Genomic DNA, 57,671 nt, shown 5'->3' with positions numbered 1-57,671 from the left:
TTCACCGTCTTGGTCAGGAGGGTGTCGTCCGCGTAGTTGTAGTACGTGACGCGGGCGCGGCGGGGCGGTGTGGCGTCGTCGGCCTCCTCAGGGGGCAACTCGGCCAGATTGGTGGAGATGTGCTGAGGGCCACGATGGCCCTCGACGTCCTCGCTCCTCATGCGCACGGCGCCGGTGAGAGCCAGCTGCTCGGCGCGCTCGAGCTCTCTGTCGGTCAGCGGGTCGCTGCCGATGCCCTTGTCCCCCTCGGGCGGCGCGGCCTCCACGACCCCTGGCCGCGGCGCCTGTTGCTGCTGCGCGGCCGCGGCCGCATCCGGGCGGGCGCCCTGCTCGCCCGCTCCGGCCGACCCGGGCAGGGCGACGGCCACGGCGACGGCCGTGCCGCTCAGCGCCACGGCCGCACCGGCCACTGCCTTGCCGAGATTTCTGCGTATCAGATCACGCACATGGTCCCCCGTGTCGAGTGTCTTCTCCGGCCGAGCAACAGCGGTGCCTCTGCCGCGTTCGAGGTCGAGTTCAGCGGCCCACGAGTTGTTCAGCACCCCCTTTGGACGCCGCTGAACAATCCCGGAGCGACGCGGCCGGATCCGGGCCTACCGGAAGGTTGGCTGCTACACGGGGTACACGCGGTCCATGGTCACTGATGTGGAGTGGGCGGCTTTCGTTCCGTCGGCGCTGCTGCTGGCCGCCACGCCCGGAGCCAACCAATTATTGACCCTGCGTAATGGTCTGCGACATGGTCTGGCCCCGGCTGTCAGCGCGTCACTGGGGCGTTTCACGGCTTTCGCGTTGATGGTGGTGGCGGTCGCGGCAGGTCTTGGAGCTGTGCTGGCCGCCTCCGAAGTGGCGTTCAACGTCATCAAGTGGTGCGGTGTGGTCTACCTCTTGTGGCTGGGAGCAAGGACGGTCCTGACCGCTCTGCGTGGGCAGGACCGAGCCGAAGCCGCACCCGATGCCGGACGGGACGCCGCAGCGCGGAGCGCGGGCGGCGGCCATCGCTCCTCGTGGCGGCTGGCCTGGCAGGAGTTCTTGGTCGCGGCGACGAACCCGAAGGCGCTCATCCTGTTCACGGTGTTCCTGCCGCAGTTTTTGCCGCGCGGCGCCGAGGGAGTCGCGGTTCCCCTGCTGGCCCTCGGCACCGCCTATATCGCCATCGAGTTCTGTTGTGCCTGCGGTTGCGCCACGCTGGGAAGCCGCCTGAAGAGCATGGGCATCGGTCGGCGTGCCCGGCGCCGGCTGGACGGTCTGACGGGCGGGGCGATGCTGGGGCTGGCCGCCTGGCTGGCGACGGAGAACCATTGAGACGCCGGGGCTGCCCCGCACAGCCTGCTCGATGTTGCGCAGCCGGTTGGAGACGACGTAGTTCTTGTGAACCGCGCACGCTTGCAGGGCACGGCAGCCTGCTCGGTAGAAGTTGATGTGGGCCGCGGCCCGGTTGACACGGGTGCGCGGCCCGCAGCAGGTGCAGGCTCTCTCCGGCACCGCAGCCGATGTCCATCACGCTCAAGCGGGTGCTCCGGGGCACCTCCCTCGAGAGCGCGGCCCGCAGGTTTGCCTCGGCGGAGAGTACGCAGAGGTCCAGACCGCGTCGGATCAGCGGACAACGCGGCTGAGACCTGTTGCCGCCCGGGCTGAACCGCCCCGCCGCCCCACTCGCCCGCCCTCCGTCCGGGCAACCCATTTCGGCGCCCCGAGGTTGCCCGCCCGATCCCCCTTTCTCGTACGCATTCGTCCGCCGTCCGCCTTTCAAGTCGCTGTGCACAAATCGACAACTGCTGCGCACGCTCAGTCAAAGACTTTCCGCCGCACCGTGCGGCACGCTCCTGAGCAGATACCGGAGAAGCTGTCAGAACGGCGGAGAACCGTGGAGACGACGGAGCGGACGGAACAGGAAGACGTGCTTTCGGCCCTCTTTCCCCGGGCCGGGGCCAAGGAAGTCAGGAGCGCGGTGCGGGAGGGGCTTCGGCTCACGGAAAGCGTTGAACCCGCAATGTTTGAAGGAATTCGGGACTCCGCACTCCTCGCCCACGACGCCCGCGCTCTCGTGGGCGGCCATCCGCACGGCGTACGGCTGCATCTGACCCGCTCGCCGGGCCGGTACCGGGCCGACATCGTCGTCGACGGCCGGCAGGGGGGCGCCTTCTTCGACGACGGCGTGTCGGTGAACCTGGAGGAGTTCGACCGGGTCTGCCCGGCGGCCGACTCCCTGCTCGACGCGCTGGCCCACGCCTTGGGCGTACCGCGGCGATTCTGCGGATGCTCCGCCTTCGTCTCGCCTCCGGGCAGCGGCCTGCCCCTGCACTTCGACGACAAGGACGTCGTGATCGTGCAGGTCACCGGAGACAAACGCTGGCGTCTCGCCGCCAACACAGGGGTGCGCTATCCGACGGCCAACTACGCGGCGGGCGGCCGCGTCTCCACCGAGCTGGCGCGCTACTACCGCCCCGAAGCGCCGGGCGCCGGAGCGCCCGAGCGGTGCGACACCGTCGACCTGGGGCCGGGGGACAGCCTGTTGCTGCCGCGCGGCCACTGGCACGGAACCGAGGCGCACCAGGACGCGGCATCCGTCTCGCTCTCGTTCGGCATCGCAGCTCCGTCATGGTCCGCGGTCTTCCTGGAGCGGCTGAAGACGCGGCTCCTCACCGTCGACCACTGGCGGGCCCCGGCCGTCCGGCTGGACGGCGACGGCGGGAGCTTTCTGCCCGCCGATCTCATCCAGCGCATGGACGGGGCGATCTCGGAACTGCTGTCCGGCCCATTCGGCCGGGCGCTTTCCGAGGAAATTCCCCAAGGCCGGACGACCTGTTCGGCTGACGCACCGTCAAAACCGGCTCCGGCAAGGGGCCGGGGAATGGGAGAAGAAAATGTCGGAGAACATCACGACCGCTGAGATCGAGGAAGTCGACATCGAGGTCGGATTCATCATCGGCTCCTCCTGCTGCTCCCTCGAGATGGAAGAGGACGACCTGGACGTCGCCGCCGACGAGTGAGGCGGACGGGGACGCTGCCGTCCGAACGGCACGCCCCGTAAGTCCTGAGCAAGAGCGCAGCACCACACCGCACCCATGACAAGGAGCCCTTCATGACGGGGAGTTCGTCGCCGGAAGCCGTACAGCGCGGCCCTCGCCAGGAGACTCCTCCGGGAGCGGTCGGCGCCTCGGGCGGCACGGCCAGGTCGCCGCTGCCCGAGGCGCACCCTCTGCTCGACCGGATCATCCGCCAGGAGCAGGTGTTCGCCGCGGTCCCCCGGGTCCGTCGGAGGCCGGGTGACCCGGCTGTGTACAGCCACACCTGTCTGCCGGGTCCCGCGGTGGCGGAACTGGGGCGCTTCGGCCGGTACACGAAGTGCGCGGGCGCCGGGTTCCGGCCCGCCGACAGCTGGATCGCGGCGGCCGCCGAGGGACTTGAGCGCTACTACGCCATCAGGTACAGCCGGACCGCGCCCTGCCGCAGCGGCAGTTGGGCCGCTGATCCCGAGGCGCGCGTCCACCCCGGCGCGTGGACGCCGTTCGCAACCGAGCAGTACGCCGAACCGGGCTTCCCCTTCCGGCCGTTGACCGAGGACAGCGAACTGCGGTGGTACCCGGGCGAGGACCTGCACACCGGAGACGGCCTCTGGCTGCCAGGACCGGCAGTCTGTTTCCCCTACCTCAGGTCCAGGGCGGAGCCCGGCATGCTGCCGGCCGTCACCACCGGACTCGCCTTCGGGTTCGGGACGGAGAACGCCACCCGTTCCGCTCTGTGGGAAGTGATCGAACGCGACGCCCTGGTGCTCGCCTGGCACTGGCAGCTGCCCGCACGCAGGATCGACGCGGACACCGGGCTGTGCCGTCAGCTGCGCGACGCCGCCGAACTCGACGACCGCTACACCGTCGACGCCTTCGACATCACCTCCGACCTCGGCATTCCCGTCTGCCTGGTGATCCTGCGGGTGCGGGACGCGGCCGGGCCGCTCCTCGCCGTCGGCTCCGCCTGCCGCGGGAGCCTGGACGCCGCCCTGCGCAAGGCATTCCTCGAGGCCCTCCAAGGCGTGCCGTACGTGCGGCACTTGTGCGCGACCCAGGCGGACTGGGTCTTCGGCGGTGACTTCGCCGAGGTGCGCTCCTTCGAGCACGGCGCCGCCTTCTACTCGCTGTTCCCCGATCAGCTGGACGCCTGTCTCGCGGCCCGCCCGGAGTTCCTGAACGTCCGGGGCGACGCGGTCACCGTGGAGGACGGACCGGACGCGACGCCGACCCTCGACACGACGCCGGACCGCGACACCGCGCCGCCGGGCCTCGACGCGACCCTCGCCGCGCTGCACCGGCGCGGCCACCGGGCGTACGGGGTCGACATGAGCGCCGACGTGCTGCGCGCCGCCGGCTGCGTCGTCCGCCGGGTCGTCGTGCCCGGCCTGTACAGCCTCGAAGGCGCGCACCGCTTCCGCAACCTGGACCCGGCGCGCGCCAGGGCCGTCGGAGCGCTCACCGGCGACGCGCCCGACCCGCACCCGTTCCCCCATCCGTTGCCCTGACCCGCGACCGCGAGGAGGTGCCCCGATGAGCGGAGAGTTCCCGATGAGCTGGAAGGCCGTACCCCTGGTGAGCCCCTCGGGGCCGTCCCCGGCGCGCTGTCCGGCACACGCCGGGCAGGACGACGCGGAACGGGCCGAGGCAGGCGAGGGCCCGGCCCCGGGCGGGCACTTGGAGGAGTTGCGCCGAGAGCCGCTGGGCCTGCTGCGCCGGTCGGCCAAGGAGAGCGCGCACCGGCTGGCCCGCCTCGACACCGGTCCGGGCGCCTGCCTCGTCGTGAGCGACCCGGACGCCGTGGACGTCGTACTCACGGACCACGACGCCGCGTTCTTCAAACCGAAGATGGAGCGGTGGAAGCAGGTCCTCGGCGAGAACGTGCTGACCAGCGAGGGGCCCGCCTGGGCCCGGTCGCGGCGCAGAAGCATGCGGATCACGGGGGCCCGGTATGTACGGCGTGCCGCGCGCGTGGTCGCGGAGGTCACGGACGAGCGGCTGCGGAGCTGGGCGGGCACGGGCGCGGTGGGAGTGGACGGCGCCGCCGACAGCCCCCGCAGCCCCTGTATCCCCGGTAGTCACGACATCCCCGACATCCACGAGGAGATGCGCACCCTGACCCTCGCCGCGGTCCTGCGGCACCTGTGCGGCACCGACGACGACTTCGACCTGCGCGCCTTCGGGCGTCATCTGCGGACGGTGATGGAGTGCATCCACGCCCTGGAGTCCGCGCCGGCCGGCGCGGAGCCGAGCGCGCGCGTCGAGCGCGCCTTCGCCCACGCCGCCGGGGAGCTGCGCGCCGCGGTGCTCCGGCTGGTGGCCTCGCACGCGGGCGGTGACGACCTCGTCGGGCTGCTGACGGCGCCGCCCGACACCGCATCGGACGACGGACGCGCCGCGGAGCCGCTGACCCCCGACCAGGTCTGCGACGAGGTCCTGGCGCACCTCATCGCCGGGCACGAGTCGACGGCCACCGCGCTGGCCTGGTCGCTGCTGCTGCTCAGCCGCGACGCGGACGTCACCCGCCGCGTGCGTACCGAGATCGGGACGACGGTCGGCGGCCGGGCCCCGGGCCCGGCCGATCTGGCCGGGATGCCGCTGCTCCAGGCGGTGTTCACGGAAGCGCTGCGGCTGTGTCCCCCGGCGTGGACGATCATGCGGGCCACGGGGCGGCCCTGTGAGCTCTCCGGTGTGCGACTGCCCGCGGGGGCCGTGCTGCTCGCCTCGCCGTACAGCATCCAACGCTCCGGGCGCTGGTTCCCGCGGCCCGACGAGTTCCTCCCGGACCGGTGGCTCGGTGACGCGGCGGCCGGGGCGCCCAGGTACGCGTACTTCCCCTTCGGAGGCGGCCGCCGGTCCTGCCCCGGCCGGATGCTGGCGCAGGTCACCGCCGGGGTTGTCCTGACCCGGGTGCTCCAGGGCTTCCGGATCGAACCCGTCGGCGAGCCGCCGACGGCCGACGTCGGCATCATTCTGCGCCCCAGCCCCGGAACGAGGCTGCGGGCAGTCCCCCTGCGACGGGAATCCGCCGGGCAACGAGAGGAGTCACCATGAGGCAGGCGACGACCAGGCTGGTCGCGGGGCTGATGCGCAAGGAGGAGTTCGCCGGGCGGTCGCTCGAGGAAGCGATGGCGCGCTACGTCATCAGCCCCACGCTGGCTTCGCGCACGGCGGCCGTGCACTGCAGTCACTCGGGGCGCCTCGCGTCGCCCGGAGTGGTGGAACTGCGGTGCACCACCCGCGTCGAGGGCCTGACCAAGCCCTTCGCGGTCAAGCACACCTACAGCTTCCCGCTCCTCAACGAGGTGCGGGAGTCGGGCCTGGTGCTCCGCCCGGATGCCCCCGGCGGGACGACCGAGACCCTCGTCGCGCTGAAGGACGGCGCCAAGAGCTACGTGAACGTCGCCGTGCACGACGACGAGGGCTACATGCTGTACTCCTCGGTGCTGACCTACAACCGGCGCGGCGAAGTACGGCCCTACGTACCGGTGTTCCCCGACAAGTTCACCTCGCCTCTGTCCCTGGGGCAGGCCGACCTGGGCGAGGCGGTCGACGAGCAGGGGCGCCGTGTGCTGCGGCTGGTTCTCGGGCTCGAGGAGCTGACCGGCCCGACCGTCGTGAAGGTCGGCTACAACACCGTGGGCATCCAGGAGGTACGCCGGTTCGAAGCGGCGCCCGCCGCGCCGGTCGTCGTCTCCGACCTGCCCCTGGAGGACAATCCCGAGCTGCTGCCGGGCGAGTGGGTGATCGGCGCCACCGACGGCGAGGACCGCATGCTGGTCAACGGCATCGTCCGCATGTCCGACCTGGGCGCCTCCCGTGGAGCCTCGTCATGACGCTGCGCGAGCCCGCTGCCGGGCGCCCGCCCGGCGCGCGGGACCTGGCGGCCGCCTCGGCGGCGCTGCGCTCGCTGCGGCACCCTCGCGGCGTCGGCCGGGCCCACGACGGCTCGTTCCCCGTCCTGCCGTTGGCGGACGAGGCGTGGTTCTACGAGATGCTGCTCGTGCGGTTCGCCTCGCTGTGCCCCGAGGACACGCAGGGGTGGCGGGACCGGCTCGACGTGCTCCTGGACGATGCCTGCGCGCTGCCGGCGGACGCCCCACGGGACGCCGGGGACGCGGTCGTCCACGGGGCCGACACCGGGGGCGCCGATCTGCTGGGTGCCGCCATGCTCGCCCATCTGCTCCGCGTCCGGCGTCCGGGCGAGGCGGCCGCCGAGTGGTTCGTCGGCCAGGCGCTGGAGGCATGCGCGCGCTCGCTGCCCGCCGCGGACCGCCTGCCGCCGCTGTACACCCTGTGCCTGGCCCACAACCTCGACGAGATGGGCGAGCACGCCATGGCGCGCGCCCTGCCGGTGCCGGTCACCGCCGACGAGGCCGCGGCGGGCCTCACCGGCCCCGAACGGCTGTTGACCCAGGCGTACTTCCACACCCACGCGGTGCTGTTCGCGTTCGGCACCTTCCGCCGGACCGGGGCGGATCCCCGTCCGCTGCGGCGGAACCTGCGCTTCCTGCGGACGCACGCGCCGACGTTCGAGAGGTACGGGTGGGCGGATCTGTGCGCCGAGTCGGCGCTGTGCCTGTCGCTGTGCGGAGCACGGGACGAGGACTTCCACCGGCTCGTCGCGACGCTGCGCCGTCTGCAGCGGCCCCAGGGAGACTGGAACCATCCCCGGATCGACGCACGCCAGGCCCGGCACAGCACCATGCTGGCGGCTCTCGCCCTGCTGGAATCGGCGTGCGCGGGCGCCGCGGCACCGGATGCCGCGGCGACGGCGGAGCGTGGGTGACGGCGCGATGGACCTCACTCGCGCCGCCGTGGCGGAGCTGCGCGCCCTGGAGCGGACCACCCTGACGCTGCACACCCCGCGCCATCCCGGCTGGCGCCCCGTCTTCCCGCTGGCTCACCTCGCCGAGCACCTGCTGGGGCGCGAACTCGGCCGCCTGCCCGGGCTGAGCGCCCTCACCGGTCACCTGCGCAAAGACGTGATCACCGTACGGTTCCTGCTGTCCCCGGCCGGGCGGGCCGGGCTCGACGTGGACCGGATAGTCGAGCTGGCCGACACCTCACCGGCCGACTTCGCCCAGGAGCAGCGGGTGCTCGCCGTCGAGGACGCGATCCTGCCGGAGGCCCTGCGCAGCGCGGGGCGGCTCCCGGCGTCGCTCGCGCGGTTCCGGGAGGAGTGGCGGCGTACGGAGCCGCGGCCGACGCTGGTCCGGCAGCCCTTCGTGTCGTCGCGTCTCGCGGAACTCCTGGATCCCGCGACTCCCCCGCCCCCGCCACCTGACCACACCGCGGCCGCCGGCGCCGGGACCGCGCGTGACGGAGGGACGGACGAACGACGGGAGCATGCCGAGGCGCTCGCGGCGGTACGCCGCAGGACCGGCGGGCAGGAGCCCGAACTGTTCCTGTGCGGCGGCCCGTTGGACCAGTACTGGGGCGCGACGTCGGTGCTGCTCGCCGGACTGTCCGCGTACCGCTCCGCGCTGTTCCGGCAGCTGCGGGAGGGGCCGCGGCCGGTGTACTGCCTGAAGCTGTTCGACTTTCCCTGGCGGAGCCGTCGCTACGTCGCCTGTGTCACGCGGCCCGCGGTGGGCCCCGCCGCCTTCCGCGCGGACATCGGGCCCCGCGCCGCCGAGATCGTACGGAATCTTGGCCCCGCCGACCTGCGCACCGTGCTGGCCGAGGGGCGCCTCGCCGTCCTCGACGAGTTCGTCTCCGTACTGGATCATCCGCCCCGGCGGGCGTGGGTGCCGCTGCTGGCGCGCCTCAACGGGTTCAGCGCGCGGCCCGCCGACCTCGCCCGGCCGGTGCTCGACTGTGCGGTCGGCGATCTCGCGCGCTGCCGTGACGCGTTCCTGGTCGCGTACACGAGAGAGCTCCGCCGTGACGCCTCGGAGCACAACGGCGAGGTGGCCAACGGCCAGGCGGACAAGGGCAAGGCTGCCAAGGAGAAGGAGGACGCCGCATGACCAGCGCCGCGTTCGCTCTCGTCGGCTTCGACCCCCGGCGCTCGGCCGTGCCGAAGGGTTCACGGCCCGAACACTTCGCAGGCGCCCGCCACCCGGTCGAGACGAGCGTGGGGGCCCTGCGTGACCGGCTCGCGGACCTCGCGGCGGCCGGCCGGACCGCCTGCGTGGTCGCCGTGCTGGACGCGGACGACACGATGGAAGCGGTGCGGCTGCGCGGCGCGCTCAACGAGGCCGTCCTCACCTCGGAATCCCTGCTCGTACCCTGTGTCGTCACCGACCCCTGGACGGCGTACGTCGGTCCCTGGATGAAGCCGCCCTCGACGCCCTGCCTCGGCTGCTTCGCACCGGCCCTGCTCCCCGCCGACGACGGCTTCCGGCTCGACGAGGTGCGTCACCCCCCGGCAGGTCCGGGGCGCGGCGCGCACGGGCGGGCTGCGGCGTCGGACGACGGTCCGGCCAAGCCCGACGAACTCGCGGCGCTGGCCCTGAGCGAGGCCCTCGGGACGCTGCGGCACGGCCTGGCGGGAAGTCCCGATCGGTCGATGTGGGGGCGCGTGCTGAGTCTGCGCCTGCGCGCGAACGGACGGGTCGTCAGGGAATCGTGGCGGGTCCCGAGGGATCCGGACTGCCGCTGGTGCGGCACTCCGGTCTGCGCGGGGGCGCCGCCCCTGCCCCGGCTGTCCCGGATTCTGCACGAGAACAGCAAGTTGCACGATCACTTCAGGGAACGGGACGCGATCAACAGCGCGTACGCGACCGAGCCCGCCCCGCACCTCTCCGGCGGCGCGACCGCCTCCGCCGACCGGGCCGCGGCAGCGCCTGGCACGGCGCACCCGCTGCCCGATGTCGGCGCGACCCGCTCGCTGCCCCTGGAGGAAGCGATCACCCGACGCCGGTCGCGCCGCCGCTTCGGCCTGTCGGAGCTGACCATGGACGAGCTGTCCGCCCTGCTGCACTACTCCGCGGGCGTCACCGGCTGGGCCACCACCACCGACGGCGGCAGTGTCCCGCTGCGGGCCGCTCCGTCGGGCGGCGCGCTGTACCCGCTGGACGTGTACGCGTACGCGCGCCGGGTCTCGGGGCTCCCGCGCGGGCTGTACCGCTACGACCCGCTCGCGCACGCCCTCGTCGGCACGGGCCGTCCGGCCGATGCCGGTGAGGCGCTGTCGGCGCACTCGGCCCACGGCGGTGTGCTCGACGACGCGGCCGTCGTCGTGCTTCTCGCCGCCTCGTTCCGGCGGGTCCAGGCGAAGTACCTGGAGCGCGGGTACCGGATCGCGCTGATGGAGGCCGGGCACATCGCGCAGAATCTCCAACTGGTCGCGGCGGCCCGGCAGTTGCGCGCCTGCGGGGTGACCGGCTTCGTCGACGACATCGTCAACGGCGTTCTCGGTGTGGCGCCCAGAGGGGAGTCCCAGGCCCTGTATCTGCTCGCCGTGGGCCGGGCGCCCGCGACCGCGACCGGCGCTCAGCCCTGAACGAGCCGCCGCCTGCGGTATTCGCGCGGCGACATGCCGTACGCGGCCCGGAAGGCCCGGCTGAAGTGAGCCGCGTCCGAGAAGCCCCACATGGACGCGATCGCGCCGATGGGCCGGGAACGCAACCGCAGGTCCGCCAGATCACGTCGGCAGCGTTCGAGCCGGCAGTATCTGATCCAGGCCGCGACGGCCATGTCATGGGTGTCGAACACCTGGTACAGGTAGCGCACGGAGATGTGGTGAGCCTCGGCGATCGACGTCGGTGACAACGTCGGGTCGGCCAGGTGGCCTTGGATGAAGGCGTCGATGCGCCGCCGCAGGAGGCAACGCCGCGAGTGTGCCGTCACCGTCACGGGCATCAGCGTGAACTGTCCGCCCCGGGCGAGCGCGAAGCCCTCCTCGCCTTCCCGGGGTTGCTCCAGTTTGATCAACAGACGCGAGAACACAACCGGCGCCCCCCGTATCCCCCGCACCTCTCACGTAAGACCGATGACGACATCGTCGTCCTCCTCCCTTCCCCCCTCGCCGCCACCGCGGCGGCGCCCTTCATTGCATTGTGCGTGCCACCGAACCTTTTATGGGAAATCGCTGCAATAGACCTGAACCAAACAGTTCCGGCAGACCGGAAGGATCTCCACCTCACGGAGCAAATGTTCCGTCGACGGGACGGGCCCGTGGCACACAGGGCCACACCCGCAACGGCCCCCTCCCCCGCAACGGAGACCAGCCCGGGTGATCACCGGCCGTTGGACTCGATCTCAAAGGTTGCGCACAAGTTGCACACATCCCCTCTTCATAACGGCCACGATGGTCTAGATTGACCGTGCTTCAGCTGCTCGGGCACGAGGCGTCCAATTCTTGGGGCCCGAGAGGGGGCCTTGGGTGCGGGGAGCACCCGAGATTTCTACGGGTTACCGCGCACCACAAGAGTGCTGGCAGGACCGGCGAGTCGCTGCCGTCAGGGTGGGTTGTTCAAACAGCGCTGAAACAGCCGGGATGTCATGCGCGGGGGGCCAGGGCCGCCCGAGGGGAGAAACGGCGCGGCGCGGGAGGCGGGGCCTCCCGAGGGGAGGAACAGCGCGGCGCGGGGGCGGAGCTCCCGCGGAACAGTGTGAGGCGAAAGCGTCGAACCACTGGCGACCTGGGGGGGTCCTGTGCAGCAGGGGGAATTAGTCAACCCGTTTCCGTCGGCGCGCGAGCGTCCGGCGAACGGGGCAATCAGCCGGCCGGCCATCGACTGGGAACAGCGGTACCGCCGTGCCGTGATCACCAGCGACACCGTGACCACCGCTTTTGTGGTGGCGGCGATCGGCACCTTCTTCGGGGCCCGGGACGCGGCCAACTGGCACGAGAAATGGGGAATTCTCGCCTTCGGCACCGAACTCCTTGTGCTGGGAGCGCTTGCGGTGAGCCGGTCGTGGGCGCCGGCCGTGCTCGGCCAGGGCGCCGAGGAATTCCGCAGGCTCGGACGCTCGCTGTTCACGGCGGCCGTCGTACTGGCGCTCGGCGGGATCGCCCTCACCTCGCGCAACATCAAGCTCTGGATCTTCGTCGCGATCCCCGCGATCGCGCTCATCACCATGACCGCGCGGTATCTGCTGCGCCTTCGGCTGCACAAACAGCGGAAGGAAGGGCGGTGCCTGAGACCGGTGCTCGCTGCCGGGAGCCCGGCCACCGTGCGCGACCTGATCAGCCGAGCCCGCAAGTTCCCGCACCTCGGCTGGCGAGTGGACGCGGTGTGCACGACGGACGGTCTCGGGCTCGACGGTGACCAACTGGACGGCGTGCCGGTCGTCGGCCGGCTGGCGGACGTCGCGGGCCACGTCCGCCGCGACGGCTACCGCGTCGTCGCGGTCACACCGGATCCGCACTGGTCACCGGACCGGCTGCAGCGGCTGGCCTGGAACCTCGAAGGCAGCGATGCCGAAATGGTCGTGGCCCCCGTGCTGATGGAGGTGGCAGGGCCGCGGCTGCACGTCGACGCGGTGCTCGGGATCCCGCTGCTGCGCGTCAGCATGCCGACCTTCACCGGAGGCCGCCGGGCGGTCAAAGAGGTCGTCGACCGGCTGGGCGCGGTGATCCTGCTGATGCTGTTCGCGCCGCTGATGGTGCTCGTCGCGCTGCTTGTCCTGGTGGACAGCCGGGGCGGGGCGCTCTACCGCCAGCGCAGAGTCGGTAAGGGCGGCCGCGAGTTCACGATTTTCAAGTTCCGCACCATGGTCGCCGGGGCCGACGGGGCACGCGCCGAGCTGGCCGACCGCAACGAGGGCGCGGGGCTGCTGTTCAAGCTCCGCCGGGATCCGCGGGTGACCCGGGTGGGAGCAGTGCTGCGCCGGTACTCGATCGACGAGCTCCCGCAGCTTCTCAACGTACTCACCGGATCGATGTCGCTCGTCGGCCCGCGGCCTCCGCTGCCGGAGGAGTCCGCCGCGTACGGCCCGGACATCCGCCGGCGGCTGCTCGTCAAGCCCGGGCTCACCGGCCTGTGGCAGATCAGCGGACGCAGCGACCTGGCCTGGGAGGAGGCGGTCCGGCTCGACCTGCGGTACGTGGAGGACTGGTCGCTCGCCCTGGACGCGGTGATCTTGTGGAAGACGCTGCGTGCGGTGTGCTACGGGCAGGGCGCCTACTGATGCGCGGGGGGCGCCGCCCGACCGGCGCGCGGACCGCAGGCCGAAAGGGCCTGCCTGGGGGGAGGGACGGGACATGAGAGTCAGCGTTTTCGGGCTCGGTTACGTGGGCTGCGTGTCGGCCGCGTGCCTGGCCGGCATGGGCCACGAGGTCATCGGGGTGGACGTGAACCAGGTGAAGGTCGACCTGGTCAACGACGGCAAGGCCCCGGTGGTCGAGGAGCGGATCGGCGAGCTCGTCGCCGAGGTCGTGCGGACCGGGGCGTTACGCGCCACCGGCGACGTCCGCGAGGCGATCACGAACAGTGACGTGTCGCTGATCTGCGTGGGTACGCCGTCGGAACCCAACGGCAGCCTGTGCACCACGTACTTGGAACGGGTCACCGAGCAGATCGGCGCCGCGCTGGCGGATCGTCGGCGCGGCGGGCGGCACACCGTAGTGTTCCGCAGCACCATGCTCCCGGGCACCGGCCTGAACCTACTGGTACCGATCCTGGAGAAGCACTTCGGCGGCACGGCCGGGGTGGACTTCGGGGTCGCGGTCAACCCGGAGTTCCTGCGCGAGGGCACGAGCGTGCGGGACTTCTTCGACCCGCCCAAGACCGTCATCGGCGAGCTCGATCCGGCGAGCGGCGACGTGGTGGCGGCGCTGTACGAGGGCCTGTCCGGCGAGGTGTTCCGGGTGCCGGTGCCGACGGCCGAGGCGATCAAGTACGCGGACAACGCGTTCCACGGCCTCAAGATCGGCTTCGCGAACGAGCTGGGCGCGGTGTGCCAGGCGCTCGGCGTGGACTCGCACCAGGTGATGGACGTGTTCCTGGCCGACCGCAAGCTGAACATCAGCTCCGCCTACCTGCGGCCCGGCTTCGCCTTCGGCGGCTCCTGCCTGCCCAAGGACCTGCGCAGCCTGGTCCACGCGGCGCGGCGGGCCGACGTCTCGGTGCCCATCCTCGCCCATGTGCTGCCCTCCAACTCCGACCATCTGCAGCGCGCGGTGGAGCTGGTCGAGCGCACCGGGAAGCGCCGGGTTGGGCTGTTCGGTCTCTCCTTCAAACCCGGCACCGACGACCTCCGCGAGAGCCCGCTCGTCGAGCTGGCGGAGAGACTCTTCGGCAAGGGCTACGACCTGAAGATCCACGACGCCAACGTGAGCCTGTCCCGTCTGATCGGTGCGAACCGCGAGTACATCGAGACCCGGCTGCCGCACCTCGCGCAGCTGCTCGCGGACTCCGTCGAGGAGGTCCTCGAGCACGCCGAGGTGTGCCTGGTCGGGACCAGGGATCCGGCCGTCCTCTCGGCGCTGCCCCATGGCGAAGGGCCAGTGATCGTCGACCTCATCCACCTACCCGACGCCGAGACGCGCCGGACTGAACCGGGGTACATGGGCCTTGCTTGGTAATGCAAAAGGCAGCGACCGGCAGCGCCGACGCGCGCTGATCCTGGTGGAGAACTTGTCCGTGCCGTTCGACCGGCGGGTGTGGCAGGAGTGCACCACGCTGCGCGACGCGGGCTGGGAAGTGCACGTCGTCTGCCCCCGGGGGAGCAAGCGGGACACGGAGCCGGAGGCGGAGATCGACGGGGTGCGGATCCACCGCTACCCGTTGCGCGCGGCCACCGGCGGTCCTGCCGGCTATCTGCGGGAGTACGGATCGGCGCTGTGGCACACGGCCCGCCTCGCCCGCAAGGTCGGCCCGGTCCACGTGGTCCACGCCTGCAACCCGCCCGACCTGCTGTTCCTGCCCGCCCGGTGGCTCACGCGACGCGGCGCGCGGTTCGTCTTCGACCAGCACGACCTGGTGCCCGAGCTGTACCTCTCCCGGTTCGACCGGGGCAAGGACCTGCTCTACCGCGCCGTGTGCGCCCTTGAACGGATGACCTACCGGGCCGCGGACATCGTGATCGCCACCAACGAGAGCTACCGGGACGTCGCGGTGAACCGTGGCGGCAAGAGACCGGAGGACGTCTTCGTGGTGCGCAGCGCACCCGACATCGACCGGTTCCACCCCGTACCGCCCGAGCCGGAGTTGAAGGGCGGCAAGCCTCATCTGCTGTGCTACCTGGGCGTCATGGGCCCGCAGGACGGCGTCGACTACGCCTTGCGTGCCCTCGCGAAACTGCGCGACGAGCTCGGACGGACCGACTGGCACGCGGTGTTCGTCGGCGCGGGCGACACCTTCGACGCGATGGTGGAGCTGTCCCGGCGGCTCGGGCTCTCGGAGCAGGTGCAGTTCACCGGCCGCGTCCCGGACGCCGACCTGGTGCGCTACCTGTCCACCGCCGACGTGTGCCTCTCCCCCGACCCGCGCAATCCGCTCAACGACGTGTCGACCATGAACAAGGTCCTGGAGTACATGGTGATGGGCCGGCCGATCGTCTCGTTCGACCTCCGGGAGGCACGCGTCTCCGCCGGTGACGCCGCCGTCTACGCGCCCGCCAACGACGAGGCCGAATTCGCCGCGCTCATCGCGCTGTTGCTGGACGATCCGGAGCAGCGGGCCCGGATGGGCAAGATCGGCCAGGAGCGGATCAGCGGCCAGCTCTCCTGGCGGAACTCGCAGGCGTCGCTGCTCGCCGCCTACGCCGCCGCCTGCCGTGACCACGCGCCGGTGTCGGCGGGCGGCCCGGTCCGGGCGAGGAGGCAGCGCCGTTGAGCGACGACACGATACGCCTGGTCACGATCGGGCGGATGCTCCGCCGGCGCTGGCGGCTCCTCGCCGTCCTCACCGTGGTGGGCGCGCTCGTCGGCTACGGCACCTCGCTGGTGTTTCCGCCGCGGTACACGACGTCGGCATCGGTACTGCTGCCGGGGCAGTGGGAGGAGCGCGAGCTGCTGACCCAGGCGGAGATAGCGGCCAGTTCGGCGGTGGTCGACCGCGCCGCCGCCGCCCTCGGCCCCGAGGTCAGCGGCACCGAGCTGCGGGACCGAGTGAGCGCCAAGGCCGCCGACGGGAACATCATCAAGATCTCGGGGACGGCCGACACCCCGGAGGGCGCGCAGCGGCTCTCCGACCAAGTCGCGCAGCAGTTCGTCGCCTTCGCCTCGCGGCTCGCGGGCGACACCACCGACCCCGAAGCGGCGGCCGGGCCCGAGACGCTGCGGAAGTTGGTGGTGCAGACCGGCCGCCGCATCACCGACATGGCCGAGGCGGCCGATCCGGGGCAGACCGTGGAGAGCGTGCAGGGCCGCACAGAGCTCGAGAAGTTGCGTACCGCGCTGCAGGAGGCCATGAAGAAGCTGGACCAGGCCGACCCGGCGGCCAACAAGGCCAACATGGTCGTCATGGGGCCGGCGGCCCGGCCGACCGGCGAGTCAGCGCCGACGCGGACGCAGCTCATCGCCGCCGGGGCCCTGTTGTTCTTCCTGTCCGCGGTCATCGGCCATCTCGCCGCCGCACGGGTGAGCCGCCGGCTGCGCACCGAACCTGAGATCGCCGCGGCGCTGGGCTCCATGCTCCTCGGCACCGTCGACGTCCCTGGTGAACGGCCCGCGCACCGGCCCGAGGGCCGTGGCCCGCGGGCCTGGATCCGCTGGCTCCTCGGCCTCGACACCCGGTGGGACGTACCGGCCCCGCAGCCGTCCGGCGGCGAGGCCGGCAGGCAGATCCGCTACCGACGGGTGTTCGCTCGCCTCCGGGACCAACTGCCGGCCCCCGGGCGGCTGCTGGTCGTCGTCCCGGACGGCGACGAGATCGCCCGCCGGGCGGCCGGGCAGCTCGTCGCCGAGGCCGAGAGCGATCCGACTCCGAGCTCTTCGCGCAGAGGAAACCCCGTGCTGCGGGTGGTGGGGGTTTCGGTGTCCCGGCCGCTGGTGCCGGACCGCGGCACCGAGTCCGGCGCCCTGGTCGTGCTCAGCGCGGGCAGCTGGACCGCCGGGGAACTCGCCGGCATCGCCGGGGCCTGTGCGGACGCGGGGCATGAGGTCGTCGGCATCGTCGTCGCCGGCCCGGTCCGGGCCCGTCCGACGCGGTCCCCCGGGCAGCCTCCGGACGAGGCCGCTCCGGCGCTCGCGGCGCGCGGCCACGCGACGGGAGGTTCGGTGTGACGACGAGCAAGACCGCGGAGTCGTCGGCCGCCGCTCCGCTGCTTGATCTGCAGGCACTGATGGCGGCCGTGCGCAGGCGCCGCCGCCTCTGGTGCGCCCTGGCGCTCCTTGGACTGCTGGCCGGCGCGGCGGTGGCGGTCCTGCGGCCGCCGCCGCCGAGCGCGGTGCCGCCGCCGCCGAGCGCGGTGACCAAGGTCCTTGTCGTGCATCAGGAGGACCAGCCGAACGACACCGGAACGCTGATCCGCACCGACGTCGAGCTGCTGGGCACCACGCGGATCGCCGACAAGGCCCTGCGGTCCCTCAACTCCCGGGAAAACCCTGAGGACTTCATGCGGGACTACCGGGGCACCGGCTTGACCAACAACCTGCTCCAGATCGATGTGACGGGTGCCAGCGAGACGGAAGCGGTGGCCCGGGCCAAGGCCCTCGCCGACGCGTTCGTCGCGGACCATGTGAAGCGGATGCGGGAAGCCGCGAACGCCGAGGCCAAGGCCCTGCGCGGCCAACGCGACCGAATGCGGGACGAGCTCGCCAAGGTCAACAAGGCGATCGGGGACAGATCGCCGGAGAGCGACCCGGAGGCGTCGGCGGGCATCGAGACGCTCTTCGCCCGCCGGGCCGAACTCACCTCGCGGATCACCGATTTCGACCAGCGCGCCGAGGAGGCGCGCATCGGCACGCCCAAGCTCATCGCCGGCACACAGATCGTGGACGCCCCGCGCGCGGTGCGGCACTCCCTGCCCAAGGCCGCTGTCACCGACGCCGCGATCGGGCTCCTCCTCGGACTCGTCCTCGGACTCGCGGTGGCCGCGGTCGGCGCGGTGGTGGCGGACCGCCCCGTGCTGCGCCGGGAGATCGCGGCGCACCTGGGCGCCTCGGTCATAGCGGAGCTGCGCCGCCCGCCCCGCGGGCCGGCCAGGCCCTGGCAGCGCCGACGGACCCGGGCGGCACGGGCAAGGCTCACCACGACCCTGGCCCGCACCGTGCGCGGCTCGACCGAACCGGTGTCGCTCCTTGAACTGGGCTGTGCGCGCAGCACGAGCGTGATCGCCCTGGACCTCGCCCGGGCACTGGCCGCGGAGGGGCCCGTGGTCGTCGTCGACGGCCTGCCCGGTCCGCAGCTCGCCAACAGCCGCCGGAACACCGGAGACCCGGAGGTGGTCAGTGGCGAGCATGCCGAGGGCGCCGCGCAGCAGGCGCGCCGGCTCGGCGTCGGCTCGGTCGCGCCCGGCACCGCGTGGACCGACCTCCAGTACCTCGGTGGCCGGACCGTGCTCGTCGTGCGTGCCGGGCACGGCAGCACCGCATGGCTGCACACCGTGGCACGGCAGCTCGCGGACCAGAGCATTCCGGTGATCGGTGTGGTGCTCATCGACCCCGATCCGCGTGACCGGACCGACGGCACGCTGTGGGACGGGACGCACATCGCGCTGCGGGGCCATAGCGGGCGGCCCGCCCGGCAGAACGGGACGGGCCGGCCGCGGACGGAGCGGCTGCCGATCCGGGCCGCACGAGTCCCGGACAGCGACGAGGAGGGGCGGTAGGACATGTGTGGCATCGCAGGTACGTATCAATGGCCGGACGGGAAGGTCGTGACCGACCGGCTCACCGACACCCTCACCCACCGCGGCCCGGACGGGGCGGGCCGGTACAGCCACCCCGCCGGTGACGGCGAAGTGCACCTCGGGCACCGCCGCCTCGCCATCATCGACCTGTCCGAGACCGGCGCCCAGCCGATGGTCTCGGGCGGCCTCGCCCTGACGTACAACGGCGAGCTGTACAACGCGCCCGAACTGCGGGCCGAGCTGGCGGCCGCCGGGGTGCGCTTCCGCGGTACCTCCGACACCGAGGTGCTGCTGGAGTCCTGGCGGCGCTGGGGCACCGACTGCCTGGCTCGGCTGCGCGGCATGTTCGCGTTCGGGATCTTCGACGAGCGAACCGGTGAACTGGTCCTTGCCCGCGACCAGTTGGGCATCAAGCCGCTGTTCCTGCTCCGGCGCGGCGCGGGTGTGGTGTTCGCCTCCGAGCTCAAGGCGCTCGCCGCCGCCACCGGTGGGTCGTTGCAGGTGGACCACGCGGCGCTGGTGGCCTCGCTGCTGTACTACTGGGTGCCGGACTCGCGCTGCGCGTTCCGCGAGGCGGAGAAGCTGCCGCCGGGGAGCTGGCTGCGGTTCCGGCCCGGCGGGCGGGTGGACCGCGGCCGGTTCTGGCACCTGAAGGACGTCGCCGCCGAGGGCCGGGAGCGGGCCCGGGCAGGCGAGCAGCCGGACCTGGCCGCCGTCGTCGAGGAGTCGACCCGACGGCATCTGCTCTCCGACGTACCCGTGGCGACCTTCCTCTCCGGCGGTCTCGACTCCAGCTATCTGACCGCCCTCGCGGCCCGCGACCGACCCGGGATCTCCGCCTACACGATCGGGTTCCGCGCCGAGGACGCCAAATTCGAGGCGATGCCCGACGACCTGCGCTACGCCCGGCAGGTGGCCGAGCGGTTCGGGGTCGACCTGCACGAGATCGAGATCGCCCCGAACGTGCTCGACCTGCTGCCGCAGATGACGTACCACCTGGACGAGCCGATCGGCGACCCCGCGGCGATCAACACGTTCCTGATCTGCGAGGCCGCCCGGGAGGCCGGGGTGAAGGTGATGCTCTCGGGGATGGGCGCCGACGAGCTGTTCGCCGGGTACCGCAAGCACCTGGCCAACCTGCTCGCGCTGCGCTACCAGCGCGTCCCGCGGCCGCTGCGGCGCGGCCTGTCCGGGGTGGTGGACCGGCTGCCGGTCGCCTCGGCCCGCCGCGGGTACCGGTCGGTGCGCTTCGCGAAGCGGTTCCTGTCCTTCGCCGAGCTGCCGGAGGAGACCGCGTTCCGGCGCAGCTACACCATGTACGACCAGGAGGAGCTGCTCGCCCTGATCGATCCGGACCTGGCCGGGACGGTCGACGACGTGCTGACCGAGCACGCGGACATCTACGAGGACAACGACCTCGATGACCCTGCCGACTTCGTCAACCGCATGTGCCTGGGCGACGCCCGGATGTTCCTGCCGGGCCTGAACCTCGCCTACACGGACCGCTCCAGCATGGCCGCGTCGACCGAGGTGCGGGTGCCGTACGTGGACGTCGAGGTGGTCAAGGCGGCGTTCGCCGTGCCCGGCGATCGCAAGATCGTCGGACGGCAGGGCAAGGCCGTCCTGAAGGAGGCGGCGTCCTCGATCCTGCCCCGGGAGATCGTGTACCGGCCCAAGGGCCTGTTCAGCGCCCCGCTGCGTGCCTGGATGAGCCGGGATCTGGCGCCGCTGGTGCGTGAGGTGGTGCACGACGGCGTGCTCGTCAATTCCGGGTTCCTGCGCCGCGACGCGCTGGCGCGGATGGTCGCCGAGGACGCCGCCGGGCAGCGGGACTTCTCCAAGCATCTGTGGCATGTGCTGACCCTCGAGTACTGGTATCGCGGCGCGACCTCTGGCTCCGGCCAGAGCCAGGCGGCTTGACGACGTGGAAACAGCAGGCGGCTTGACGGCGTGGAAACAAGAGGAGCTCGGGTGAAACAGGTTGTGCAGAACTACAAGAGCGGCGAGCTGGCGGTGCTCGACGTGCCGGTGCCGGGGTGCAAGCCGGGCGGCGTGCTGGTCCGCAGCGCCTACTCGCTGATATCCACCGGGACCGAGCTCATGAAGGTGTCCGAGGCGGGCATGTCGATGGTGGGCAAGGCCCGCTCCCGTCCCGACCAGGTGGCCAAGGTCATGCAGAGCGTGGCCACCAACGGGGTGCCCGCCACCTACCGCAAGGTGATGGGCAAGCTGGACTCGTACACGCCGCTGGGCTACTCGCTGTGCGGGGTGGTCGAGCGGGTCGGCACCGGGATCGACGATGTGAAGGTCGGCGACCTGGTGGCCTGCGCGGGCAATGAGCACGCGCTGCACGCCGAGTTGAACTGGGTGCCGAAGAACCTCTACGCCCCGGTGCCCGACGGCCTCGCGCCACGGCACGCGGCCTTCGGCACCGTGGGGTCGATCGCGATGCAGGGCGTCCGCCGCGGCGAGCCGCAACTCGGCGACGTGGCGCTGGTCATCGGTCTCGGGCTGATCGGGCAGCTGGTGGTGCAGCTCCTTGGCGCTTCGGGAGTCCGCGTCGTCGGGGTCGACCCCGACCCGGTGCGCTGCGAGCTCGCCGCGCGCCTGGGCGCCGCGGCCTGCGGCGATCCCGCGTCCGCGGCCGTGGAAACCGCCGTCGCCGAGCTCACCGACGGTCACGGCGTGGACCAGGTGTACTTGGCCGCCGGTGGCGGCAGCAACCAGCCCGTCGAGCTGGCCGCCCGGCTCTGCCGGGACCGCGGCCGGGTCGTCGACATCGGCAAGTGCCGCCTGGACCTGCCGTGGAACGCGTACTACGAGAAAGAGCTCGACGTCCGCTTCTCCCGCTCGTACGGCCCCGGGCGCTACGACCCGGAGTACGAGCTGGAGGGGCGGGACTACCCGATCGGCTACGTGCGCTGGACGGAGCGCCGCAACCTGGCGTGCTTCCTCGATCTCGTCGCCCGCGGCCGCGTCGACGTGGAGCCCCTGGTCTCCCACGTCGCCGACTTCGACGACGCCGTCGAGACGTACCGGCGCCTGAAGGACGGCGAGCTGAAGGCCGTGGCCGTGCTGTTCCGGTATCCCGAGTACGAGGCCGACGCGGAGGCCCCGGCGGTGGCCGTGCCCGCCGTGCGACGCAGCGGCGGCACACCCGTCGGGCCCGCCAAGTCGCAGGTGCGGCTGGCGTTCATCGGCGCGGGCAATTACGCGACATCGATGCTGCTGCCGCATCTGACAGGGCGCGACGGCGTCGACCTGTCCACCGTGGTCACCACCACCGCGCTCTCCGGGGTCAACGCCCAGCGGAAGTTCGGCTTCGCCGAGGCCACCACCGACCTCGACGCCGTGCTCGGGGACTCGTCCATCGACGCGGTGTTCGTGGTCACCCGGCACAGCTCGCACGCCGAGCTGACGCGGCAGGCGCTGCTGGCCGGCAAGGCCGTCTTCGTGGAGAAGCCGCTCGCCCTCACCGAGGACGAGCTGGCCGGCGTCCTGGCCGCGGTGGAGGAGTCCGGCAACGACCGGATACAGGTGGGCTTCAACCGCCGGTTCGCGCCGCTGCTGCGGGAGGCCAGGAAGCGGTTCGGCGCCAGGAGCGGACCGGCGAGCCTGCGCTATCTGGTCAACGCGGGCCGTCTCGACCACGGCAGCTGGTATCTGCGGCAGGGCACCGAGGGCACCCGGTTCGCCGGCGAGGGCGGGCACTTCATCGACACCGCGAGCTGGCTGCTCGGGGCCGACCCGGTATCGGTGTACGCGACCGCCACCGCCGGCGGCGACGACCTGCAGATCGTGCTGCGCTACCCGGACGGGTCCACCGCCACCCTCAGCTACGTCACCACCGGCTCGCCCGGCTTCCCCAAGGAGACCCTCGACCTCATCGCGGACGGCAAGGTGCTGCGGCTCGACGACTTCGTCCGGGCCTCGGTGTACGCGGGGAAGCGGTGGGTCAGCTCGCGGCTGCCCAAGGCCCGGGACAAGGGCCAGGAGGCCGAACTGGCCGCGTTCGTCAAGGCCGTGCGGACCGGCGGGCCGATGCCGGTGCCGCTGGAGTCGCTGGTCGCCACCACGACGGCCACCCTCGCCGTGCGGGCCGCCCTGGCCGGCGGGGCGCCGGTGACGTTGGCGAGGGCGCGATGACGGTGAGCTCGACGAGTGCGGGCTGGTACCTGCGGCGGCTCTCCCGGATGGGACCGCGGGAGGTCGGCGGCCGGGTGGGCGACGCGGTGCGCAGGCGGCGGTGGCGGTCGGCGCCGCCGGACTGCCCGGGCGTCACCGGCGCCCGGTTCACCGCGGTACTGCCCGCCGGGACGATCGCCGCGGTGCCGTCGGACGCCGCGAAACGTCTCGTCGCCGAGGCCGACCGGCTGATGGCCGGGCACGCCGAGTACTTCGGGGTGGTCCGCGACGACCTGGCCGACCCGGACTGGTGGTACGACCCGAAGACCGGGCGCCGGGCGCCGTGGGGCTACGCCTTCGGCGTGCCGTACCGGAACGAGGACGCGGTCGGGGACATCAAGCAGATCTGGGAGCTGTCCCGGCATCAGTACCTGACCGTGCTCGCCGCCGCCTACGCGATCACCGGGGACGACCGGTACGCGGAGCGGGTGGCCGAGCACCTGCGGTCGTGGTGGGCGGCCAACGCGCCGCTGCGCGGGGCGCACTGGATCAGCGGCATCGAGCTGGGGATCCGTCTCCTTTCCTGGGTGTGGGTCCGCAGGCTGCTCGACGGCTGGCCGGGCGCGGCCGGTCTTTTCGAGGGCAACCCGGTGGCGCTGAACCAGATCTGGCACCACCAGCGCTGGCTGGCCGCCTTCCCCAGCCGGGGGTCCTCGGCGAACAACCACGTCATCGCCGAGGCCGCGGGGCAGTTCGCGGCGGCCTGCGCGTTCGCGTGGTTCCCCGCCTCGGCGCGTTGGCGGGCCGACTCGCTGCGGTCGCTGGAGCGGCACCTGCGCGGCAACACCTTCGACTCCGGCCTCAACCGCGAGCTGGCCACCGAGTACCACGGCCTTGTCCTTGAGCTCGGCCTGGCCGCGGTGGCCGAGGCGGATGCCGCCGCCGTGCCGGTCCCCGCGCCGATCCGGCTGACGCTGCTGCGGATGACCGACGCGCTCGCGGCCGTCGTGGACAACCGGTTGCGGCCGCCGCGCCAGGGGGACGCCGACGACGGGCACGGTCTGGTCCTGGACGGCGCGGGCACCGACCGCTGGGCCTCGCTCCTCGCCACCGGGGACGCCGTGTTCGGCCGGCTCGACTGGTGGCCGACGGTGACCGGCACCGATGTGCGCACCCCGCTGCTCGCCGCACTCATCCGGCCGTACGCGAAAGAGGGCACCGCACCGGCCGTGACCCGCCCGGCGAGCCGGCCGGGCCACTTCGCCGACGCGGGCATGACCATCCTGCGCGGTCCGGCGGAGATCTGGTGCCGCTGCGACGGCGGGCCGCACGGCTTCCTGTCCATCGCCGCGCACGCCCACGCGGACGCGCTGTCCGTGGAGGTCCGGCACGACGGGGTCGACGTGCTCACCGACCCGGGGACGTTCTGCTACCACGGGCAGCCCGAGTGGCGGCAGTACTTCCGGTCGACCCTCGGCCACAACACCCTGCAGCTGGACGGCGCCGACCAGTCCGTCTCCGGCGGCCCGTTCCTGTGGACCCGGCACGCCCGCAGCCGCGTCCTGGTCGCGGACCCGTCCGGCGCCTCCGACGGGGGGACGGCCCACTGGTGTGCCGAGCACGACGGCTACCCACGCTCCGTACACCGCCGCCGGGTGGAACTGACCGCAGAGAGCCAGGAGTTGAGGGTGGTCGACGAGGTGCGCGGCCCGCGCCGGGCCGCACGCCTGGCGTTCCATCTCGGCCCGGCCATCACCGCGCACCTGGTGGGGAACCGGGCCGTGCTCACGTGGTCCCGGGACGGCGATGACCGCTCCGCGGTGCTCCACCTGCCGGGGCAGCTGCGCTGGCAGGCGCATCGCGGCGAGACCGACCCGCCACTGGGCTGGTACTCCCCCGGCTTCGGGCGCAAGGAACCCACCACCACGCTCGTCGGCACCGGATTCGCCGACAGCGCCGAGGGGTTCACCACCGTACTCAGGTTCCGCGGCTAGAGGGGGGGGACGCGTGGGGATCAAGAGGCGGCACTCGGCGTTGCTGGCGCTGGTCCTGCTGGCGGCGACCGGCTGTGACAGCACGCCGGGCGCCCCGGCGGAGTCGACCGGTGCGCCCTCCACGTCCCCCGCCCGGTCCGTCGCCCGGGTGTGCGCCCACCCTGCGGCCGGGCCCGCGAAGGCCCCGGCGGGCGCGGTGACGGTCGACCCCAAGGTGGCCGGCGACCTGGCCGCGAAGACCAAGAGCAGCCCCCCGAACACCACGTTCTGGCTCCGGCCGGGCAAGCACCGGCTCGCGCCGGACCGCTTCGCCCAGATCACCCCCAAGAAGGGGAACCGCTACGTCGGCGCGCCGGGCGCGGTGCTCGACGGCCGGAAGACCAACCAGTACGCGTTCGGCGGCGCCGCCCGCGACGTCACCATCCGCCACCTGACCGTGCAGGGATTCGTCGCGCCGCACAACGAGGGCGTGGTCAACCATGACTCGGCCGACGGGTGGGTGATCGAGCACGCGACGATCCAGAAGAACTCCGGCGCCGGGCTGATGGCCGGTGCCCGCCAGCGGGTCCGCGCCAGCTGCCTGCGCGGCAACGGGCAGTACGGCATGAACGCGTACAAGGGCACCGGTCCCCTCCGCGGCCTGGTGGTCACCGGCAACGAGATCGTGGGCAACAACACCGACGACTGGGAGCGGCGGCGGGAGGGCTGCGGCTGCACCGGAGGCGTCAAGTTCTGGGCCGTCGACGGCGCCGACGTCCGCGGGAACTGGGTGCACGGCAACCGCGGAGCCGGGCTGTGGGCGGACACCAACAACAACGACTTCCGCATCGAGAACAACGTGATCGAGGCCAACGACGGCGCCGCGCTGATCTACGAGACCAGCTACAACGCGGTCATCCGGAAGAACATGATCCGGCGGAACAACTGGGTCGAGGGCCGCAGGTACGCCGACCGCGACGACAGCTTCCCGCTCGCGACCGTGTACGTGTCCGAGTCGGGCGGCGAACCACGGATCCGAGCCCGCACGGACAAGATCGAGATCTACGGGAACGTGCTGGAGAACAACTGGAACGGAATCACCCTGTGGGAAAACGCCGACCGGTTCTGCAACAGCCCGGCCAACACCTCCTCCGGCGACTGCACGTTGCTGGTACGGGACTCCGACCGCTGCGCGCGGCCGGCGATCGCTTCCGCGCCGCTGTACGCCGACTGCCGGTGGAAGACCCAGCGGGTGGACATCCGCGCCAACCGCTTCGTCCTGGACACGTCCGTCGTCGGCTGCACGGTGAAGTGCGACCGCATGGGGGTGCTCGCCAACTACGGCACCTATCCGGACTGGTCGCCGTACCAGGGCGAGCGGGTGGCCGAGGCGATCACCCGCAAGCAGCACAACCGCTGGCGCGACAACGTCTACATCGGGCCGTGGAAGTTCGTCGCCCACGACCCGAGCCGGGTGCTCGACTTCGTGCAGTGGCAGAACACGCCGTACCAGCAGGACACGGGCAGCACCCTCGACCCGCGGGACGGTGGTTGAGATGGGCGGGGACCTGAGGCCCGGTGGGCTGCCGGGCGGACCCGACACGGCGGGCACCCGGCCCGGCGACGGACCGCGTCCCGCCGGCACGCCGAAGGCCGTCGGGGTGGTCTGGGGGTTGCTGGTCCTCAACACGCTCGGCTCCGCCGGGGCGAAGACCATCGTCCCGCTGCCCCGCTCCCTCATCCAGCTGGTCACCATGGGCGCGCTGGTCGCCGCGTTCGCGCTGGCGCTGGCACTCAATCTCCGGCTGCGCATCCGGCCCGGTGCCTTCGTGTTCCTGCTCACCCTGCTGCTCGTGCCGAGCGTGATCTCCAGCGCGACCCTGGAGTCCGGGTTCGGCGCGCTGTTCCGCTGCGCCCGGCTGGCTCTCTTCGTCGGCACGCTGTGGCTGCTCAGCCGCTGGTGGGACGGCGGCCTGACGTTCGTACGGCACCACATCAGGATGTACTTCGCGGTGCTCGGGTCGGTGGCCGCCGGCGCGATCATCTCTCCGGGCGCGGCCCTGCCCGACCTCTACGGCGGACGCCTCGTCGGCGCGTTGTGGCCGCTCACCCCGCCCCAGATCGGACAGTACGCCGCGGTGATCATCGGGCTCACCGTGCTGCTCGTGCTGGGCCGCCGGACCGACAGGGCCAGTGCGGCGGCGGTCATCGTGCCGGCGCTCGTCCTGCTCGCGTTGACCCATACCCGTACGGCCACGCTCGGCCTGCTCATCGGCCTTGCGTTGGCGATCGGTTCGCTCGTCCTGACCAGCGCCGCCGCCCGCCGGTTCTTCGCGTGGGCGGTGCTGGGCGCCGTGGTGGCGGTGGTGGGGTTCGGCGCCGCGGTGCAGGCGTGGTTCCTGCGCGGACAGAGCCAGGAGTACTTCACCAGCCTCACCGGTCGGGAAAAGGTCTGGGACGCCCTCCTTGCAGCCCCCCGGACGACCTCGGAGCAGGTGTTCGGCACGGGTCTGGGCGACAAGTCGTTCGGCGGGCTGCCGATCGACAACAGCTGGCTGGCCGTCTACCACGAACAGGGTCTGCTCGGCGTCGCCCTCGTGGCGACGGTCATCGCCGTCCTTGCCGGCGTCGCGTTGCTGCGGCCACCGTCGCTCTCGAGGGCCTGCGCGATCTTCCTGATCAGCTACTGCGCCATCGCGTCGTACACCGAGGCGGGACTTGGTGACGCCTCGCCGTATCTGCTGCATCTGGCCGTGGCCGCCTCGCTCCTCGCGGCACCTGCCGCGGCCGCGCCCCTCCCCACGCCCGAAGTCCCCCGACGACGTATCCCGCGCTGGGCCCGCAGCAGATCGGAGGTGACCTGAGCATGCACATCCTCGTGGTGCACAACCGCTACGCCTCGGCGCAGCCGAGCGGCGAGAACAAGGTCGTCGACCAGGAGGTGGGGCTGCTGCGCGCGGCCGGCCACCGGGTCGAGGTGTTCGAGCGGCGCAGCGACGACATCGCCGCCCGGTCCCTGCTCGGCAAGGCCGCGGTGCCGCTGCTCGTGCCGTGGAACCCGGCGGTCCGCGCGGAGCTCGCCGCCCGGCTCCGCGCCGAGCGGCCGGACGTGGTGCACGTCCACAACGTCTTCCCGCTCCTGTCGCCCGCGGTGCTCGCCGCGTGCGCCGACGCCGGCGTGCCCGCCGTCGCCACGCTGCACAACTACGCCCAGGTCTGCCCGCCGGGCACGCTGCAGCGGGACGGCCGGCCGTGCACCGAGTGCGTCGGGACCGCGCCGCTGCCCGCCGTCCGGCACGGCTGCTACCGGGGCTCCCGCCTGGCGACGGTGCCGCTCGCGGTCAGCCTGTCGGTCAACCGGCGGCGGTGGTGGTCCGGCGTGGAGCGGTTCTTCTGCATCTCCGCGGCCCAGCGCGACGTCCTGGTGCGGGCCGGCATGCCCGCCGAACGCCTAGCGGTGAAGCACAACTTCGTGCCGGAGCCGGGCACCCGCCGAGCGGGCGGGGGCGAACATCTGCTCTATCTCGGCCGGCTCGCGGAGGCCAAGGGCGTGCGGCTGCTCATGGCCGCGTGGGACGAGATCGCGGCGGACGGCGGTGTGGGCGTGCCGCTCGTGATCGCGGGCGCGGGGCCGCTGGAGTCGGAGGTGACCGCCTGGGCGGCGGGCCGGGACGACGTGCGGTACGTCGGCCTGTACGACACCGCCGAGTGCCGGCAGGCCGTCGCGCGGTCGGTCGCCGTCGTGGCGCCCTCGACGTGGCTGGAGACGTTCGGCCTGGTGGTCGTGGAGGCGATGGCGGCCGGGGTCCCGGCCGTCGCCGCCCGGCACGGCGCCTTCGTCGAACTCGTCGAGGACGGGGTGACGGGGCTGCTGCACCGGCCGGGCGAGATGGCCTCGCTCGCGGAGTGCCTGCGCCGGATCACGGCCGAGCCGGTCCGCAACCGGGAGCTGGGCGAGGCGGCCCGGCGCCGTTACGAGCAGGGGTTCAGCCCGGCCGTCGGCCTTGAGCGCCTGCTGGAGGGATACCGCACCGCGATCGCGGGTCGGACGGAATTAATGGGGGGCAATATGGGGGGCAACACATGACACGATGCCGACTCTGCGGCTCGGCGGCGCTGGCGAGCGTCGTCGATCTGGGGGCGACCCCGCCGTGCGAGAGTTTCCTCGCCGCGGACCAACTGGACGAGCCGGAGCCCGCGTACCCGCTGCATCTGCGGGTCTGCACCGACTGCTGGCTCGCGCAGATACCGCCGCTGATCAAGCCGGAGGAGACGTTCACGGAGTACGCGTACTTCTCCTCCTACTCGACCTCCTGGGTGGAGCACGCGCGCACCTTCGTCGCCGACGCCGTACAGAGGCTCGCTCTCGGCCCCGGGGACAAGGGCGCCTTCGTGGTCGAGGTCGCGAGCAACGACGGGTACCTGCTGAGCCACATGGTGGACCGCGGGATCCGCTGCCTCGGCATCGAGCCGTCGGTGAACGTCGGCGCCGCGGCGCGGGACGCGGGTGTGCCCACGCTGACGGAGTTCCTGAGCCCGGACACCGGCTCGGCCGTCCGTGCCGAGCACGGCCCGGCGGATCTGGTCGTGGCCAACAACGTGTACGCGCACATACCCGACGTGGTCGGGTTCACCCAGGGGCTGCGCGCCCTGGTCGCCGACGACGGCTGGGTCTCCATCGAGGTGCAGCACCTGCTGACCCTGATCGAGGAGAACCAGTACGACACGATCTACCACGAGCACTTCCAGTACTACACGGTCGCGTCCGCGGCCCGGGCCCTCGCGAGCGGTGGACTCGCGCTCGTGGACGTCGAGTTGCTGCCCACGCACGGCGGCTCCATCAGGCTGTGGGCCCGGCCTGCCGAGGCGGCCGGTGAGCCGAGTCGCCGGGTGGCCGACGTGCTGGCCCGGGAGAAGGCCGCCGGGCTGCAGGAGCTGTCCGGGTACACCGAGTTCTCCGCCCGCGTCGCCAAGGTGCGCAGGGACCTCCTCAAGTTCCTCATCGAGGCGGCCGAACGCGGCGAGACGGTCGTCGGCTACGGCGCACCCGGCAAGGGCAACACCCTCCTCAACCACTGCGGCATCCGGCCCGACCTGCTCCCGTACACGGTCGACCGCAACCCCTACAAGCACGGCAGGTTCACCCCGGGCACCCGCGTCCCGATCCTGCCGCCCGAGCAGATAGCCGCCGACAAACCGGACTACGTCCTCGTCCTGCCGTGGAACCTGCGGGCCGAGCTGACGGAGCAACTGTCCTTCGTGCACGCCTGGGGCGGCCGGCTTGTCTTTCCCGTCCCGGAACTGAGCATCGTCGAGGTCGCGTCTGGAAAGGGCACAGCATGAAGGTCGTTCTGTTCTGCGGCGGTTACGGGATGCGGATGCGGAGCGGTACCGCAGACGACGTGCCCAAGCCGATGGCGATGGTCGGCCCGCGACCGCTGATCTGGCACGTCATGCGCTACTACGCGCACTTCGGGCACACGGAGTTCATCCTGTGCCTCGGGTACGGGGCCCACCACATCAAGAACTTCTTCCTCAACTACGAGGAGACGACGTCCAACGACTTCGTACTGAGAGGCGGGCGGACCGAGCTCCTGTCCACCGACATCTCGGACTGGACGATCACGTTCGCGCAGACCGGCGTCGAGTCACCGATCGGTGAGCGGCTGCGCCGGGTGCGCCACCACCTGGACGGCGACGAGATGTTCCTCGCCAACTACGCCGACGTGCTCACCGACGCCCCGCTGTCGGAGATGATCGACCGGTTCGCGGGGCGCGACGCGGGTGCGTCGATGATGGTGGTGCCGCCGCAGTCGTCGTTCCACTGCGTGGAGTTGGGCGAGGACGGCCTGGTGGGCGGCATCACCGCCGTGAGCGAGCTGCCGCTGTGGGAGAACGGCGGCTACTTCGTACTCCGCCAGGAGGTCTTCGACCACATACCGGAGAACGGGGACCTGGTCGCCGACGGATGTGCCCAACTGGCCAAGCGGGGACGCCTTGTGGCGCACCAGCACCGCGGCTTCTGGAAGCCGACCGACACCGTGAAGGAGCGGGCCGCGCTCGACGCCGCCTACGCCCGGGGAGACCGCCCGTGGGCCGTGTGGGAACGCGACGCCGCCGCGGTGGGCACCGCGTGATCCGGCTCGGGGCCGGACCCCTGAACCGGATCGTTGCGGTGGGCGCGCACTGCGACGACATCGCCATCGGCGCCGGCGGCACGCTCCTCACGATGTGCCTCGCGCGGCCGGGCATCCGCGTCGACGCGCTGGTGCTCTCCGGCGGTGGCAGCGAGCGGGAGCAGGAGGAGCAGGCCGCGCTCGCCGCCTTCTGCCCGGGCGCCGACCTGCGGCTGACCGTGCTCAAGCTGCCGGACGGCCGGATGCCCGTGCACTGGGACGAGGCCAAGGCCGCGGTCGAGGAACTGCGCGGGCAGACCGAGCCGGATCTGATCCTGGCCCCGCGTACCGATGACGCGCACCAGGATCACCGCGGCCTGGCGAAGCTCATACCCACCGCGTTCCGCGACCACTTGGTGCTCGGCTACGAGATCGTCAAATGGGACGGCGACCTCGGCCGCCCGGCGGCGTACCAGCCGCTGTCGCCGGAGATCGCCGAACAGAAGGTGCGGCTGCTGCAGGAGCACTACCCCTCGCAGCGGCACCGGCCCTGGTACGACCGGGAGGCGTTCCTCGGCCTCGCGCGGATCCGCGGCATCGAATGCCACGCGCGCTACGCCGAGGCGTTCGCCGCCACCAAACTCACTCTCGATCTGGGGGACTGAACCTTGCGCGTGCTGCTGACCGGACACCAGGGCTACCTGGGCACCGTGATGGCCCCGGTCCTCGCGGCCGCCGGGCACGAGATCGTCGGTCTGGACGCCGGCCTGTTCGCCGACTGCGTCCTCGGCCCGCCGCCCGCGGACCCGCCGGGGCACCGGGTGGACCTGCGCGACGTCACGGCCGACCACGTGGCCGGGGTGGACGCCGTGATCCACCTGGCCGCCCTGTCCAACGACCCGCTGGGCTCACTGGCGCCGGAGCTTACGTACGACATCAACCACCACGCGTCCGTACGCCTCGCCCGGCTGGCCCGGGAGGCCGGGGTGCGGCGCTTCCTGTACGCGTCGACCTGCTCCGTCTACGGCGCCGCAGGCGGTGACGACCTGGTGACCGAGGACGCCCCGCTGCGCCCGGTGACGCCGTACGCGGAGTCCAAGGTGCGGGTGGAGGACGATCTGCACGCGCTGGCCGACGGCGACTTCAGCCCGGTGTTCATGCGCAACGCCACCGCCTTCGGCCACTCGCCCCGGCTGCGCGCCGACATCGTGCTGAACAACCTGGTGGGCCACGCGCTCCTGTCCGGCGAGGTCCTCGTGCTCTCCGACGGCACCCCCTGGCGCCCGCTGGTGCACGCCGCCGACATCGCACGGGCCTTCGCGGCCGCGCTGACCGCGCCGCGCGAGGCGGTGCACGACCGGGCGTTCAACATCGGCAGCGAGGTCAACAACGTCACGGTCGCCGAGATCGCCGAGCAGGTCGCCGAGGCGGTGTCCGGCTCGAAGGTGGTGATCACCGGGGAGACCGGCGCCGATCCACGGTCCTACCGGGTGGACTTCTCCCGGTTCCGCGCCGCGGCGGAAGGCTTCGACTGCGAGTGGACGGTGAAGCAGGGCGCGCTCGAACTCGCCGACGCCTACCGGACGTTCGGGCTGACGCGGGAGGACTTCGAGCGGCGCTTCACCCGCCTTGCCGTGCTGCGGGCGGCGTCCGACGCCGGCGCCGTCGACGACACCCTGCGGTGGCGCCGATGACCGAGGCCGGCGAGGGGATGTACGACCTGGTGGAGCGGATGTACCCGCTCTGCCGGAGCATCACGGGCGACGGGGTCCGCGCCACCCTGGACATCGTCGGCGAGTACATCCCGCTCCAGGTGCAGGAGGTGCCGACCGGTACGCAGGTGCTGGACTGGACGGTGCCCCAGGAGTGGAACATCCGCGACGCGTACATCGCCGACGCCTCGGGCCGCCGCGTCGTCGACTTCGCCGCGTCCAGCCTGCACGTGCTCGGCTACAGCGTGCCGGTGTCGGCGACCATGCCGCTGGCCGAGCTGCGCGAACATCTGCACACTCTGCCGGACCACCCGTCCTGGGTGCCGTACCGCACCAGCTACTACAAGCCGGAGTGGGGCTTCTGCCTCTCCCAAGAGACGCTGGACGCGATGCCGGACGGCGATTATGAGGTCCGCATCGACTCCACCCTCGCGGACGGCCACCTCACCTACGCCGAGCACGTCGTCCCCGGCCAGGTCCCCGACGAAGTGATCGTCTCCTGCCACGTCTGCCACCCGTCGCTGGCCAACGACAACCTGGCAGGCATCGCCGTGGCGACGTTCCTGGCCCGGGCGCTGGCGGAGCGGACGCCGTACTACACCTACCGGTTCATCTTCGCGCCCGGCACCATCGGGGCGATCACCTGGCTGGCCCGCAACGCCGAGCGGATCGAACACGTCAAGCACGGGCTTGTGCTCGCCTGCGCGGGCGACTCGGGGCAACTGACGTACAAACAGAGCAGGCGCGGCGACGCGGAGATCGACCGGGTGCTGCGGCACGTGCTCGCCGCGTCCGAACGCCCGCACCACGTCACCGAGTTCACGCCGTACGGCTACGACGAGCGGCAGTACTGCTCGCCCGGGTTCGATCTCGGCGTGGGCTCGCTCAGCCGGACCCCGTACGCCGGCTATCCCGAGTACCACACCTCGGCGGACAACCTGGACTTCGTCTCCCCGGGGGCGATGGCGGACACGCTCGCCGTCTGCCGCGAGGCGTTCGCCGTGCTCGACCGCAACAGGCGGTACGTCAACCTCAGTCCGTACGGCGAACCACAGCTGGGCAGGCGTGGGTTGTACGACGCGCTCGGCGGACGCAGCGACACCAAGCAGGCCCAGATGGCCATGCTCTGGGTGCTCAACCTGTCCGACGGCGGGCACAGCCTGCTTGACGTCGCCGAGCGGTCCGGGCTGCCGTTCGACACGGTCGCCGCCGCGGCCGACGCCCTGGGCGCCGCCGGGCTGATCAAGGCGTGACGTGATGACCGCCGAGGGGGAGAAGACGACGACCGCGGATCCGGCCGGGCCCGCCGCCCGGCGCACCGCCAAGCGGGCCATGGCGGGGCGGCTGTCCTGGGGCCTTGCCGACCAGGCGGTCTGCAGCATGACCAACTTCGCGGTGGGGATCTACGTGGCCCGCTCCCTTGGCCTTGCCGCGTTCGGCGTGTTCAGCCTGGCGTGGGTGACCTACGGCGTCGTGCTCAGCGTCTCCCGCGGCCTTGCCACCGACCCGCTCGTGGTGCGCTTCAGCGGCGTGCCGGTCGCGTCCTGGCGGGCGGCGGCCGCCCGGTCGTCGGGCACCGCGCTCGGCGTCGGTACCGCCGTCGGCGCGGTGTGTCTGGTGGTCGGACTGAGTCTCGGCAGCCGAGTGGGGTCCGCTTTCGCGGGCCTCGGCGTCGTACTCCCGGCGCTGCTGCTGCAGGACGCCTGGCGGTTCTCGTTCTTCGCCGCCGGCACCGGGCGGAAGGCGTTCGTCAACGACGTCCTGGGGGGCGTCGCGCTCGTCCCCGCCATGGTGCTCGCGGCCCGCGTGGGCAGCGTGGCCGCCTTCGTGCTCGCCTGGGGCGCGGCCGCCGCGGTGGCCGCCGGGTACGGCTGCCTCCAGTCCGGCATCCGGCCCCGGCTGACCGGAGCGCGCGAGTGGGTTCGCGAGCACCGCGACCTCGGCTACCGGTACCTCGTCGAGAACGTCGGCGTCAGCGGCGCCGCCCAACTGCGGGCGTACGGACTCGGATTGATCGTCGGCGTCAGCGCGGTGGGCGTGGTCCGGGGCGCCGAGCTCCTGCTCGGCCCGTTCCTGGCCGTGCTGATGGGGCTCTCGCTGGTCACCGTCGCGGAGGCGGCACGGGTGCTGCGGCGGGCCCCGCACCGGCTGCGCGTGTTCTGCCTCCTGCTCGGCGGCGGGCAGGCCGCCGCCGCGCTGCTCTGGGGCGCGGCGCTGCTCCTCGTGCCGGACCGGGCCGGTGAACTCGTGCTCGGCGACGTCTGGGGCTCCGCCTCGGAGCTCATCGTCCCGGCCACGCTCGGCGTCGCGGGCGCCAGCCTCGGCGTCGGCGCGGCGGTCGGCCTGCGCGCCCTCGCCGCGGCCCGGCGCAGCCTGCGCTGCCAGCTGTTCGCCTCCACCTGCTACGTCGGCGGCGGGGTCGGCGGGCGGGCTCGGCGGGGCGGCCATGGGCGGCACGGTCGGCTCGGCCTGGGGCGTCGCCGCCGCGACCATCCTCAGCTCGGCCGTGTGGTGGCTGCAACTGCGGTCCGCCCTGCGCGAGCACCACGAGAACCCCATCCCTGAAGTGAGGACGTCATGACCGCCCAACCCCGGCTGAGCATCGGCCTGCCCGTGTACAACGGCGAGGAGTACCTCGCCGAGGCGCTCGACGCCCTGCTCGGCCAGACCTACGAGGACTTCGAGCTGGTCATCTCGGACAACGCCTCGACCGACGGGACCCAGGACATCTGCCGCCGGTACGCCGGGAAGGACGCGCGCATCCGGTACATCCGCCTAGCCCGGAACATCGGCGCCGCGCCGAACCACAACTACGTGTTCACCGAGTGCCGCGGCGAGCTGTTCAAGTGGGCCTCGCACGACGACCTGTACGCCCGCGACCTGCTGCGGCGCTGCGTCGACGCGCTGGACGAGTGGCCGGACGTGGTCCTCGCGCACTCCGGCCAGGCGGTCATCGACGGCGAAGGGCAGGTGAAGGTGCCGTACGAGTACGGGCTCGCCACCGACTCGCCGCGCGCGCCGGAGCGCTTCCGCAGCCTGCTGTTCGAGCCCGGTGGCGACGACTTCTACGGGGTGATGCGGGCCGACGTGCTGCGCCGGGTGAAGCCGCACGACAGCTACCACCACGCGGACCGCACGTTCGTCGCCGAGATCGTCCTGCACGGGCCCTTCCACCAGGTGCCGGAGCTGCTGTACTTCCGCCGCGACCACCCCACCCGCGCCGAGCGGGCGAACCCGTCCAAGCGCTCCCGGTGCGTCAACCTGGACCCGCGCCGGGCGGGCCCGCTGCACCCGACGCCCCGGCTGCTCGCCGAGTACGTCTGGGGCTTCGCGTCGGCCATCCGGCGGGCGCCGCTGTCCGCGGCCGACCGGCGCGCGTGCTACGGGCACCTGGCCGCGTGGATGACCAGTCGTGCCCGGCCGGGCACGGGCGAGCGGGTCGAGGACCGCGCGCCGGTCGACCCGGCGGGGCTCGCGGTCTCCGTCGACGCCCTCGTCGCGGGCCGTGAAGGCCGTGCGGGGAGGCAGCCGTGACTCCGGCGCGGGTGGGGGTGTTCGGCCTGCTCGGCTCCGGCAACCTCGGCAACGACGGGTCGCTCGAAGCCGTGCTCGGGTACCTCCGCGCCGAGCACCCGAAGGCGGTCGTGGACGCGCTGTGCGGCGGACCCGAGGTCGTCACCGCCCGGTACGGAATCCCCGCGACGCGGCTGCACTGGTACCGCGGGGAGTACCGGACCGCGTCACGTGCGGGCGCGATCGCGGCGAAGGGACTGGGCAAACTCGTCGACGCGTTCCGCACCGCCGCCTGGGTGCGGCGGCACGACGTGGTGATCGTGCCGGGCATGGGCGTCCTGGAGGCCACGCTGCCGCTGCGGCCCTGGGGCTTCCCGTACTCGCTGTTCCTGCTCTGCGCGAGCGGCCGACTGCTGCGCACGCCCGTCGCGCTGGTCGGGGTCGGCGCCGCCCCGATCACCGACCGGCCGACCCGGGCCCTGGTGCGCTGGTCGGCGCGGCTCGCCGCCCACCGCTCGTACCGGGACACCCTCTCCCGTGACGCGATGCGGGCGATGGGCGTGGACACCGCGCGCGACGAGGTCCACCCGGACCTCGCGTTCGCCCTGCCCGCACCGCCGGCCGCCGAGTCGTCGGGAACGGTCTGCGTCGGCGTCATGGACTTCCACGGCGGCAACGACGACCGTGCCAGGGCCGAGGAGATCCACCGCCGCTACCTCGCGGGGACGACCGCCTTCGTGCGCGCGCTGGTCGAGGACGGCAGGAGGGTCCGGCTGCTCACCGGCGACGCGTGCGACGCGCCGGTGGTCGAGGCGATCCTCGCCGCGGTGGACTCGCCGCTGGTCACCGCCGCCGAAGCGGCCTCCCTCGCCGACCTGATGAAGGAGACGGCGGCCGCCGACGCCGTCGTGGCCACCCGCTACCACAATCTGGTCTGCGCGCTGCAGGCCGGCACCCCGACCCTCGCCCTCAGCTACGCGGCGAAGAGCGACGCGCTCATGGAGCTGATGGGCCTCGGCGCGTACTGCCACCCGGCCCGCGAGGTCGACGCCGACCGCCTGCTCGATCAGTTCCGTTCCCTGGAGAAGCACGCCGCGGAGCTGCGCAGGACCCTCACCGAACGCAACGAGGCCGCCGCACACCAACTCGCCCGCCATTTCGGCGCGTTGACCACGGCCCTGTTCCCCTCGAAAGCCCCGCAGGAGACCGGATGAAAGCGACCGAAGTGCCGGAGATCACCGGCGCCCACCTCTTCGAGCCCACGCCGTACGCCGACGAGCGCGGCTTCTTCTGCCGCACCTTCGACGCCGACGTGGTCCGCTCGGTGGGCCTCGACCCGTACGCCTTCATCCAGGACAGTGTGTCCCGCTCGGTGCGGGGCGTGCTGCGCGGCCTGCACCTGCGCTCCGGCGCGGGCGAGGCCAAGCTGGTGCGGTGCTCGTACGGGAAGATCTTCGATGTTGTCGTGGACTTGAGGCCGGACTCACCGACGTACCGCCACGTGGCCACCTTCGAGCTGTCCGGTGAGACGCAGGTGACCCTGTACATACCGGCAGGGTGCGCGCACGGCTTCCAGGCGCTGACGGAGACCGCCGACACCTCGTACCGGATCGACCGCCCGCACGATCCGGCCGAGGACGTGACGATCGCCTTCGACGACCCGGAGCTCGCCATTCCCTGGCCGCTGCCGGTCACATCGATGTCCCAGCGGGACCGGGAGGCGCCGAGCCTCGCCGAGGTCCTGAAGCGGAAAGAGAGCTGAACCCACCGTGGACAACGAAGAGTTCTCCCTGCCCCGGTCGCGCGCGGCCAACGAGCGGCTGCACGCCCTGGTCCCCGGCGGTGCGCACACCTACGCCAAGGGCGACGACCAGTACCCCGAGAACCTGGCCCCGGTCATCAGCCACGGCCGCGGCGCCCATGTGTGGGACGTCGACGGCAACCGCTACATCGAGTACGGCTCCGGGCTGCGGTCGGTCAGCCTCGGCCACGCCCACCCCCGTGTCCTCGAAGCCGTACGGCACGAACTCGACCGGGGCAGCAACTTCGTGCGGCCGTCGTTCATCGAGGTCGAGGCCGCGGAACGCTTCCTGGCCACGGTGCCGACCGCCGAGATGGTGAAGTTCGCGAAGAACGGCTCCGACGTCACCACCGCCGCGGTGCGCCTCGCCCGCGCCGTCACCGGGCGCCCGCGCGTGGCCATCTGCGGGGATCAGCCGTTCTTCTCCGTCGACGACTGGTTCATCGGCACCACGCCGATGTCCGCGGGCATTCCGGCGGCGACCAACGAGCTCACCGTGGCCTTCCCCTACGGAGACCTGGCCGCCACGGAGGAGCTGCTCACCCGGTACCGGGACGAGGTCGCCTGCCTGATCCTCGAACCCGCCGGCCACACCGAGCCCCCGCTCGGATACCTCGCGGGCCTGCGCGAGCTGGCCGACCGGCACGGCTGCGTGCTGATCTTCGACGAGATGATCACCGGCTTCCGCTGGTCCGAGGCGGGCGCCCAGGGCCTTTACGGCGTCGTCCCCGACCTCTCCACGTTCGGCAAGGCGCTGGGCAACGGGTTCGCCGTGTCCGCGCTCGCCGGGCGCCGCGAGCTGATGGAGCGGGGCGGGCTGCGGCACTCCGGCGAGCGGGTGTTCCTGCTGTCCACCACGCACGGCGGCGAAACGCACTCCCTGGCAGCCGCGATGGCCGTGCAGACCACCTACGTCGAGGAGGGCGTCACCGCGCGACTGCACGCCCTCGGCGAGCGGTTGGCCGCCGGTGTCCGCGAGGCCGCGGCCGGCATGGGCGTCGGCGGCCACGTCGTCGTCCGGGGCCGGGCCAGCAACCTGGTCTTCGCCACCCTCGACGAGAACCGGCAGCCGTCGCAGGAGTACCGCACCCTGTTCCTGCGCCAACTCCTCGCGGGCGGGGTGCTTGCCCCGTCGTTCGTGGTGAGCAGCGCGCTCGACGACGCCGACATCGACCGCACCGTCGACGTGGTGGCCCAGGCATGCGCGGTGTACCGGAAGGCGCTGGACGCCGGGGACCCCACCCCCTGGCTGGCCGGGCGGCCGGTGAAGCCGGTGTTCCGCCGCCTGGCGTGACGTGACGTCAGCGGCGCTCCCGCCGACCGAGGCCGGCCGTCCGGGAGACCCTGCGGCCGGCGGTCCGGTCGGCGATCCGGTCGACCAGCCACGCGGTCGCCGGTATCACCGCCAGCGCGGTGCACCAGCCGCCGAGGACGTCGGTCGGGTAGTGCGCGCCGAGAGCGACCTGCGCCCAGCCCATGGCGGCGCCCGCGACCAGCGCCGCGGCGAGCACGAGTGACGTACCGGCGGCCCTGCCGAGGCCGAACCGGCCGGTCGCGAGCAGCGCGACCATGAGGGCGAGCGCGGTGACGAAGGCGGTGTGCCCGCTCGGGTAGGACAGGTTGCCGTCACCGTGGATGGTGCGTCCCACCAGGTGCTTGAGCAGCCTCGCCGTCCCGACGGTCATGGCGACGCCGACAACGATGAGCACCGCCGCGCGAGGACGCCGGAGCAGCAGGCAGCCCGTCACGGCGGCCACGACCAGCAGCGCCGCGCCCGCGGGCTCCCCCAGGAAATCCGTGGCCAGCGCGACATGCCGCCACGGCGGCCGCACGCTGTCCGCCGTCGGCCGGATGATCCACCTGTCCACCCTGCCGGGCTCGCTGTGGCCGGCGTACAGGACCCCGAGCACGACGACCACCAGCGCGGCGAGGACCGCGACCACCCCGAGCCACGCGCGCGGCGCCGGGGGCAGCACCGCGGGTGCCGGCCGGTCGGCGGGAACCCTCCGGCAGATGCGCTGCACCTTCCCCTCCCGTCGGGGACGTTGACGCCAGGTCACCCGACGCTACCCCGGTGCCGCGCCCCGGAGAACGGCGCGCCCCAGCAGTCCTCCGGTGGCCCGATGTCCCTTGGGCCCGATTGAGCACGCCTTCAATGAACCTGCACATCGAATGTGCACCCTGGTCACGCTATTCGGCCCGCACTCCCCCTCGATTTTCCGTGCATGGGCCACAGGAAGTGCTTTTCGGCGGGCTCGTGTCCGATTTGTTGGAGGGAGTCGCTCCGCGCCCTTGATTTCCCTCTGTGAATGTTGTGAAGAAGCTGCCGCCACGCGGTGAACCCGCCTGCACGCAGCAGCGATTCGATGCCACAGCCGTGACTGGCGTCCACTTCACCGATTGGATGTACGAGCTGCGAACGTGCTTTGATCCTGGCCGACGCGGAATTCGCACCCCGAGTTCCGCGGAGTTGGAAACACCTTTGCAACATTCATGAGAAGGGCAGCTCACACCATGAACAACACCCCCCAGGTCGAGACCCTCGAGATTTCCGACGCCGACCTCGACAACGTCTCCGGCGGCCTCGTCTCCGGTGTCGCGGGCAACGTCACCGGCACCGTCGACTCCATCGCCCCGGTCTCGGGCGTCGTCGGCGGCCTCGTCGGCACCGTCGAGAACGTCACCGGCGTGAACACCAGCGCCGTCACGGGCCTGGCCTCCGGCCTGACCGCCGGTCTCTGAGCCTTTCGCTCACCGAGACGCCATGATTCGTGAGCCCCGGAGCCTCAGGTTCCGGGGCTCACGGACGCCATCGGCGCCGTCGTCACAGGCACAGTAAGGGAAGCGTTCCGTGCAGTTCCGCCAACAGGCCCTGTCCAAGCTGCAGTCGCCCGAGGAACTCGACCTGCCGGTGCGCTACGCCCGCCCCCAGGGCCTGCTCGTCCTCGCCGTCACCCTCGTCGTCATGGCTGCCTCGAGCGTCTGGGCCGTGACCGGCTCGGTCCCCTCGACGCTCCGGGCACCCGGAATCCTCACGCACGGCCAGGGCAGTTACGTCCTGCAGAGCCCTGTCACGGGTCAGGTGACCCGCGTCCTGGCCGAGGAGGGCAAGCGTCTCGCCGCGAACGCTCCCGTGCTCAAGGTCCGTACGGAGCAAGGCGACAAGGTCGTCCGCGCGATCGCCGCCGGTCGCGTGACCGCGCTCGTCGCCAGGATCGGCACCGTCGTCACGACCGGCGCGGACGTCGCGACCCTGGAGCGCGTGGCGGGCACCGACGACCCGCTTCTCGCGACGCTCTACGTACCCGCCGACCGCGCGGCGACCGTACCCGTCGGCGCGGCCGTGGACCTCACCGTCCAGTCCGTGCCCACCCAGGAGTACGGGACGCTGCGCGGCCGCGTGAAGGCGATCGGGCGGGCCGCGCAGAGCCGCCAGAAGATCACCGGTTTCCTCGGCGACAAGGAACTGGCGGGGCAGTTCACCAAGGACGGGCCGCCCGTGGCCGTCCTCGTACAACTCGAGAAGTCGCCCGGCACCAAGTCCGGGTACGCGTGGTCGACCTCCGGCGGTCCGCCCTTCGCGCTCGACTCCATGACCCCGGCCACCGGCGCCTTCCACCTCGCCGAGCAGCGCCCGATCGATTGGCTGCTTCCGTGACCGCACCGCACCCCTCCCCCGCGCACCAGCAGCAGTTGCCGCCCCCCGGCGGCCGGCGCAGGCACCGCCCGGACCCCCCGCGGCGCGGCCGACGCCGTGCCGCGCCGCGCCCCGCCTCCAAGGGCAGGCGGCCGAGGACCGTCCGCACGCCCACCGTCCTGCAGATGGAGGCCGTCGAGTGCGGCGCCGCCGCCCTCGCCATGGTCCTCGCCCACCACGGACGGCACGTGCCCCTGGAGGAGCTGCGCATCGCGTGCGGCGTTTCCCGCGACGGCTCGCGGGCCAGCAACGTCCTGAAGGCGGCGCGCAGTTACGGCCTCACGGCCAAGGGCATGCAGATGGAGCCGGCCGCGCTCGCCGAGGTCGAGGCGCCCGCGATCCTCTTCTGGGAGTTCAACCACTACGTCGTGTACGACGGCACGGGGCGCCGTCTCGGCCGCCGGGGCGTGTACATCAACGACCCGGACAAGGGCCGCCGCTTCGTGCCCGCGGAAGACTTCGACACCAGCTTCACCGGCGTCGTCCTGGTCCTCGAACCAGGTGAGAACTTCCGGCCGGGCGGCCGCAGGCCCGGCGTCATGAAGTCCCTCCCGGCGCGGCTGCGCGGCACCACGGGCACGATGCTCGCCGCGCTCCTGGCCAGCCTGCTGCTCGTCGCGGTCGGCGCCGCGCTGCCCGCGCTCAGCCGGACGTACATCGATCTGTTCCTGATCGAGCATCAGACATCGCTTCTGGGTGCGCTGTTCGCGTCGATGGGTGCGATGGTGGCGCTCACCGTGGTGCTGACCTGGCTGCAACAGGCGAACCTGCTGCGCGGCCGCATCATCTCCTCCACGCTCGGCAGCGCCCGCTTCTTCCGGCATCTGCTGCGCCTGCCCGTGACGTTCTACGCCCAGCGCAGCCCCGCCGACCTCGTGCAGCGCCTCGCGTCCAACGACGCGGTCGCCGAGACCCTGGCCCGTGACCTCACGGCGGCCGGGGTCGACGGCATCGTGGTCCTCCTCTACGCGGCCCTGCTGTGGACGTACGATCCGCAGCTCACCCTCGTCGGTGTCGGCATCGCCCTGCTGAACGTCGTGGCGATGCGCGTCGTCATCCGGCTGCGCGCCACCGGCACCCAGAAGCTGCGCGCCGACAGCGCCAAGCTCACCAACACCTCGTACACCGGCCTGCAGTTGATCGAGACGATGAAGGCCACCGGCGGCGAGAACGGCTACTTCCGGCGCTGGGCGGGCCAGCACGCCACCACACTGGAGGAGCAGCAGCGCCTCGGGGTGCCGAGCGCCTGGCTCGGTGTCGTCGCGCCGACGCTCGCGACCCTCAACAGCGCTGTGATCCTGTGGATCGGCGGCCTGCGCGCGGTCGAGGGACATCTGTCGATCGGCCTGCTCGTCGCCTTCCAGGCCCTTGTCACGCGCTTCACCGCGCCGATCACCCGTCTCAACGGTGTCGCGGGCCGCATCCAGGACTTCGCCGCCGACGTCGCCCGCCTCAAGGACGTCGAGAACTTCCCCGTCGATTCCCTCTACTCCCGCCCCGAACCGGCCGCCGACACCCGCCGTCTCAAGGGCCACGTCACCCTGGACGACATCACCTTCGGCTACAGCCCGCTCGACAAGCCGCTCCTGACCGGCTTCTCGCTGTCGGTGGGCCCGGGCGAGCAGGTCGCGCTCGTCGGCGGCTCGGGCAGCGGCAAGTCGACCGTCTCCCGGCTGATATCGGGGCTCTACAGCCCGTGGGAGGGCACGATCCGCATCGACGGGCAGCGCCTCGAGGACATCCCGCGCGGCGCGCTCTGCGCCTCCGTCTCCTTCGTCGACCAGGACGTCTTCCTCTTCGAGGGCACGATCCGCGACAACGTCGCCCTGTGGGACCCGTCGATTCCTGACGACGCCGTCGTCGACGCCCTCAAGGACGCCTGTCTGTACGAGGTCGTGGCGCGCAGGCCCGGCGGCATCCACGGCCGGGTCGAGCAGGACGGGCGGAACTTCTCCGGCGGGCAGCGCCAGCGCCTGGAGATCGCGCGGGCCCTGGTCCGCCGCCCCAGCATCCTCGTCCTTGACGAGGTGACCAGCGCCCTGGACGCCGAGACCGAGCAGGTCATCATCGACAATCTGCGCCGCCGCGGCTGTGCCTGTGTCGTCATCGCGCACCGCCTGAGCACCGTGCGCGACAGCGACGAGATCGTCGTCCTCGACCACGGCCAGGTCGTGGAGCGCGGGCGCCACGAACACCTGGTCGCCGCGGGCGGCCCCTACGCCGACCTGGTCAAGGAGCACTGAGGTGACCTCGCCACCGGAGCAGCACGCGTACGACACGGTCGGCGCGGCCTTCGGCGCGCTCGGCACACCCGTCGACTGCACGGGGCTGCGCAGCGTGCACCTGGAGGGCCCGCAGGTGCTGTGGCTCGTCGTGGCCGGCGCCCTCGACCTGTTCGCGGTCGACGCCGTGCAGCAGGGCCACTGGCACTACCTCGGCCGCCTCGAGCCGGGCACGCTGCTGCTCGGCCCGGTCGAGGGCCCTCAGCACACCCTGGTCGGCCGCCCTCTTCAGGGCTGCGAGCTGCGCCGCATCCCGCTGCGCGAGCTGTACCGCCCGGACTATGGCGACACCTGGTCCTACGAGCAGCAGTTCCCCACTCAGTACGACACCCAGGACGCGGCCCTGAGCCTTCTGGAGCATGCCTTCGCGCTCGGCATCGGGCGTGGCCACCGGGTCCTGTTCGAGGCTCCGCTCGACGGCCGCACCATGGGCGATGTCTCCGAGGACGTCGTGGCCGACGACGACATCCTCTGGATGCCGGTCGCGCCGGGCAGCGTGCAGTACGGGGCTGCCTACAGCACGGAAGCCGCCGGTGATCTGCTCGTCGACGCGGCGATGTGGCAGCGGATGGTCAACCAGCAGTACCGGCTGCTGTCGACCCTCGACCGCTGGATCGAACGCCTGGAGCGGGCCCACGAGGACCGTACGGCGGCCGGGATCAAGGCGGGTGAGAACGTCCGCGAGCAGGCCGACCGGACGCTGATCGCCTCCATCGGCCGTTCGGGCAGGCGGAGTTCGCGGCGTGCGGATTCCGGTGGCGGTCACGATGCCACGTACGCCGCGTGCCGCCTGGTCGCCGAGGCGGCGGGTATCTCGCTGTCCGGCTCCACCGAGGGCGGCGCGGTGAGCGACCGGATCGACCCGGTGGAGCAGATCGCGGTGGCCGCGCGGATCCGTACCCGCGCCGTGCGGCTCGACGGCCGCTGGTGGCGGGAGAACGCGGGCCCGCTGGTGGGACACCGCGCGGCGAGCGGCGCGCCGGTCGCGCTGCTGTGGCGGCGCGGCGGCTACGAGTCGGTGCACCCCACGTCCGGGCGGCGCACCCGTGTCGACAGCGCCAACGCCGACGAGTTCGAACCGGGGGCCGTGATGTTCTACCGCCCGCTGCCGGAGCGGGCGTTGACGCCGTGGCGGCTTGCCCGTTTCAGTCTGCGGGGCACCGGTGGCGACGTACGCAACCTCGCGCTCGGCACGCTGGTGACGGTCGCCGTGGGCGCTCTGGTGCCGATCGCGACGGGGCAGGTGCTGGGCGTCTTCGTGCCGAACGCCGAGAAGAGCCTCATCGTCCAGGTGTCCCTGGCCGTCATGATCACCAGCATTGTCTCCGCGGCGTTCATGCTGCTCCAGAACCTCACCGTCCTGCGGATGGAGGGCCGTATGGAGAGCGCGCTCCAACCGGCGGTCTGGGACCGGCTGTTGAGGCTGCCCACGCGCTTCTTCGCCTCCCGCTCCACGGGGGAACTGGCGAGCGCCGCGATGGGCGTCAGCGCGATCCGCCGGGTCCTCTCGGGCATCGCCCCGGTCGCCCTCCAGGCCGGTTCGATCGGCGCGATGAACGTGGTGCTGCTCCTGCTCTACAGCGTCCCCCTCGCCCTGGCCGCACTGGCGATGCTCGCCGTCATCGCCGCCGTGTTCCTCCTCCTCGGCCTGTGGGAACTGCGCTGGCAGCGGCGCCTGGTGGAGCTCGCCAACAAGCTGAACAACCAGGCTTTCCAGACCCTGCGCGGCCTGCCCAAGCTCCGGGTGGCGGGGGCGGAGAGCTTCGCGTACGCGGCATGGGCCGGGGAGTTCGCGCGCAGCCGGGAACTGCAGCGGCGGGCCGGCCGCATCAAGAACATCACGACGGTCCTGAACTCGGTCTATCTGCCGCTCTGCACGCTCATCATGTTCGTTCTGCTCGCGGGCCCGGCCCGCGGCAGCCTGACCGCGGCCGAGTTCCTCACCTTCAGCACCGCCGTGACGATGCTCCTGACATCCGTCACGCAGCTCACCGGCGCGCTGCTCTCGGCGGCCGCGGTGCTCCCGATGTTCGAGCAGATCAAGCCGGTGCTCGACGAGGCACCGGAGGTGCGCGCCGGGAGCACGCAGCCGGGGGAGCTCCGGGGCGGGATCGAGGCGCGCGGCCTGTCCTTCCGTTACGGCGACGACGGCCCGCTGGTCCTGGACGATGTGTCCCTGGCGATCCGGCCGGGCGAGTTCGTGGCCGTCGTCGGCCCGAGCGGCTGCGGCAAGTCGACGCTGCTGCGCCTCCTGATCGGCTTCGACGAGCCGGTCTCGGGCAGCGTGCTCTACGACGGCCAGGACCTGTCGGCCCTGGACCAGTCGGCGGTGCGCCGTCAGTGCGGCGTGGTCCTGCAGAACGCGCAGCCGCTCACCGGGTCGATCCTGGACTGCATCTGCGGCGCCGAGTCGTTCACGCAGGAGGAGGCGTGGGAGGCCGCCGCGATGGCGGGCCTCGCCGAGGACATCAAGCGCATGCCGATGGGCCTGCACACGATGATCTCGGGTGGCGGAGCGGTCTCCGGCGGCCAGCGCCAGCGCCTGATGATCGCCCAGGCCCTGATCCGCCGCCCCCGGGTCCTCTTCTTCGACGAGGCGACGAGCGCCCTGGACAACGAGACGCAGCGCACGGTCATGGACAGCACCCGCACCCTGAACGCCACCCGCGTCGTGATAGCCCACCGCCTCTCCACCGTCATGGACGCCGACCGTGTCGTCGTCATGTCGGAGGGCCGCATAGTGCAACAGGGGTCGCCCGCAGAGCTGTTGGCGGATACGGGTGGGCGGCTGCATGAACTGGTGCGGCGCCAGATGCGGTGACGCGGACGGCGCGCGGGACCGCGCGGCGCTTGAGCGAGCGCGCCTTACGAACTGCGCCATGCGCCTTAGAACTGCGCCATGCGCCTCATGAACCGCGCCGTCGTCCGTCCACGGCACGCACCACGCCCTCCCGGCCCTCCCGCAGCCACGCCGTCGGCCCCTTTGGGGGTGGTCCTTGCTGCCGCCGCACGGCCGTGCGGCGGCACGAGTCGCTGGTGGTGGGGGGGGAGGTCGCAGCCGAAGAGCGCTCCTGGACACGGAGCGCCGCTGCGGGAGAGGAGGAGGAATGAAGAAGTGGGGGGCCGGGATGGAGGGGCTGCCCGGAGAAGCGGCCGCAGGCGCACCCATCCCCTGCTGGTCCCGTACGCGGACCTCACGTACGAGGAGCAGGAGACGGACCGCCTGCCGGCCCTGGAGACGGTCAAGCTGATCCTGTTGTACGGCTACACGCTCGGGGAACCGGCGCCGCACCTATCGACCTGACTGCCCGTCACGCGCTTCTCCCTCAGCGGATATTGACGTCGATGCACGCGTAGAACGCGTTGGCCGTGTCGCCGATGTTCCACACCGCGAGGACCTTGTGCCTGCCGGTGGCGCTGCCGAGGTTGACCTGGTGCGAGACGGTCGCCGGCGGCTGCTGGTTGCCGCCGTCGATGGTGGCGACCTTCGTGCCGTCCACGAAGTACTCGTAGTTCGCGGTGCGGTGCCTCGCGGTGAACGTCCAGGTGAAGGTCTGCGTCCTGCTGACGTCGCTGACCTTCCAGCCCTTCCTGTCGTCGTCGAGCTCCGCGAACCTGCCGTTGCCTCCACTGCAACTGCGCAGGCCCTTGGGGCCCTCGACGCTCTGCGGCTCGTACTTGATGTCGCCGCACGGCACCGTGCGCGCGGCGCACTGCGCCTGGCGACTCGCCGGTGCGTTGACGTATCCGTGCGCGGATGCCGAACCGGTCGGCAGCGTGAGGGCGAGGACCGGTGCCAAGCCCGCACCGATCGCGGCGGCTATCTTCCGCTTCTTGTCCATGCGTACTCCTTCACGGCATTGCTTCGTGGGGGACGTGAAGTGCTCTCGTGGGGGGTGGGGGGCGCGGACGGAACACTGGGGGCGGTGGGGCCCGATGTTCACGACGGCCGATTAGTCTGGACCATAGACTTTGGCGGACCACGGTCAAGGGCAGTTTCGGGCCAACTCCGGCGGGAGACCCATCGGACACGCCCTAGAGCGACGCGTGCTCCAGCCAGTGGTCGAGCAGCGCGCTCTCGCCGCGGATCGAGACCCGTGCGGGCGACAGGCGGCGGGTGAGCACGAGCAGCAGGTCCTGCGCCGGACCCGTCACCTCCACGTCGGCCGGGCCGGTGCCCGGATGCCAGGTGACGCCGTTCGGTGTGCGCGTGACCAGCCAGTCCCGGGCGTCGGCGTCCGTGGTGCCGATCCGTAGCGTCTCGCCGTCGCCGCGCAGTTTCGCCACGGCCGGCCGCAGCGCCTCGGCAACCGGCAGCGCGAGGAACTCCAGCAGTTCGGTGATCGCGTCGGCCGCGAGATCGGGCGCGAGCTCGTACGGCACGCCGGCCAGCAGCGCCGCGTCGACGCGGTGCACGGTCGTGTCGTGTGTCGCGCGGCGCAGCCAGAACTTCGCGGACCGTGCTTCCCCGAACGCCGTCACCGGTGTCTCGGCGCCGGTCTCGCGCACGGCCGCCACCAGGTCGGCGGCGCCACCGCGCAGCCAGCGCTCCCAGTCGGCGGGCGGCGTCGCGTCGTACGGATCTGGGATGGCGGCGGCTCGACGGTTGCGGACGATGTCGGTGATCCAGCGGTGCTCCTGCCCGATGTGGGCGACGAGCACCCGCAGGCGCCACTCCGGGCAGGTCGGCAGCCGCGCGTCCCAGTCGGCGCCCGCGGCGGCCCGGGCGAACGCCTCGGTCTGCTCGACGAGGGCGGCGGCGAGTCGTCCGGTGTCCGGCTGATCTGTGATGTGATCCATGCGCCGTACCGTAGGAGTTCCACCCGGGTGGAGGTTCAAGGTGAGCAACACCACGTTGAGTATTGGGGAGTTGGCGCGCCGCGCCGGGGTGCCGGTGCGGACCGTCCGCTTCTACTGCGACGAGGGCGTGCTCACGTCGGTGCGGAGCGCGGGCGGGCATCGGCGGTTCGAGCGGTCGGCGGTGGAGCGGCTCACGCTGGTGCGGCGGTTGCGTACGCTCGGGCTCGGCCTGTCGGCGATCGTCGCGGTGCTCGACGGCGAACGGTCCGTCGCGGAGGCCGCCGCCGCCGAACGGGCCGCGCTGGATGTGTCCTTGGCGGCCCTGGCCTGGCGGCGGGCGTCGCTCCGCGCGATCGAGACCGCGTCGGCCGAGGAACGCGCCGCACGGCTCGAACTGCTCGCCGCCGTCAGCGACGGACGCGCCGCGCGCGGTGCCCTGGAGGCGTTCTGGAGCCGTGCGTTCGCCCCGGCCGTGCCCACGGACGGCCTCGCGATGTTCCTGACGGTCGGCGTCCCGGCGCCGCCGCCCGACCCGACTCCGGAGCAGGTGGTCGCGTACGCGGTCCTGGTCGACGTCGTCTCCGAACCCTTGTTGCGCCACCAGGCGTTCACACGCCCGCGCGCGGACGGTGTGGCCGCGTACCAGAACACCTTGCTGCGCGGGGAGATCGGCGTACTCTGCGACGCCGTCCGCGCGGGCGCACGGCCCGGGGACCTGCTCGACGCGTACGTCGCCGTGCACGCCGACGCGCAGGGCGCGAGCGACACCCCGTCGTTCCGGCGGGCGCTGGCCCGGACGGCGGCGCTCGACCGGAGCGCCGGCATGCACCGCTACTGGCGCCACGTCAGGGACGTCACCGGCGAGCGCCTCACCGTGGGCGAGGCGCACTGCTCCCTGCTCGACGCCCTCGGCAGGTGCGCCACGGGCGGGAGCCCGCCGGCGTCCCCCGTCTGAGTTACGGCGCCATCTCGTAGGTCCCCGCCAGCGCCTCCACGCGCTCCCAGACGCGCGCCGAGCGGGCGTCGTCCACGACCGGGCGCCGGACCGCGCCGAGGGCCCAGCTCTGCTGTGCCTCGGTGGCGGAGTCCTTGCCGTGCAGCTCGACGGCGTGCGCGGAGAAGTCCCGTACGAGGACCGCGAAGAGCTCGTCGAGCACGTCCTCGTCCAGGCCGGTCAGGCGGGCCTGTTCCAGGATGAGCTGCCCGTGCACGACCAGCGCGAACAGCTGGCCGACGGCGAGGAGGAGGTCGAGGTCGCGGCTCTGGGCCTCGTCGGGCGCGGCGGTGGTGACGAACTCGCAGAGGGCGTCGGCCTGTTCGCGGAAGCGGGCGACGTTGGGCACCTCGGCGTACGCGTCGTAGGCGGTGCGCCAGTCGTGGAAGCGGATGGCGCCCAGACCGCGGGCGGGCCCCTGCCGGAAGAGGAAGTCGTCGTCGGCCGCGTCCAGGCGGGTCGGCACGGGCTCGTACTCGGCCGGGTTCAGGAGGTGGTTGCCCATGAACTTGAGGATCAGCGCGAGGTTGACGTGGACCGTGCCCTCCAGCTTCGGCAGGCCCCGGATCTCGGTGGCGGCCTGCGCGAAGTAGGTGTCCTTCTCGAAGCCCTTGGCCGCGATGACGTCCCACATCAGGTCGATGACCTTCTCGCCCTCCGTGGTCACCTTCATCTTCGTCATGGGGTTGAAGAGGAGGTAGCGGCGGTCGTCGGGACCGGCGGAGCGGAAGTAGTCGACGGCGCGGTCGCTGAACAGCTTCATCCCGACGAGGCGTACGTACGCGTCGGTCAGCTCGCGGCGCACGTGCGGGAAGGCGGTGACGGGGCGGCCGTACAGGATGCGGCCCGTGGCGTGGGTGACGGCCTCGTACATCGCGTGCTCGCAGATGCCGATCGAGGCGGTGCAGAGGTTGAACTTGCCCACGTTGACGGTGTTGAGGGCGGCGTCGAAGGCGGCACGCCCGGTGTGCAGGACGTCCTCGGCGGCCACCGGGTAGTTCTCGAGCCGGAACTCACTGACGTACTTCGACGAATCGACGACGTTCTTCACCAGGTGGTACGCGTCGTGGCGGCTGTCGGCGGCGAAGAAGACGTAGCCGTCGGGGCCCTCGACGTCGGTGCGGCGGCCGAAGACGGAGACCAGTCCGGCGGCGTTGCCGTTGCCGATGTAGTACTTGGAGCCGCTGGCCCAAAAGCCGCCGTCGCCGTCCGGCTCGAGCAGCATGTCGGTGGAGTAGATGTCCGCGCCGTGCGACTTCTCGGACAGGCCGAAGGCGAACACCTCACCCTCGGCGAGGAGTTCGGCCGCGCGGGTGCGGGCGACGGCGTTGTCGCTCTGCCAGACCGGGCCGAGGCCCAGGATCGTGACCTGCCAGGCGTACCAGTAGTCGAGCCCGTAGAAGCCGAAGATCTCGTTGAGGGCGGCGATGCGGGCGGTGTCCCAGCGCTTGTCCGGCGCGCCCTCACCGGCGGCACCGGCCGGCGTGAGGAACGTCGCGAACAGCCCTTCCTTCGCGGAGAACGCGAGGAAGTCCGCGAGCCAGGCGCGGGAGCGGTAGTCCTCGATCAGCTTGCGCTTGCCGCGCTCCTCGAACCAGTCGACGGTCGCGCGCAGCAGCCTGCGGGTCTCGGGGTCGAAGTGCGACGGGTCGTAGGTGCGGGGGTTGAACAGCAGCGGGTCGGCCATGGCCATTCGCCTTTCCGGCTCAGTGTCGAGGGGTGCGGGCTCACGTGGTGAGAGGTCTGGGGCGGGAGAGGTTCGGGTACGTCAGCGTGGGGCGCCGAGCCGTTCGAGGGTGGCGATCACGTCGTCGAGCCAGGCGAGCGTCATCCGTTCGTACGCGATGCCGCCGCGCAGCACGACATGCTGGAGCTCCCGCCCGGCGTCGGGCGTCCCGGGAGCCTCCGGCTCGACGAAGTCACGCCGCTCCCCCGCGAGATAGTGCGGGAGCCGGTCGGCGTGCGCCCGGCGGTGTCGCTCCACCTCGCGGATCAGCGCGGCCGGGTCGTCGAAGGCGGCGCCGCGGATCTTCACGGCCAGCTCGTGCCGGACGCTCTCGGGTTCGATCGGCTCGTGCAGCCACTGGGACAGCGCGGCCCGGCCGGACCCGGCGACGGAGTACTCCCTCTTGTCCGGGCGGTCCTGCTGCGCCACCTCGCGGGCGTCGATCCAGCCGTCGCTCTCCATGCGCTTGAGGACGCGGTAGATCTGCTGGTGCGTGGCGGCCCAGAAGTAGCCGATGGACCGGTCGAAGCGCCGGGCCAGCTCATAGCCGGAGCCCGGCTTCTCAAGGAGGGAGACGAGAATCGCGTGCTCGAGCGCCATGCCCCGATCCTTCTATGCAACTCGTTGCATAGACAAGCGCCGCCGGGGAGGTGAGACGCGGCTCACCTGGGCGATCACCCCCGGACGGCCTTGACCCAGTCCTCGATGGTGACGACCTCGCCCCACTGCGGGAAAAGCCTCTCGGTGAGGAACCGGTGCACCTCCGGGTCGAGGTCGAGGCAGCCGTCCGCCAGGACGGTGATCCCGAAGTCCAGATCGTTGGCCTGGCACAGGGTGTGCAGCACGACGCCGCTGGTGGCGATGCCGGCGAGCACGAGGCTGTCGACGCCGCGCCCCCTGAGCACCAGGTCGAGATCGCTGCCCGAGAAGGCACTCCCCCGCCTCTTGGTCACCACGACATCGCCCTCGTGGGGCGCGATGTCCGGGTGGATCTCCGTGCCGGTGGCGCCCTCGGTGAACAGACCGTCCCGCACGACGGCGGTGACCGCCTTGTTGCGCGGGCTGACTTCCGGGAGGCCCGCGCGCAGGCTGATGACCACGTAGATCACGGGGATGCCGGCCGCGCGGGCACCGTCGATCGCCTTGCCAAGGCGGGGCAGATACCCGGAGCCGTCGTCGGCCAGGTCGACGACGTCCCGTTGGACATCCATCACGAGGAGGGCGCTGTGCGTCATGGCATACCGTCCGTTCTTCGCCGGGCAACTGCCGAACCAGACTAATTCCAGGGAGGCTTGAGCCCTCTCTGGGGTGGGTGTGAAGCTCAGCCCGGGGCGGGAACGGATTGCCGCGTCGGCCACAGCATCCCGCTTGACAGTGTTAGATCTACCTCACATTCCACAAATTCTCAGTGCGCCGCCAGGGCCGCCCGCGTACGGTCGCCGCATGACCGCAACCGACGAGCTCGCAGCGGCCCGGCCCTCCTTGCGCGAGCGGCGGCGGGCCGCGGCCACCCGAGAGATCCTGGACGCCGCCGAGGCCCACATCGTCGAAAACGGCCCCGCGGCCCTGTCGCTGCGCGCGGTCGCCCGGGACCTCGGCATGACCGTGCAGGCGCTCTACCACTACTTCCCGAGCCGGGACGCCCTCGTCACGTCCCTCGTCACCAAGGCGTACGACGATCTGGCCGAGGCCGTGCGGACCGCCGTCGACAGCGCGGCGGACGACTCGGACACGCCGGGCCTGGTGGTCGCGGCCGAGGGGTACCGCCGATGGGCCATCGCCCATCCCGAGCGGTTCCAGCTCCTGTACGGGACGCCCCTGCGGTACTACACCGCGCCGGTCGACGGCCCGACCACGCAGGCGGTGCGCCGCATGAGCGCGATCTTCCAGCGCGAGCTGTTCGGCGGATTCACGACGGAGCAGCTGGCCGCGGCCGACACCCCCGCGCTCTCGCCGTCGTTCCGCGCGTTCCTGGAACAGCTGCCGCCGGACGGGCTGGGTGATCTGCCGCCGCCCGCGACCTCGCTCCTCCTGAGCGCGTGGGGGCAGATGCACGGCCAGGTCGTCCTGGAGGTCTTCGGGCACACGTCGTTCCTCGGTGACCATCAGGCCGAGGTCTTCCGCCTGTCGATCCTGAACCTGCTCAGGGACGTCCACCGCCGGATACCCGATGCGGATGCCGGGTGCGCGGGGCTTCGCGTACGAGGAACGGCGTGACCGTACGAGGAACGGCGTGACGGATCCGTGGTGATCCGGAACCCCGCCCTCCTCACCCCACCGCCGTCACCGCCACGGCCGCCCCACCCGCCACCAGGCACCCCACGGCCCACCGCATCCAGCGGTACTTGATCGCCAGGATGGTGCCGAGGGCGCACGACTGCTCCAGGAGCCAGCGGCCGGGGTCCCGTCCCGCGGCCAGCACCGCCGCCGCCACCTCGTCCGTTCCGGCGCCGCGGTGGAGTACGACCACCGACGGGCCGGACGCGGCGGCGGCCGTCCGGGGCCCGCCCGACCCCCTGTCGGCTCCCCCTTCCCCGCTGTCCGGCTTCGTACGCGGCAGGACCACCACGGCCAGCATCACGATCCCCGCCAGCCACAACACCGCACCGGCCACGCCCAGCGGCCCGGAGCCGAGGCGCTCGTGGGCGGCCGAAGCGGCCAGTGCGGGCAGGGCGACGCTGCCCGACAGCAGGACCGAAGCCTTCGTGTCGGCCCGCGTGACCTCCTCCCGTACCGCCGTGAGCAGATGCTCCGACACGAACCGGCAGCCCGGCTCGGACAGGGGCGACACCGCGATGCCGGGCACGGCCGGTCTGCGGTGCGGTGGGCTGCCCGTGACCGTCATCGCGTCGTCTCCTCCCCGCCGCCGTCGGCGGAGTCCCCAGCGCTGTCCTCCTCCTTCTCCCAGAAGGGAGTGCGCCGGGGCCGTGCCGCCTCGTTCGCCGACGGGGGTTCGGACAGCACATGGCGCGCGCTCGACCTCAGGAACTCCACGACCACCATGGCCTGGTCGCCGAGCTCCCAGCGCTCCAGGAGTCCGCCGTCGATCAGCCGGGACATCAACTCCATGCCGTCCTTGCGCTCTTCGCGCTGCTCCTTGCGGAACATCTGCCGGATCTCGGCGAGGTCCTTGGGATTGCGCGCCATCATCTGCGCCATCACGGCGTGGTCGCCGCGCTCCATGGCCCGCTGGAAATCGGCGGTCCAGTGGCTGATGAGTTCCCGCTTGTTCTCGTCCCTGAGCTGGCGCAGCTCGTGGCTGAGCCGCTCCAGGTCCGTCTGGTGCAGCACCCGGCCCAGGCTCTTGCCGTGGTCCTGGATCAGCTTGTCCCAGGAGATGGTCACGAAGACGTCCAGTTCCAGGCCGAATCGGCCGCCCAGGCGCTGGTCCTTCAGCGCCTCGTGCACCGCGTCGCGGACCTCCTCCGCGCGGTTGATCGAGTAGCCGCGTGAGACGTCGCGCAGCCGCTGCTCCAGTTCCGGGACGAGCAGCGCGGCGACATCGGTGACCTGGCTCCGCGCGACCAGGCAGGGGTCGCTCACCTGCCAGCGCACCCGTACATCGGTGGGGAAGGACCTGCCGTTCTCCGCGGCCGGGAGCTCCACCTTGAACGACACGGTGTGCCAGCCCAGTTGCAGCTCGAACGCGGTGTAGGGGCGGGCGAACCAGCGCAGCAGGAACCCCTCCTCGCCCTCGGGGCCCACCGCCCTGGGCGGGCGGCTGCGGTAGTACAGGACCGCCGCGACCTGGGCGCTGCGGTGTCTGTACGGCCAGTCCGGCCGGTATTCGCGCAGGAAGGGACCGGCCAGCTCCTGTGCGGCGGCGGGGCGTTCGCCCGGCGTCTTCGACGTGCTCGCGGCGGGCGTCCAGGGGGCCCGGGCGGGCGGATTCCCGGTACGGGGCGGCACGGCGGGCGGTGCGGAGGCCGGCGGGAGGGCGCGCGGCGGGTTCTGGGTGTTCATCTCGCTCCGTCCGTCATCTTGGTCCGGTGGGCCGGTGTTTCCGGCTGGACGACGACCGTCCGATGTCCGGCGATCGCGTCGCGCAGCCGTTGTGCGGTGGCCGGCGCCAGGGATTCGTCGGGGTCGCGTTCCAGGCGGCGTACGAGGTTGCGCAGCCGCTCGGCGTCATCGACACCGCTCACGAGGTGGGGAAGGAAGTCGCAGAGGACGTCGAGCAGTTCGGCGTCGTTCTCTCCCCTGCGGATCCAGTCGCTGAGGGAGTCCTGAACGTCCTCCCGCCACCTGCTGGTGTCCAGGCCGCACCACACCAGGTCCGCCAGCATCCGGGTGTACCGCGGCGCGTCCGCGAGGAGAGCGGCGGCGATCGGCCAGTTCATGTGGTCCTTGAGCGCGGGCGCCTCCTCCAGGCCCCACAGGTGCGTGGGGCGCTGCCAGATCAGCCGGTTCACGGTGAGCAGCGCCAGATCGCGGTGCCGGGTGCGCCGGTCGCCCAGCCAGGCGCCCACCCGCCGCAGCGCGGTCTCCGGCTCGGCCCCGGCGATCAGGCGCGCCGCGCTGAAGGAGGCGTACACCAACAGGTCCCAGTCCCCGCCGTCCCGGCCCGCCATGCGGCCCAGTTCGTCGAGGGATGCGGAGACCGACCTCTCCACGGTGCCGAAGCCGTGCACGAAGGCCGCGGTGCTCACCTGCCTCTCGTCGCCCTCGCGTGCCCACTCCCGCACCGTGTCCCGCACGATCGGGCGGACCGGCTCGCTGAGCGCCGCCGTCTGGGCGAGGACGGTCGCGGCCGCGAGGCGCTGCTGGAGGGAGTCGCTGTACGCCAGCGGGACCACGATCTCGTCCCGGGCGTAGGCGTAGTCGAGCGTGCACAGCGCGGCGGCCGTGATGGCGGCCGGAATCCACACCATCGGCAGGCCGTTGTCGCACTGGGTGCGCAGCCACTGGCACAGCGGCCCCCGCGCGTTGTGGTGGTCCTCCCACACGCGCGTCAGGACGGCCCGGGCGAGCGCGCTTCCCTGCAGGCGCACCTTGAGGGTCTCCAGGCGGCGGCTGTCGAACGTGACGTCGCCGGTGAACAGTTCGGCCCGCGCGGCCGCGAGCCGGGCCGGGCGGTGGTCGCTGAACAGCAGCCGCCCCGGCTCCCGCCCGGGGTCGGTGGACTGCGCGAATTCCCAGGCCAGTTGCTCCGCCGCGGCAACGGCCACGCTGTAGGGCGAGCCGTTGTAGACGGCCACCGCCGTGCGGAAGGCCGCCTGCCGCAGCGCCGCCGCCACCGCGTCCCGGTTGCGCGGCGCGGCACGGCCGGTGGCGGCGAACCATCGGTCCGCCTGCGCGTGGGCGAAGGTGCGCAGTTCGGCGAGGAGCGCGTCCTCGGAGTTCTCCTCCTTGAGGTGCCCGACCAGGAGGCGGGCCAGTGACTCCACTTCGTGGGGACGCAGCGGGTCGAGCCCCATGGCCCGGGTCACGTCCGGCCGTCGCGCCAGGGTCAGCGCCTCTTCGAGGCGGTCGCGTTCGGCGTGGCCCAGGAGCGCCACGAGGTGCTTGCGCAGGGTGCCGTCGGCCGAGGGCATGCTGAAGAGCCGTCCGTAGCGGCCGCGCAGCAGTTCGTCGGCGAAGCCGCCGACCCCGACGACGAGGATCGCGTAGGCGCCGCGCCGGTCGAGGAGCGTGCCGAGCCGGTCCAGGTGCAGTTCGGCGGGGCGCTCGGCGGCCCACCTGCTGTCCCGCTCCTCCCGGTCCTCGCGGTCCCGCGTGTCGTCCCGGGGGCGCCGCCCCCTGGTGATCATCTCCTCGCCGGTGATCTTCACCAGGTAGCCGTGGCCCTCCTGGAGGTCCGACTCGTCGATCCGGTCCAGTTCGGTACGCGGGTCCATGCGTTCGACCTGCCCGTGCGTGACCTCGTCGAGCAGGGACAGGGCCGCGTAGCCGCGTCCGGTGCCCGGGTCGCCGCACAGCGCGATCAGCCGTTGCCGCTCCAGGAGCGCGCGCAGTTCCGCGTAGCCGGGAGGTTCCTCGAAGACCAGCCGCAGCCGCCGCAGTTCGTCGCGGGGCACGGTGCCGGACACCAGGCGCGGCACGCCCGCCCGGGCCCCGTGGTAGTGGTGGTGGTCGCCCAGGTTCACATCGCCCTGGGTGCCGTCGAGGATCGCGTTGCGTCCGTGTACGTCGACGAAGTTGGCGCGCGCCTGCTGTGCCGCGTCGTGTCCGCCGGCCGCCGACTGGCCGCCGAGCGGGCCGGTGCGCGCCGAGTCGTGCTTGCGGCCGTCGTCGGAG

General features: G+C 72.2%; 47 protein-coding genes and 1 pseudogene (1 of these 48 running past the window's edge). 37 read left to right on the top strand and 11 right to left on the bottom strand.

Annotation, left to right across the window (positions count from 1 at the left end):
- Positions 1 to 542: the 5' portion of a hypothetical protein gene (locus tag STRAU_RS13160; RefSeq protein WP_016640791.1), read on the bottom strand. It extends 352 nt beyond the left edge of the window; 542 of the gene's 894 nt are visible here — the first part of the coding sequence; the start codon lies at positions 540 to 542; the stop codon falls past the left edge of the window.
- 91 nt (positions 543 to 633) lie between these two features.
- Between STRAU_RS13160 and STRAU_RS13155 the strand changes: the two genes are divergently transcribed.
- The 9 genes from STRAU_RS13155 to STRAU_RS39000 all read left to right on the top strand — a co-directional run bounded on the left by STRAU_RS13155 (position 634) and on the right by STRAU_RS39000 (position 10,455).
- Entirely contained in the window at positions 634 to 1,302 is a 669-nt protein-coding gene (locus STRAU_RS13155; protein WP_016640790.1) for a LysE family translocator, read from the top strand.
- 688 nt (positions 1,303 to 1,990) lie between these two features.
- Positions 1,991 to 2,890: a JmjC domain-containing protein gene (locus tag STRAU_RS43590; RefSeq protein WP_016640789.1), complete on the top strand. Its 900-nt coding sequence runs from the start codon at positions 1,991 to 1,993 to the stop codon at positions 2,888 to 2,890.
- On the top strand, positions 2,865 to 2,990 hold the full coding sequence (locus tag STRAU_RS41460; RefSeq protein ID WP_016640788.1) for a YM-216391 family RiPP peptide: 126 nt from the start codon (positions 2,865 to 2,867) through the stop codon (positions 2,988 to 2,990). Before STRAU_RS43590 ends, STRAU_RS41460 begins: the two co-directional genes overlap by 26 nt.
- Positions 2,991 to 3,082: 92 nt before the next feature.
- Positions 3,083 to 4,513, top strand: a complete 1,431-nt coding sequence (locus tag STRAU_RS13145; protein ID WP_016640787.1) for a YcaO-like family protein — start codon at positions 3,083 to 3,085, stop codon at positions 4,511 to 4,513.
- Positions 4,514 to 4,538: 25 nt separating this feature from the next.
- A complete protein-coding gene (locus STRAU_RS13140; protein WP_016640786.1) occupies positions 4,539 to 6,059 on the top strand; it encodes a cytochrome P450 in 1,521 nt (506 codons plus the stop codon).
- The gene (locus tag STRAU_RS13135; RefSeq protein WP_016640785.1) at positions 6,056 to 6,841 is read left to right on the top strand and encodes a DUF5944 family protein; all 786 of its coding nucleotides are present in this window, start codon (positions 6,056 to 6,058) and stop codon (positions 6,839 to 6,841) included. Before STRAU_RS13140 ends, STRAU_RS13135 begins: the two co-directional genes overlap by 4 nt.
- On the top strand, positions 6,838 to 7,794 hold the full coding sequence (locus STRAU_RS13130) for a hypothetical protein (RefSeq protein WP_016640784.1): 957 nt from the start codon (positions 6,838 to 6,840) through the stop codon (positions 7,792 to 7,794). The genes STRAU_RS13135 and STRAU_RS13130 overlap by 4 nt, the downstream gene beginning before the upstream one ends.
- Positions 7,795 to 7,801: 7 nt before the next feature.
- A complete protein-coding gene (locus STRAU_RS13125; protein WP_158692067.1) occupies positions 7,802 to 8,977 on the top strand; it encodes a hypothetical protein in 1,176 nt (391 codons plus the stop codon).
- On the top strand, positions 8,974 to 10,455 hold the full coding sequence (locus STRAU_RS39000) for a SagB family peptide dehydrogenase (protein ID WP_016640782.1): 1,482 nt from the start codon (positions 8,974 to 8,976) through the stop codon (positions 10,453 to 10,455). The genes STRAU_RS13125 and STRAU_RS39000 overlap by 4 nt, the downstream gene beginning before the upstream one ends.
- On the opposite strand, the gene STRAU_RS13115 is transcribed toward STRAU_RS39000, so the two are convergent.
- Positions 10,446 to 10,901, bottom strand: coding sequence for a helix-turn-helix domain-containing protein (locus STRAU_RS13115; protein ID WP_016640781.1), 456 nt, complete (start codon positions 10,899 to 10,901; stop codon positions 10,446 to 10,448). The genes STRAU_RS39000 and STRAU_RS13115 overlap by 10 nt on opposite strands.
- Positions 10,902 to 11,609: 708 nt before the next feature.
- Here STRAU_RS13115 and STRAU_RS13110 point away from each other — a divergent pair.
- The 21 genes and pseudogenes from STRAU_RS13110 to STRAU_RS13010 all read left to right on the top strand — a co-directional run bounded on the left by STRAU_RS13110 (position 11,610) and on the right by STRAU_RS13010 (position 39,229).
- On the top strand, positions 11,610 to 13,088 hold the full coding sequence (locus STRAU_RS13110; RefSeq protein WP_037659057.1) for a sugar transferase: 1,479 nt from the start codon (positions 11,610 to 11,612) through the stop codon (positions 13,086 to 13,088).
- A gap of 73 nt (positions 13,089 to 13,161) precedes the next feature.
- Entirely contained in the window at positions 13,162 to 14,484 is a 1,323-nt protein-coding gene (locus tag STRAU_RS13105) for a nucleotide sugar dehydrogenase (RefSeq protein ID WP_037659054.1), read from the top strand.
- A complete protein-coding gene (locus STRAU_RS13100) occupies positions 14,474 to 15,736 on the top strand; it encodes a glycosyltransferase family 4 protein (protein WP_037659050.1) in 1,263 nt (420 codons plus the stop codon). The genes STRAU_RS13105 and STRAU_RS13100 overlap by 11 nt, the downstream gene beginning before the upstream one ends.
- Positions 15,733 to 17,127, top strand: coding sequence for a Wzz/FepE/Etk N-terminal domain-containing protein (locus STRAU_RS13095; RefSeq protein ID WP_016640777.1), 1,395 nt, complete (start codon positions 15,733 to 15,735; stop codon positions 17,125 to 17,127). Before STRAU_RS13100 ends, STRAU_RS13095 begins: the two co-directional genes overlap by 4 nt.
- Positions 17,124 to 18,674, top strand: a complete 1,551-nt coding sequence (locus STRAU_RS13090; protein WP_016640776.1) for a Wzz/FepE/Etk N-terminal domain-containing protein — start codon at positions 17,124 to 17,126, stop codon at positions 18,672 to 18,674. Before STRAU_RS13095 ends, STRAU_RS13090 begins: the two co-directional genes overlap by 4 nt.
- A 3-nt stretch (positions 18,675 to 18,677) precedes the next feature.
- Complete coding sequence (asnB, locus tag STRAU_RS13085) at positions 18,678 to 20,615, top strand: asparagine synthase (glutamine-hydrolyzing) (RefSeq protein WP_037659048.1); 1,938 nt, start codon at positions 18,678 to 18,680, stop codon at positions 20,613 to 20,615.
- A gap of 51 nt (positions 20,616 to 20,666) precedes the next feature.
- Complete coding sequence (locus STRAU_RS13080) at positions 20,667 to 22,841, top strand: bi-domain-containing oxidoreductase (RefSeq protein ID WP_037659045.1); 2,175 nt, start codon at positions 20,667 to 20,669, stop codon at positions 22,839 to 22,841.
- The gene (locus STRAU_RS13075; RefSeq protein ID WP_016640773.1) at positions 22,838 to 24,814 is read left to right on the top strand and encodes an alginate lyase family protein; all 1,977 of its coding nucleotides are present in this window, start codon (positions 22,838 to 22,840) and stop codon (positions 24,812 to 24,814) included. Before STRAU_RS13080 ends, STRAU_RS13075 begins: the two co-directional genes overlap by 4 nt.
- Positions 24,815 to 24,827: 13 nt before the next feature.
- A complete protein-coding gene (locus tag STRAU_RS13070; RefSeq protein WP_016640772.1) occupies positions 24,828 to 26,348 on the top strand; it encodes a right-handed parallel beta-helix repeat-containing protein in 1,521 nt (506 codons plus the stop codon).
- A gap of 1 nt (position 26,349) precedes the next feature.
- Positions 26,350 to 27,657, top strand: a complete 1,308-nt coding sequence (locus tag STRAU_RS13065; RefSeq protein ID WP_016640771.1) for a hypothetical protein — start codon at positions 26,350 to 26,352, stop codon at positions 27,655 to 27,657.
- A 2-nt stretch (positions 27,658 to 27,659) separates the two neighbouring features.
- Positions 27,660 to 28,880 carry a glycosyltransferase gene (locus tag STRAU_RS13060; protein WP_016640770.1) on the top strand — a complete coding sequence of 407 codons (1,221 nt, stop codon included), beginning with the start codon at positions 27,660 to 27,662 and terminating at the stop codon, positions 28,878 to 28,880.
- A complete protein-coding gene (locus STRAU_RS13055; protein WP_016640769.1) occupies positions 28,877 to 30,136 on the top strand; it encodes a class I SAM-dependent methyltransferase in 1,260 nt (419 codons plus the stop codon). The genes STRAU_RS13060 and STRAU_RS13055 overlap by 4 nt, the downstream gene beginning before the upstream one ends.
- Positions 30,133 to 30,930: a sugar phosphate nucleotidyltransferase gene (locus tag STRAU_RS13050; RefSeq protein WP_016640768.1), complete on the top strand. Its 798-nt coding sequence runs from the start codon at positions 30,133 to 30,135 to the stop codon at positions 30,928 to 30,930. The genes STRAU_RS13055 and STRAU_RS13050 overlap by 4 nt, the downstream gene beginning before the upstream one ends.
- Positions 30,927 to 31,574, top strand: coding sequence for a PIG-L deacetylase family protein (locus STRAU_RS13045; RefSeq protein ID WP_037659043.1), 648 nt, complete (start codon positions 30,927 to 30,929; stop codon positions 31,572 to 31,574). The genes STRAU_RS13050 and STRAU_RS13045 overlap by 4 nt, the downstream gene beginning before the upstream one ends.
- 3 nt (positions 31,575 to 31,577) lie before the next feature.
- Positions 31,578 to 32,603, top strand: coding sequence for an NAD-dependent epimerase/dehydratase family protein (locus STRAU_RS13040; protein ID WP_037659041.1), 1,026 nt, complete (start codon positions 31,578 to 31,580; stop codon positions 32,601 to 32,603).
- Positions 32,600 to 33,874 (top strand): DUF4910 domain-containing protein, encoded by a 1,275-nt coding sequence (locus STRAU_RS13035; protein ID WP_016640765.1) that lies wholly within the window; start codon positions 32,600 to 32,602, stop codon positions 33,872 to 33,874. The genes STRAU_RS13040 and STRAU_RS13035 overlap by 4 nt, the downstream gene beginning before the upstream one ends.
- Positions 33,875 to 33,878: 4 nt before the next feature.
- Positions 33,879 to 35,202: pseudogene (locus tag STRAU_RS13030) on the top strand (hypothetical protein).
- Positions 35,199 to 36,155: a glycosyltransferase family 2 protein gene (locus STRAU_RS13025; protein WP_016640763.1), complete on the top strand. Its 957-nt coding sequence runs from the start codon at positions 35,199 to 35,201 to the stop codon at positions 36,153 to 36,155. Before STRAU_RS13030 ends, STRAU_RS13025 begins: the two are co-directional and overlap by 4 nt.
- Positions 36,152 to 37,348, top strand: coding sequence for a polysaccharide pyruvyl transferase family protein (locus STRAU_RS13020; protein WP_037659037.1), 1,197 nt, complete (start codon positions 36,152 to 36,154; stop codon positions 37,346 to 37,348). The genes STRAU_RS13025 and STRAU_RS13020 overlap by 4 nt, the downstream gene beginning before the upstream one ends.
- Positions 37,345 to 37,896 carry a dTDP-4-dehydrorhamnose 3,5-epimerase gene (gene rfbC / locus STRAU_RS13015; protein ID WP_016640761.1) on the top strand — a complete coding sequence of 184 codons (552 nt, stop codon included), beginning with the start codon at positions 37,345 to 37,347 and terminating at the stop codon, positions 37,894 to 37,896. Before STRAU_RS13020 ends, rfbC begins: the two co-directional genes overlap by 4 nt.
- 7 nt (positions 37,897 to 37,903) lie before the next feature.
- Positions 37,904 to 39,229 carry a glutamate-1-semialdehyde 2,1-aminomutase gene (locus tag STRAU_RS13010; protein WP_016640760.1) on the top strand — a complete coding sequence of 442 codons (1,326 nt, stop codon included), beginning with the start codon at positions 37,904 to 37,906 and terminating at the stop codon, positions 39,227 to 39,229.
- A 7-nt stretch (positions 39,230 to 39,236) separates the two neighbouring features.
- Here the strand turns inward: STRAU_RS13010 and STRAU_RS13005 are convergent, their stop codons facing one another.
- Positions 39,237 to 39,959 carry a phosphatase PAP2 family protein gene (locus STRAU_RS13005; RefSeq protein ID WP_016640759.1) on the bottom strand — a complete coding sequence of 241 codons (723 nt, stop codon included), beginning with the start codon at positions 39,957 to 39,959 and terminating at the stop codon, positions 39,237 to 39,239.
- A 490-nt stretch (positions 39,960 to 40,449) separates the two neighbouring features.
- Here STRAU_RS13005 and STRAU_RS13000 point away from each other — a divergent pair, with 490 nt between their 5' ends.
- The 5 genes from STRAU_RS13000 to STRAU_RS42370 all read left to right on the top strand — a co-directional run bounded on the left by STRAU_RS13000 (position 40,450) and on the right by STRAU_RS42370 (position 47,218).
- Positions 40,450 to 40,677 (top strand): hypothetical protein, encoded by a 228-nt coding sequence (locus STRAU_RS13000; RefSeq protein ID WP_016640758.1) that lies wholly within the window; start codon positions 40,450 to 40,452, stop codon positions 40,675 to 40,677.
- 109 nt (positions 40,678 to 40,786) lie between these two features.
- Positions 40,787 to 41,593 (top strand): HlyD family efflux transporter periplasmic adaptor subunit, encoded by an 807-nt coding sequence (locus STRAU_RS12995; RefSeq protein WP_016640756.1) that lies wholly within the window; start codon positions 40,787 to 40,789, stop codon positions 41,591 to 41,593.
- Positions 41,590 to 43,875: an NHLP family bacteriocin export ABC transporter peptidase/permease/ATPase subunit gene (locus STRAU_RS12990; RefSeq protein WP_078621181.1), complete on the top strand. Its 2,286-nt coding sequence runs from the start codon at positions 41,590 to 41,592 to the stop codon at positions 43,873 to 43,875. The genes STRAU_RS12995 and STRAU_RS12990 overlap by 4 nt, the downstream gene beginning before the upstream one ends.
- A 1-nt stretch (position 43,876) precedes the next feature.
- A complete protein-coding gene (locus STRAU_RS12985; RefSeq protein ID WP_016640755.1) occupies positions 43,877 to 46,735 on the top strand; it encodes an NHLP bacteriocin export ABC transporter permease/ATPase subunit in 2,859 nt (952 codons plus the stop codon).
- A gap of 294 nt (positions 46,736 to 47,029) precedes the next feature.
- Positions 47,030 to 47,218 carry a RyR domain-containing protein gene (locus tag STRAU_RS42370; protein ID WP_016640754.1) on the top strand — a complete coding sequence of 63 codons (189 nt, stop codon included), beginning with the start codon at positions 47,030 to 47,032 and terminating at the stop codon, positions 47,216 to 47,218.
- A gap of 22 nt (positions 47,219 to 47,240) precedes the next feature.
- Here STRAU_RS42370 and STRAU_RS12975 read toward each other — a convergent pair whose 3' ends face one another.
- Complete coding sequence (locus STRAU_RS12975) at positions 47,241 to 47,756, bottom strand: lytic polysaccharide monooxygenase auxiliary activity family 9 protein (RefSeq protein ID WP_016640753.1); 516 nt, start codon at positions 47,754 to 47,756, stop codon at positions 47,241 to 47,243.
- Positions 47,757 to 47,949: 193 nt separating this feature from the next.
- Positions 47,950 to 48,714, bottom strand: a complete 765-nt coding sequence (locus STRAU_RS12970) for a maleylpyruvate isomerase family mycothiol-dependent enzyme (RefSeq protein ID WP_016640752.1) — start codon at positions 48,712 to 48,714, stop codon at positions 47,950 to 47,952.
- Positions 48,715 to 48,754: 40 nt separating this feature from the next.
- Here STRAU_RS12970 and STRAU_RS12965 point away from each other — a divergent pair, with 40 nt between their 5' ends.
- Positions 48,755 to 49,669: a MerR family transcriptional regulator gene (locus STRAU_RS12965; protein ID WP_037659033.1), complete on the top strand. Its 915-nt coding sequence runs from the start codon at positions 48,755 to 48,757 to the stop codon at positions 49,667 to 49,669.
- A 1-nt stretch (position 49,670) separates the two neighbouring features.
- Here STRAU_RS12965 and STRAU_RS12960 read toward each other — a convergent pair whose 3' ends face one another.
- The 3 genes from STRAU_RS12960 to STRAU_RS12950 all read right to left on the bottom strand — a co-directional run bounded on the left by STRAU_RS12960 (position 49,671) and on the right by STRAU_RS12950 (position 52,669).
- Positions 49,671 to 51,395, bottom strand: a complete 1,725-nt coding sequence (locus STRAU_RS12960) for an acyl-CoA dehydrogenase family protein (RefSeq protein WP_037659110.1) — start codon at positions 51,393 to 51,395, stop codon at positions 49,671 to 49,673.
- 81 nt (positions 51,396 to 51,476) lie between these two features.
- Positions 51,477 to 52,034, bottom strand: a complete 558-nt coding sequence (locus STRAU_RS12955; RefSeq protein WP_016640749.1) for a PadR family transcriptional regulator — start codon at positions 52,032 to 52,034, stop codon at positions 51,477 to 51,479.
- Positions 52,035 to 52,108: 74 nt separating this feature from the next.
- Positions 52,109 to 52,669 (bottom strand): cysteine hydrolase family protein, encoded by a 561-nt coding sequence (locus tag STRAU_RS12950; protein ID WP_016640748.1) that lies wholly within the window; start codon positions 52,667 to 52,669, stop codon positions 52,109 to 52,111.
- Between the two features lie 208 nt (positions 52,670 to 52,877).
- On the opposite strand from STRAU_RS12950, the gene STRAU_RS12945 reads away from it, so the two are divergent.
- Entirely contained in the window at positions 52,878 to 53,651 is a 774-nt protein-coding gene (locus tag STRAU_RS12945) for a TetR/AcrR family transcriptional regulator (RefSeq protein WP_052029066.1), read from the top strand.
- Between the two features lie 52 nt (positions 53,652 to 53,703).
- Here STRAU_RS12945 and STRAU_RS12940 read toward each other — a convergent pair whose 3' ends face one another.
- The 3 genes from STRAU_RS12940 to STRAU_RS12930 all read right to left on the bottom strand — a co-directional run.
- Positions 53,704 to 54,279, bottom strand: coding sequence for a Pycsar system effector family protein (locus STRAU_RS12940; protein WP_016640746.1), 576 nt, complete (start codon positions 54,277 to 54,279; stop codon positions 53,704 to 53,706).
- Positions 54,276 to 55,397 carry a hypothetical protein gene (locus tag STRAU_RS38995; protein WP_016640745.1) on the bottom strand — a complete coding sequence of 374 codons (1,122 nt, stop codon included), beginning with the start codon at positions 55,395 to 55,397 and terminating at the stop codon, positions 54,276 to 54,278. Before STRAU_RS38995 ends, STRAU_RS12940 begins: the two co-directional genes overlap by 4 nt.
- Positions 55,394 to 57,671, bottom strand: a 2,278-nt coding sequence (locus tag STRAU_RS12930; RefSeq protein WP_052029065.1) for a hypothetical protein, incomplete at its 5' end; no start/stop codon positions are given. The genes STRAU_RS38995 and STRAU_RS12930, both read right to left, overlap by 4 nt.

Source organism: Streptomyces aurantiacus JA 4570, assembly GCF_000414115.1.
Classification (GTDB): domain Bacteria; phylum Actinomycetota; class Actinomycetes; order Streptomycetales; family Streptomycetaceae; genus Streptomyces; species Streptomyces aurantiacus_A.
The sequence above is the reverse complement of the archived record's forward strand: the minus strand, read 5'-3'. Positions and strand labels throughout refer to the sequence as shown.

Coding starts and splice junctions, on each gene's coding strand:
- STRAU_RS13155 (WP_016640790.1), top strand. CDS start 634: ATGGTCACTGATGTGGAGTGGGCGGCTTTCGTTCCGTCGGCGCTGCTG.
- STRAU_RS43590 (WP_016640789.1), top strand. CDS start 1,991: ATGTTTGAAGGAATTCGGGACTCCGCACTCCTCGCCCACGACGCCCGC.
- STRAU_RS41460 (WP_016640788.1), top strand. CDS start 2,865: ATGTCGGAGAACATCACGACCGCTGAGATCGAGGAAGTCGACATCGAG.
- STRAU_RS13145 (WP_016640787.1), top strand. CDS start 3,083: ATGACGGGGAGTTCGTCGCCGGAAGCCGTACAGCGCGGCCCTCGCCAG.
- STRAU_RS13140 (WP_016640786.1), top strand. CDS start 4,539: ATGAGCGGAGAGTTCCCGATGAGCTGGAAGGCCGTACCCCTGGTGAGC.
- STRAU_RS13135 (WP_016640785.1), top strand. CDS start 6,056: ATGAGGCAGGCGACGACCAGGCTGGTCGCGGGGCTGATGCGCAAGGAG.
- STRAU_RS13130 (WP_016640784.1), top strand. CDS start 6,838: ATGACGCTGCGCGAGCCCGCTGCCGGGCGCCCGCCCGGCGCGCGGGAC.
- STRAU_RS13125 (WP_158692067.1), top strand. CDS start 7,802: ATGGACCTCACTCGCGCCGCCGTGGCGGAGCTGCGCGCCCTGGAGCGG.
- STRAU_RS39000 (WP_016640782.1), top strand. CDS start 8,974: ATGACCAGCGCCGCGTTCGCTCTCGTCGGCTTCGACCCCCGGCGCTCG.
- STRAU_RS13105 (WP_037659054.1), top strand. CDS start 13,162: ATGAGAGTCAGCGTTTTCGGGCTCGGTTACGTGGGCTGCGTGTCGGCC.
- asnB (WP_037659048.1), top strand. CDS start 18,678: ATGTGTGGCATCGCAGGTACGTATCAATGGCCGGACGGGAAGGTCGTG.
- STRAU_RS13075 (WP_016640773.1), top strand. CDS start 22,838: ATGACGGTGAGCTCGACGAGTGCGGGCTGGTACCTGCGGCGGCTCTCC.
- STRAU_RS13065 (WP_016640771.1), top strand. CDS start 26,350: ATGGGCGGGGACCTGAGGCCCGGTGGGCTGCCGGGCGGACCCGACACG.
- STRAU_RS13060 (WP_016640770.1), top strand. CDS start 27,660: ATGCACATCCTCGTGGTGCACAACCGCTACGCCTCGGCGCAGCCGAGC.
- STRAU_RS13055 (WP_016640769.1), top strand. CDS start 28,877: ATGACACGATGCCGACTCTGCGGCTCGGCGGCGCTGGCGAGCGTCGTC.
- STRAU_RS13050 (WP_016640768.1), top strand. CDS start 30,133: ATGAAGGTCGTTCTGTTCTGCGGCGGTTACGGGATGCGGATGCGGAGC.
- STRAU_RS13035 (WP_016640765.1), top strand. CDS start 32,600: ATGACCGAGGCCGGCGAGGGGATGTACGACCTGGTGGAGCGGATGTAC.
- STRAU_RS13025 (WP_016640763.1), top strand. CDS start 35,199: ATGACCGCCCAACCCCGGCTGAGCATCGGCCTGCCCGTGTACAACGGC.
- rfbC (WP_016640761.1), top strand. CDS start 37,345: ATGAAAGCGACCGAAGTGCCGGAGATCACCGGCGCCCACCTCTTCGAG.
- STRAU_RS13000 (WP_016640758.1), top strand. CDS start 40,450: ATGAACAACACCCCCCAGGTCGAGACCCTCGAGATTTCCGACGCCGAC.
- STRAU_RS12975 (WP_016640753.1), bottom strand. CDS start 47,756: ATGGACAAGAAGCGGAAGATAGCCGCCGCGATCGGTGCGGGCTTGGCA.
- STRAU_RS12970 (WP_016640752.1), bottom strand. CDS start 48,714: ATGGATCACATCACAGATCAGCCGGACACCGGACGACTCGCCGCCGCC.
- STRAU_RS12960 (WP_037659110.1), bottom strand. CDS start 51,395: ATGGCCGACCCGCTGCTGTTCAACCCCCGCACCTACGACCCGTCGCAC.
- STRAU_RS12955 (WP_016640749.1), bottom strand. CDS start 52,034: ATGGCGCTCGAGCACGCGATTCTCGTCTCCCTCCTTGAGAAGCCGGGC.
- STRAU_RS12950 (WP_016640748.1), bottom strand. CDS start 52,669: ATGACGCACAGCGCCCTCCTCGTGATGGATGTCCAACGGGACGTCGTC.
- STRAU_RS12945 (WP_052029066.1), top strand. CDS start 52,878: ATGACCGCAACCGACGAGCTCGCAGCGGCCCGGCCCTCCTTGCGCGAG.
- STRAU_RS12940 (WP_016640746.1), bottom strand. CDS start 54,279: ATGACGGTCACGGGCAGCCCACCGCACCGCAGACCGGCCGTGCCCGGC.
- STRAU_RS38995 (WP_016640745.1), bottom strand. CDS start 55,397: ATGAACACCCAGAACCCGCCGCGCGCCCTCCCGCCGGCCTCCGCACCG.